This is a genomic window from Actinacidiphila epipremni, assembly GCF_012034175.1.
In the GTDB taxonomy this organism is placed as follows: Bacteria; Actinomycetota; Actinomycetes; order Streptomycetales; family Streptomycetaceae; genus Actinacidiphila; species Actinacidiphila epipremni.
This window is the reverse complement of sequence record NZ_JAATEJ010000002.1, coordinates 230687-287762: the sequence shown is the minus strand read 5'-3', so window position 1 is coordinate 287762 and position 57076 is coordinate 230687. Positions and strand designations below refer to the sequence as shown.

Here is a 57076-nt window from a genome sequence, read left to right as displayed (position 1 = left end):
GCCCAGCGCGATGTAGCACGGCGTGTAGAGCCAGCGGGGCGCGCCGACCCAGAAGACCCGGAAGGCGATGCCGGCCAGCGCGCCCGCCCACACCAGCCACAGCAGCAGATGCGAGGTGCCGCCGGGCAGCAGCAGTATCGCCAGCGGCGTGTAGGTGCCGGCGATGATCAGGAAGATGTTGGCATGGTCAAGCCGGCGCAAAATTCCGGCAACGCGCGGACCCCAGTTCCCGCGGTGGTACAACGCGCTCACACCGAACAGTGCACACGCCGAGACCGTGAAGATCGCGCAGGCGATCCGCCCCCTGGTGCTCTGGGCGAACGCGGTCAGCGCGACGCCCGAGATGAGCACTGCGGGGAACATCCCCGCGTGCAACCACCCTCTGAGCTTGGGTTTTATCGGTTTCAACCGGTCGAGTGCATCGATGTCGGCAGGCACTTCAGCAGTGTCATCGACGGCGCTCATGGCGTCAATGCTACCTACGTCACCGTAGGTTGACGGCCGCCCCACCACCCGGTGTCCGCCGTCCGGGCGGTGGCCCGGGTCACGTCTCGCCCTCTGGACAGACTCTCCTGAGCACCCCCACACTCATATGAGTGCGGTCGGCACCGGATGAGCGCCTGCGAACGCGTCCGGGCCGCAGCCCCCAAGGGGCCGGAACCAACAACCCTCACCTCTCACGCCGGTCTGTGCGGGCCGGCGGGATGGAGCGATCGTGGCGCGCGGCAACCAGGACACCGCTATCAGTGCGGCTCCCACCCAGCACCGGGAACTGATCCGCTGGGTCGGCGAGATCGCCGAACTCACCCAGCCCGACGACATCGTCTGGTGCGACGGCTCCCAGGCGGAGTACGACCTGCTCGCGGCGGAACTCGTCGCCAAGGGCACCTTCACCCGGCTCGACCCGACGCTGCGACCCGACTCGTACCACGCGGCCTCCGACCCCTCCGACGTGGCGCGGGTCGAGGACCGTACGTTCATCTGCTCGGCGCGCGAGGAGGACGCCGGCCCCACCAACCACTGGATGGACCCGGCGCGGATGCGCGAGGTCTTCACCGGCGGACCCGGTGAGCCGGGCCTCTTCCGCGGCGCCATGCGCGGCCGGACCATGTACGTCGTGCCCTTCTGCATGGGGCCGCTCGGCTCGCCGCTGTCCGCGATGGGCGTGGAGATCACCGACTCCGCGTACGTCGCCGTGTCCATGCGCACGATGACGCGGATGGGCCGCCCCGTCCTGGACGCGCTCGGCACCGACGCGCCGTTCGTCAAGGCCGTCCACTCCGTCGGCGCCCCGCTCGCCCCCGGCCAGGCCGACGTGCCGTGGCCCTGCAACACGACCAAGTACATCTCGCACTTCCCCGAGGACCGCGAGATCTGGTCGTACGGCTCCGGCTACGGCGGCAACGCGCTGCTCGGCAAGAAGTGCTACGCCCTGCGCATCGCCTCGGTCATGGCACGCGACGAGGGCTGGCTCGCCGAGCACATGCTCATCCTCAAGCTCACCCCGCCGCGCGGGGAGTCCCGCTACGTCGCCGCCGCCTTCCCCTCGGCCTGCGGCAAGACCAACCTGGCGATGCTGGAGCCCACGGTCTCCGGCTGGACCGTCGAGACCATCGGCGACGACATCGCGTGGATGCGCTTCGGCGAGGACGGCCGGCTCTACGCCATCAACCCCGAGGCCGGCTTCTTCGGCGTCGCGCCCGGCACCGGCGAGCACACCAACGCCAACGCGATGAAGACGCTCTACGGCAACGCGATCTTCACCAACGTCGCGCGCACCGACGACGGCGACGTGTGGTGGGAGGGCATGACCGAGGAGCCGCCGGCGCACCTGACCGACTGGAAGGGCAACGACTGGACGCCGCAGTCCGGCACGCCCGCCGCGCACCCCAACGCGCGCTTCACCGTGCCGGCCGGCCAGTGCCCGATCATCGCGCCGGAGTGGGAGGACCCGCGGGGCGTGCCGATCTCGGCGATCCTCTTCGGCGGGCGGCGCGCCTCGGCCGTGCCGCTGGTCACCGAGTCCTTCGACTGGCAGCACGGCGTCTTCCTCGGCGCGAACATCGCCAGCGAGAAGACGGCCGCCGCCGAGGGGCGGGTAGGCGAGCTGCGCCGCGACCCGTTCGCGATGCTGCCCTTCTGCGGCTACAACATGGGCGACTACTTCGCGCACTGGCTGGAGGTGGGCCGCGCCCACGACCCCGCGAAGCTGCCGCGGATCTACTACGTCAACTGGTTCCGCAAGGACGCCGGCGGGCGCTTCGTGTGGCCGGGCTTCGGCGAGAACAGCCGGGTGCTCAAGTGGATCGTCGACCGGCTCGACGGCCGCGCGGACGGCGTCCGCACCCCCATCGGCGTCCTCCCGGCCCCCGGCGCCCTCGACACCGACGGCCTCGACCTCACCCCCGCCGACCTCGACCTCCTCCTGACGGTCGACCTCCCCACCTGGCGCGAGGAAGCGTCCCTCATCCCCGCCCACCTGGAGACCTTCGGCACCCACACCCCGCCCGAGCTCTGGTCCGAGTACGAGTCCCTGGTCGCCCGGCTGGCTGAGCCCACTGCGTAGGGCGTCGCTTTTCAGGGGCGCGGGGAACTGCGCGACCAGCCACGGCGACGTTGCACGTCGCCACCGTCCGAAAGGGGCAGTCCGGTCCGATCCGGACCACCGCCCGGTGGGTGGCTGAGCGCGCCGTTCCCCGCGCCCCTGTCTCTCACCCGGCGCGGTAGCGCTAGGGCTGCGAGTAGCCGTCCAGGAAGCGGCCGATGCGGCCGATCGCCTCGGTCAGGTCCTCCGCGCGGGGGAGGGTGACGATACGGAAGTGGTCGGGCTCCATCCAGTTGAAGCCCGTGCCGTGCACGATCATGATCTTCTCGGCCCGCAGCAGGTCCAGGACCATCTGCCGGTCGTCCTTGATCTTGTAGACCTGCGGGTCCAGCCGCGGGAACGCGTACAGCGCGCCCCTGGGCTTCACGCATGTCACACCGGGGATCGCGGTCAGCGCCTCGTACGTCGCGTCGCGCTGCGCGCGCAGCCGGCCGCCGGGCAGGACCAGGGAGTTGATCGACTGGTGGCCGCCGAGCGCGGTCGCGATCGCGTGCTGCGCCGGCATGTTCGCGCACAGCCGCATGTTCGCCAGGATCGTCAGGCCCTCGATGTAGCTGCTCGCGTGCGACTTCGGGCCGCACACCGCGAGCCAGCCGCTGCGGTAGCCGGCCACCCGGTAGGCCTTGGACAGCCCGTTGAAGGTCAGCGTCAGCAGGTCCGGGGCGATCACGGCGGTCGGGATGTGCGTGGCGTCGTCGTAGAGGATCTTGTCGTAGATCTCGTCCGAGCACACCACCAGCCGGTGCCGGCGGGCGATGTCGGTCAGCCCGCGCAGCATCTCCTCGTCGTAGACCGCGCCGGTCGGGTTGTTCGGGTTGATGATGACGATCGCCTTCGTGCGGTCGGTCACCTTGCGCTCGATGTCGTCGAGGTCCGGCATCCAGTCGGACTGCTCGTCGCAGCGGTAGTGCACCGCCGTGCCGCCGGCCAGCGCCACCGACGCCGTCCACAGCGGGTAGTCCGGCGCGGGCACCAGCACCTCGTCGCCGTCGTCGAGCAGCGCCTGCATCGACATCTGGATCAGTTCGGACACGCCGTTGCCGAGGTAGATGTCCTCGACGTCCAGCGTGACGCCCTGCGTCTGGTAGTGCTGCATCACCGCGCGCCGCGCGGACAGCAGCCCCTTCGCGTCCCCGTACCCATGCGCGTCCTTCAGGCTGCGCAGCATGTCCTCCAGGATCTCGGGGGGACACTCGAACCCGAACGGCGCGGGATTGCCGGTGTTCAGCTTGAGGATGCGGTGGCCGGCCGCCTCAAGCCGCATCGCCTCCTCAAGAACCGGACCCCGGATCTCGTAACAGACATTTGCGAGCTTCGTCGACTGGATCACCTGCATGCCGGTCACCTTACGGGCCCCTTCGCCCGCCCGCGCGGTGTTTTTCGCCACCCGGGGGACGGGGCACCGCCCCCGCTGGAACACTGACCGGGTGCCGACGCAGCCCGCCGCGACCCCGCCGACCAGCGCCCGCCAGGAGGCGTTCGCGCTGCTCAGCGACGAGCCGGTGCTCACCGGCGAGCAGGACGCGCTGGGCGCCGCGCACACCGCGCGGCAGCTCGCGGCCCTGCTGCGGGCCTCCCGGCCCTCGACGCCCTTCACGCTGGCGATCGACGGCGGCTGGGGCATGGGCAAGTCCAGCCTGATGCGGCTGACCGACCGCACGCTGCGGGAGTATCCCGAGGTCAGGACGGTCTGGTACAACGCGTGGACCGCGTCCGGCGGTGACGTGCTGGAGGGCCTGATCAAGTCGGTGCTCACCGGCCTTGACCCGAACGTGCTGCGCCGCGGCCTGCGCAGGCTGCGCACCAGCGGCCCGCTCGCCGCCGCCCTGCGCGCCCTGCTCACCGCCGCGGCCGGGCTGCTGCACGCCGCCGGCCCGGTCAACGAGCTGTGGGACCGAATGAGCGCGGACGCCCGCACCCGCAACGAGATGCGCGACGTGCTGCAGGACCTGGTCACCGACTGGTCCGGGCGCTCCCGGCCGCCCCCGACACCGACGTCGAGGCGTACGTGACCGCCTGCGCCCGGGCCGCCGGCATCGACACTCTCCTCGACCAGGACCTGACCCGGCTGCTCGTCGAGCGCTCGGGACGCAACCCGCGCCGGATCAAGCGCCTGGTCAACGGCTTCGTGCTGGAGGCCACCCTCAGACCGGGAGCGGGTCGAGGAGGACGGCGCCGAGGTGCTGCGGAGCAGCGGGGCCGAGGTGCTGGTGGTGGGGGACGAGAGCGCCGCGGACCGGGCGCTGGCCGCGGGGGCGCCCGACGTGATCGTCTCCGACATCAAGCGCGGCGAGGACCGCGAGGCCGGCTTCACGTACGTGCGGCGGCTGCGGGCCCAGGGGACGTATACCGGGCCGGTGGTCTACTTCACCTCGGAGAACACCCAGGCGCGCCGGGAGCTGGCGCGGGAGGTGGGGGCGCTGGGGATCGCCGTCGCGTGGTCCGAGCTGTTCCGCTACCTGGACGAGGTCATGGCCGCCCGGAGCGCCTGGGCCGGCGCCGCCGGCCGCCCCGCACCGAGCGGCCCGCCAGGACGTCCGTACGACGGCCCTCCCGGATGACGAAGCGGCCGTCGATCAGGACGTACGGGATGCCGGCCGGCGGGGTGCGCGGGGCGTCGTAGGTGGCGCCGGCGGCGACGGTCGCGGGGTCGAACAGGACGAGGTCGGCGCGGTAGCCCTCGCGGACCAGGCCGCGGTCGGGCAGCCCGAGGCGGGCCGCGGGGCGGGCGGTGAGGTGGGCCACGCACTCCTCCAGGGTGAGCACGCCCAGCTCGCGCACGTAGTGGCCGAGGTAGTGCGGGAAGGTGCCGTACGCGCGCGGGTGCGGCTTGCTGCCGTGCAGGATGCCGTCGGAGCCGCCGGTGTGGGCGGGGTGCCGCATCACGGTGCGGACGTTCCGCTCGTCGCCCACATGCTGCAGGATCGTGGTGCCGAGCCGGTCGGCGAGCAGCAGCTCACGGGCCGCGGGCCAGCCGCTCAGCCGGGTGCCGACGTGCGCGGCCAGGGCGGGCTCCGCGGTGCCGGAGACCTCGATCGTCGACCAGTCCACGGGCACGCCGTGGCAGCCGTCGGAGCCCTCGACCTCCAGGGCGTGCCGGATCCGCTCGGCGGTGGGCGCGTCGCGCAGCCGGGCCAGCACCGCCTCGGGGCCGCCGACCGCCGCCCAGCTCGGCAGCAGCGCGGCCAGCGTCGTGCAGCCCGCCGTATAGGGGTAGCTGTCCAGGGTGATGTCGGCGCCCGCCGCGAGGGCCCGGTCGAGCAGGGCGAGCAATTCGGGCGCGCGGCCGGCGTTCTCGGCGAAGTTCATCGTCGCGTGCGCCAGGTGCAGCGGGCAGCCGGCGGCCCCGGCGACCGCGATCATCTCCTCGTACGCGCGCAGGGCGTTCGCCCCGTACGAGCGGTGGTGCGGGCAGAAGTAGCCGCCGTGCGCGGCGACCACCCGGCACAGCTCGGTCAGCTCGGCGTCGGGCGCGTACATCCCCGGGGTGTACGTCAGCCCCGCCGACATGCCGACCGCGCCCTGCTCCATGCCCTCGGCGACCAGCTGCCGCATCCGGTCCAGCTCGGCGGGCGCGGCCGGGCGGTCCTCCCAGCCGACGGCCATCATCCGGACGGTGCCCTGCGGGACGAGGTAGGCGGCGTTGACGGCGACGCCCCGGTCGAGCCGGTCGAGGTAGCCGCCGACCGTGCGCCAGTCGAAGGCGACGCCGGAGCCGTCGCCGTTCCAGCCGGCGATGAGGGTGCGCAGGGTGTCGAGGGTGCGGTCGTCGGCGGGCGCGTAGGACAGGCCGTCCTGGCCGAGCACTTCGAGGGTGACGCCCTGCGCGGCCTTCGCCTCGTGCGCGGGGTCGGTGAGCAGGGCGAGGTCGCTGTGGGCGTGCATGTCGACGAAGCCGGGCGCGAGGGCGAGGCCGGCCGCGTCGAGGGTGCGGCGGGCGGTGAGGCGGCGGTCCCGGCCGATCGCGGTGATCCGGCCGCCGTCCACGGCGACGTCGGCGGTGAAGGCGGGCGCCCCGCTGCCGTCCACGACCAGGGCGCCCCGCAGCACGAGCTCAGGCATGGCCCGACCCTACGGCAGGTCTAGACCATAACTCGGCGCGGGGGCCCCGGTGCGCATGCGGTCAGAAGAACGTACGGACGTAGTCGGTGACCGTGCCGTCCGCGGTGGCCACCGGGATCAGCGGCCACTTGTCGAAGGTCGTGCACGGGTGCGACAGGCCGAGGCTCACCAGATCGCCGACCTGGAGCGGGTCCGCCGGCGGGACGGCGAGCCACAGGTGCTGGTCGGAGATGCCGTTGACGCGCAGCTCGGCGGGCGCCGGGCGCAGCATCCCGTCGTCGCCGCGGACGGCGAGCGGGGTGGGCAGGCCCAGGTCGTAGGGCGCGTCGCGCTTGCCGGCGTTGAGGAACGCCTGGTCAGGGGCCGGGCGGGAGACCACCTGGGCCCACAGCCGGAAGGCCGGCTCCAGGTGGCCGGGGACCCGGGTGAAGGGCGTGACGCGGGCGTAGTGCTGGTCGTCGTGCGTGACGTAGGCGCCCGAGCGCAGCAGCGGCAGGACGGGCGCGGAGAAGGTGTGCGCCGCTGGGGTGGCCGTCGCGTGAGCGCCGGCCCCTTGTGCGCTCGGCTCGTACGCCCCGGCCCCTTGCGCCCCGACCCCTCGCGCCGCCGGCTGGTACGTCCCCGCGCCCAGGCCCGCGAAGACCTCGGCCACCGCGTCGAACCACGCCGAGCCGCCCGCGCTCACCACGATCCGCCCGGCCTCCCGGAAGGCCCCCGCCCGGTCCAGCTCGGCCGCGAGCGCGACCAGCCGGTGCAGCCAGGCCCGTACCCGCTCGGGGTCGGCCCCCGGGACCTCGCCCTCGTAGCCGGCGACGCCCACCAGCCGCAGGTGCCGCGCGGCGACCGCGGCCTCGGCGACGAGCGCGCACTCGCCCTCCGTACGCACTCCGGTACGCGCCCCCTCGCCCGCGCCGAGCTCCACCACGACGTCGACCGGGCGGCGGGCGCCCGCCGCGGACAGGGCCGCGTCCATGAGCGCGACGCCCCGCACCGAGTCCACGTACGCCACGCACGTGAACTCCGGGTCGGCGTCCAGCTCCGCCGCGAGCCAGCGCAGCGCGGCCGGGTCCACCAGCTCGTTGGCCAGGAACACCCGCCGCACCCCGAACGCCCGCGCCACCCGCAGCTGGTGCGGTACGGCCACGGTGATGCCCCAGGCGCCGCGCTCCAGTTGGCGGGCGAAGAGCTGCGGGGCCATGGACGTCTTGCCGTGCGGCGCGAAGGCCAGGCCGTGCTCGGTGGTCCAGCGCTCCAGGGCGGCGAGGTTGTGCTCCAGCGCCTCCGCGGACAGCACCAGCAGCGGCGTGCTGAAGCCGCCGCCGGTCAACGTCCGGCGCTGCGCGGCCAGTTCGCCGACCGTCAGGCCGTCCGCGTCGGGCGGCAGGCCCTTGAACCGGTGGTCGATCCGCTCCTCGCGCAGCGCGGCGAGCCGGGCGGCGCCGCTCTGCGTGAGCCCGTCCGCGGCTGCGTCCCCCGCGCGTGCGGCGACGACGTCCATGCACCCTCCGAACCCCGCAGGCCGTTGCATCCTCCGCAACGGCCGTTGCGTATCGTGTTTCGAGCTGTCTAACATCCAGGTCGGCGCCTGGTCAACGGCCGCGGACCCGCACCCGGAGCCACCGCCGTACCGACATCCACCGCCCCACCCGTACCCGGACTCGAATCCGTACCCGCAGCCGTACCCGCATCCGCAGCCGTAGGTGTGGCCGTACCCGCGAACGACCCCAGGGGAAGCCAACGTGACCGTGACGCCGAGCGTGGACGTCGTGACCTTGGGCGAGTCGATGGTCACCTTCGTGCCCAGCACCGGCGGGCCGCTCGCCGACGTGCCGGCCTTCCACCGCACCATCGGCGGCGCCGAGTCCAACGTCGCCTGCACCCTGGCCCGCACCGGGCACACCGCCCGCTGGGTCAGCCGGGTCGGCAGCGACGGCTTCGGCGACCACCTGGTGGCCGCCATCGCGGCGGCCGGCGTCGACGTCGGCGCCGTCCAGCGCGACCCGCACCGCCCCACCGGCATCTACTTCCGCACCGCCGGGGAGCGCGCCACCACGCTGGACGCCGCCCCCGGGCGCGCCGAGGTCGTCTACTACCGCAAGGGCTCGGCCGCCTCCGCGCTCTCGCCCGCGCTCGTGCAGCGCCGCGACGTGTGGGCCGGCCGGGTGCTGCACCTGACCGGCATCACCTGCGCCCTGTCGGCCACCTGCAAGGCGCTCATGCGCCGGCTCACCCACCGCGAGCCGGGCCGGCCGCTGGTGTCCTTCGACGTCAACCACCGCCCCGCCCTGTGGCACGGCGCCGACCCCTGGCTGCTGGCCGAACTCGCCCGCGGCTGCGACCTGGTCTTCGTCGGCGAGGACGAGGCCGAGGCCGCGTGGGGGCTCGCGGACGCCGACGCGATCCGGGCCGCGCTGCCGGAGCCGGCCGTGCTCGTGGTCAAGCAGGGCGCGGGCGGCGCGACCGCCTTCGGCGCCGGCGAGCGCGTCCACGTCCCCGCGCCGGCCGTGGACGTCGTGGCCCACGTCGGCGCGGGCGACGCCTTCGCCGCCGGGTTCCTGTCCGCGACGCTGCGCGGGCTGCCGCTGCGCGACCGGCTGCGGCACGGCCACCTGCTGGCCGCCGCCGCCCTCACCGTGCCCGGCGACCTGGCCGTGCCGCCCGCGCGGGCCCACGCCGACGCCCTCGTCGCACTGGGCGAGGACGCATGGGGCAGACTGCGACTCGGCCCCGGCTGGACGGACCGGGCCGGCGACGTGCGGGAGGAGGTGACGCGGTGAGCCAGACCGTGGACCGCGCGCTGACCATCCTGCCGCTGCTCGCCGAGGGCCCGGCGAGCCTGGAGCAGGTCGCCACCCGGCTGGACGTCCACAAGTCCACCGCGCTGCGGCTGCTGCGCACCCTGCACGAACACGGCCTGGTCTACCGCCAGCAGGATCAGCGCTACCGGCTCGGCGCCCGGCTCTTCGCGCTCGCCCAGCAGGCCGTCGAAGCCCTCGACATCCGCGGCATCGCCCACCCGCACCTGGCCGCGCTCAACGAACACACCGGCCACACCGTGCACTTGGCCGTCTACGAGCAGGGCGAGGTCGTCTACATCGACAAGGTCGACAGCCGCTACCCGGTGCGGATGTACTCGCGCATCGGGCGCCCGGTCGCCATCACGGTCGCCGCCGTGGCCAAGCTGCTGCTCGCCGACCTGCCGGAGCCGGAGCGGCGGGCGGTCGCCGAGAGCCTGGACTACCCGCGCTACACGCCGCGTTCGACGCCGGACGCGGCGGCCTTCCTCGCGGAGCTCGCGCGGGTGCGCGAGCAGGGGTGGGCGTGCGACCTGGGCGGGCACGAGGAGTCCATCAACTGCGTCGCCGCGCCGCTGCGCGGCCCCGACGGGCGGGTGTGCGCGGCGATGTCCCTCTCGGCGCCCAACGTGGTCGTGAGCGCGGAGGAGTTGCTGCGGCTGAGGCCGCTGGTGCTGCGTACCGCCGAGGTGATCGGGGCGGAACTGTCCGGCGTCCAGCCCGCGCCGGGCCTGTCGCCCGCGCCCGGCCCTGCGGCTGCGCCCGGCCCTGCGCCCGTGCCCGGCCTTGCGGCTGCGCCCGCGCCCGACCTTTCCCCCTTGCCCGCCCCCGCCTCTGCCCCTGCCCCCGCCCCCGCCCCCGCAACGAAAGGCGCGACCCGATGAGCGACCTGCCCGAGACCTCCGTCAAGACGGCGGTCACGCCGCCGACGCACAACGCCCCGCCGGCGAAGTTCTCGCACGGCGTGCGCAAGGGCAACATCCTCCAGGTGGCCGGACAGGTCGGCAACCTGCCCGCGCAGGAGGGCAGGCCGCCGACCCCGGCGGGCCCCGACCTCGCCTCGCAGGTCCGGCAGACCCTCGCCAACGTCCAGTCCGTGCTGGCGGCGGGCGGCGCCTCGTGGGAGGACGTGGTCATGGCCCGGGTCTACCTCACGGACGTCGCCCACTTCGCGGAGTTCAACGCGCTCTACGACGCCTACTTCGCCGAGCTGACCCAGCCGCCGGCCGCCCGCACCACCGTCTACGTCGGCCTCCCGCCCGGCCTCCTGGTCGAGATCGACGCCCTGGCCGTCCTCGGCTGAACCCACCACGCCGACCCGCAAAGGGGCGCGGGGACCAGGTCCCCGCGCCCCTTTGCCCGTACTCGGAGAGCTACGGCAGTGCGTGGACGTGCGGGCCGACGCCGTTGGACCACACGTTGCCGGCCTTCGCGTCCCAGTTCGTCGACCAGGTCATCGCGCCGCCGATGCCGGGCCAGGTCGTGGACGGGTGGAAGGAGCCGCAACCGGTGCCCTTGGCAAGGCAGTCGAGCGCGTTGTTGACCACGCTCGGGGCCACGTAGCCGGAGCCGGCCGCGCTGGTGGACGCCGGGGTGCCGATGCCGACCTGCGACGGGGACAGGCCCGCCTGGATCGCGGTGCAGGCCAGCGTGGTGATGAAGTCCACCGAGCCCTGGCTGTAGACGCCGCCGTCGCAGCCGTTCATCGAACCGCTGTTGTAGTACTGCGTGTTGACGATCGTCAGGATGTCCTTGATCTTCAGCGCGGTGGCCAGGTAGTCGCTGCCGGCCGAGAGCATGTCGATGGTCTGCGGCGCCATCGTGATGATCAGCCCCGAGCCCGCCTTCTGGCTCAACTGCCGCAGCGCCTGCGGCATGTAGGTGGAGTCGATGCCGTTCTCCAGGTCGATGTCGACCCCGTTGAAGCCGTACGTCTGCATCAGCGAGTAGACGCTGTTGGCGAAGTTGGTCGCGGCCGTCGCGTCCCGCACCGAGATCGTGCCGTTCTGGCCGCCGACCGAGACGATGACCTTCTTGCCCTGCGCCTGCTTGGCCGCGATGTCCGCCTTGAACTGCGCGACGCTGTAGCCGAGCGACGGGTCGAGGGTGAAGGACACCGCGCCGGACGTGGTCGTGGCGTCGGCGAAGGCCACCGCGATGATGTCGTACTGGCTCTGCACCTGCGCGATGGTCTGCACCGTCGCGCCGTTGTTGAAGTTCTGCCAGTAGCCGGTGACCAGGTGCTTGGGCAGGTTGCCGGACGGCGGCGAGGTCGGCGGCGTGGTGGGAGGCGTCGTCGGCGGGGTGGTCGGGGGAGTCGTGGGCGGGGTCGTCGGCGGCTTCGTGGTCGGGCTGGTGGGCGGCGTGGTCGGCGGGGTGGTGCCGGAGCCGCCGGGGCCGCTGAGGGTGAAGTCGTCGGCGTAGTAGGCCGGTTGCGCGTACCAGCCGTGCGTGTAGACCGTCACCGAGTGCGTGCTCGCGCCGGTCGTGAAGTTCACGCTGAGCTGCTGGTACGAGGACGCGCCCGGCGTCCACGTGGACGGGTCGGTGCCGCCGGTGCCGGTCGCGCCGATGTAGACGTAGGAGCCCTGCACCCACGCGCTCAGCGTGTACTGCGAGTTGGGCTGCACGCTGATCGTCTGCGAGCACTGGGCGTTGTCGCTGCTGGTCGGGGTGGCCTTGAGGGCGCCGGCGCCGGAGTGCACCGGGCTGGAGACGGCCGCGCCGCTGCCCGCGGTGCAGGTCCAGCCGGAAAGGCCGCTCTCGAAGCCGGAGTTGGCGACCAGGTTGGTGGTCGCCGCGCCGGCGCTGCCGCCGGTGGCGACGGCCACGCCGGCACCGATCACCGCCGCCGCGCTGAGCGCGGCCAGGGTGCGCTGCCGGACGGTTGATCTGCGGTGGGCACGGGCCGCGGGATTCGCGTGCGCTGCACGTTCCACGACTGCCTCCTGGGGGCAAGGAGTTGGGGGGTGGTGGGAAGGGCGGTTACCGGAGAAAGTTGGTCCAGACCAATTGGGTTGTCAAGACCTCCTGCGGACAGCTCCCGTTCACCGACCCCGATACGCAACTTTGTGCACCCAAGTCGCTACTCGCCGATAAGCTGACGACCGGAAAACGCCAGGCCGCACGGCCCGATCAGGTGGAAAGGGGGAGGTTTGCGGATGCCCAGTGTCATCACGGTCACCTCGGACGACCTCGCGCTTCCCCTGGAGGAGCACATCGCCCGGGTCGCCGCCGCCCTCGACGGCTACGGCCATATCGTCGCCCTCGCCCCCGCCGAGGCCGACGACCCCGTCAGGCGCCGGCTGCACACCGTCAGATCCGCCCTGGAGGCCGACCGGCTGGCCATCGTGCCGCTCACCCTGCCGCCGCTGGCCCGCGCCCTGCTCGGCGAGCAGCTGCGCCAGCTCACCGGCACCGACCTCGGCCCCGGTGTGCTGGCCGGCGCCGCCCGGCTGCTGTCGTACTACCTCTACTCCGGCGCGCTGCTCGGCTCGGTGTCCAAACTCGACCGGGTCCCGGTCGGCGTCGGCCAGCACGTCAAGTCCCTCGTGCCCGGGCGGCACTTCGCCGTCCTCGCGCACCCCGAGCCCTACCTCGGCGAGGCCGCCGCCGACTCCCTGCCGCCGGGCCCCGGTTACGCCACCCAGCTCGCGATCGCCGGCAAGGGCCTCGACCCCGGCTGGATCACCGGCACCCTCGCCGCCGCCTGGCGCACCCAGCACCTGCGCGAGGTGCCGCTGCCCCCGGACTCCACCCGCTGGTGGGGCACCGGCAAGCTCGTCGAGTTCACCGCCTACATCGCCGACGTCGGCATGCTCTACCAGCTCGTCACGTCGGTGCGGCGCGACACCTGCACCTGGTGCGGCCTCGAAGTCATCGGCGACCAGTGCCTGTTCTGCGCCACCCGGCTCGGCGACCGGCAGACCCCCGCCAAACACGCCGCGGAACCGGGCACCCGGGCCGTCGAGACCCCGCGCCGCCCCCAACTCGAACCCCACAAGCGATAGGTGCGACCGCACATGAACTCACGTCAGCGCCGTGGCGTCGTCCTGCTGGTGGTCTCCGCGATATGCGCGGTCGCCGCCTTCGCCGGGGTGGTCGCCGTCGTCAGCGACGCGCGGTCCGAGGTCGGCGAGAAGGTCACGGCCTACGAACTGACCGCCGACGTACCGGCGTACCAGCAGCTCAGCAGCTCCGACGTACGCCGCATACAGGTCCCCTCGCGCTGGCTGCCGGACACCGCCGTCCGCGAACTGGCCCAGGTACAGGGCAAGATCGCCGCCGTCGCGCTCGCCAAGGGCTCGCTGCTGCAGACCGACATGATCGCGCCGCGGCCCCAACTCAAGGCCGGCCAGATGGAGATCGCCATCATGATCGACGCCGAGACCGGTGTCGCCGGCAAGATCACCCCCGGCTCCCGGGTCAACATCTTCGCCACCTTCGCCGGCAAGGCCGACACCGACCCCGACGTCTCGCGCATCATCGTCGCCGGCGCGCAGGTCGTCGACGTCGGCGAGATCAAGGCGTTCGACAAGGACGCCGAATCCCAGCGGCAGTCCACCGAAGGCGTGCCCATCACCTTCGCGCTCGACGCCGAGGACGCCCAACGCGTCGCCTACGCCGAGTCATTCGCCGAGCACGTCCGGCTCGCCCTGGTCGCCCCCGGCGACACCGCCGCGCCGCCGGCGGACTCCCGCAACTACACCCTGGCCGGCGACACCGCCGGCGGCGGGGGAGGTGCCCGCCCGTGACCGTACGCATCGTCGCCGGGACCTCCGACCCCGACGCCGCCCGCGCCCTGCTCGGCCTGCTCGCCCAACTCCCGGGCGCCGAGCCGGCCCCCGCGCTGCCCGACTCCACCGCGCTGCTCGACCTGCTCGCCCGCGCGGCCGAGACCGGCGTCGACGACCTGCCCGAAGTCGCCGTCGTGCACGAGTCGATCGGCCCGATGCCCGCGCTGGACCTGGTACGCGACATCGCGCTGCGCTTCCCCGCGGTCGGCGTCGTCCTGCTCACCCCCGACACCGGCCCGGCCGCGCTCGCCGCCGCCATGACCGCCGGCGCCCGTGGCGTCGTCGCGCTGCCCCTGTCGTACGACGAACTCGGCGCCCGTATCGACGCCGCCGCCACCTGGGCCGCGGGCGTGCGCCGCCACCTCAGCCCGCAGCGCGCCGCGCTGCCCGCGGTCGCCGGCGGCACCGTCGTCGCCGTCGCCGGCGCCAAGGGCGGCGTCGGCACCACCGTCACCGCCGTCCACCTGGCCCTGGCCGCACACGCCTCCGGCCGCTCCACCGCCCTGGTCGACCTCGACCTCCAGGGCGGCGACGTCGCCTCCTACCTCGACGTCCAGTTCCGCCGCTCCATCGCCGACCTCGCCGACATCGCCGACGTCTCCTCGCGCGTCCTCACCGACGCCATGTACGTCCACGAGTCCGGCGTCGCCCTGCTCCTCGCCCCCGCCGACGGCGAACGCGGCGAGGACGTCACCGACCGCGCCGCCCGGCTCGTCCTGACCGCGCTGCGGCAGCGCTACGAGGTCGTCGTCGTCGACTGCGGCACCCAGGTGACCAGCGCCAACGCGGTCGCCGTCGAGATCGCCGACACCGCGGTGCTGGTCACCACACCCGACGTCGTCGCCGTACGCGCCGCCAAGCGCATGGTGCGCATGTGGGACCGGCTCCAGGTGCGCAAGCCGCAGGACACCACGACCGTCGTCAACCGGCACAACCGCGCCACCGAGATCCAGCCCACCCTCGTCGGCCGCATCACCGGCACCCGCATCGCCGCCTCCGTCGTCCCCGCCGCCTTCCGCGAACTCCAGCCCGTCATCGACGCCGGCCGCATCCACGACCTCGACACCCGCTCCACCGTCAAGGCCGGCATCTGGTCGCTCGCCGGCGAAATCGGCCTCGTCACCGGCGCGACGCTGCCCGCCCCGCGCGGTCGCAAGTCCCGCCGGGGCGGCGGCGACAAGGGCCAGGTCACGCTGGAGACCCTGGGGATGACGCCGATCATCCTCATCACCCTGATCCTGGTCTGGCAGGCGGTGCTCGCCGGCTACACCTTCACCCTGGCCGGCAACGCGGCGGACGAGGCCGCCCGGGCGGCGGCGGTCGGCACGGCGGGCGACGCCGACACCGCCGCGAAGGCCGACCTGCCGAGCGCCTGGCGCGGCTCCGAGCACACCGACCGGGTCGACTACTCGGAAGGCAAGGTCTCGGTGACGGTGACCCTCAAGGTCCCGGTGCTCTTCCCCGGCGCGATCGACTTCCCCATGCGCATCCACGGCCACGCGCAGACGGTCGACGAGAGGCCGGACCGATGAACAGCCCGCTACGGCACGGCAGTCCGGGGCGCATACGGCCCCTCCGGCGGGCCCGGGCGGGGTCGCGCCGGGACCGGGGTGTCGCCTCGCTCGAATACCTCGGCATGCTGCCGCTCGTGCTCTTGATAGCTCTCGCGGGCATCCAGCTGGGCCTGGTCGCCTACTGCGGCGAGCAGGCCGGGACGGCGGCGCGTACGGCCGCCCGTACCGCCGCGCTGCCGGCACCGGACGGCGGGATCGCGCGCGGCCGGACCGCCGGCGAGAACGCCGTCAGCGACTGGCTGACGGCGCACGTCACCGTCCGGTCGGCCTCCGCCGACGGCTACCGGGCCCAGGCCAGTGTCGACGTCCCCTCCGTGCTGCCCGGCGTGCACCTGTTCGGGCCCGTGTCCCGCAGCGCGACCATGCCGAGGGAGGACACCACGCCATGAGCCTGCGCGCCCGCCTCACCGTCGACGAGGCCACCCCGCAGACCCAGGAGAGCCACCTGGTCGCCGTCTACCGGGCCAAGCTGCTCCAGGAGATCGACCTCGCCGAGATGTCCGCGCTCGCGCCCGCCGAGCGCCGCTCGCGCCTGGAGCGCGTCCTCGGGCACATCATCAGCCGCGAGGGCCCGGTCCTGTCCACCGCCGAGCGCGCCGGGCTGATCCGCCGGGTCGTGGACGAGGCGCTGGGCCTGGGCATCCTGGAGCCGCTGCTCGAAGACCCGTCCGTCACCGAGATCATGGTCAACGGGCCCGACCGCATCTACGTCGAACGCGGCGGACGCGTCGAACCCGTCGCCGCCCGCTTCTCCTCCGCCGAGCAGCTGCTCCAGACCATCGAGCGCATCGTCTCCACCGTCAACCGCCGCGTGGACGAGTCCAATCCGATGGTCGACGCCCGGCTGCCCTCCGGCGAGCGCGTCAACGTCATCATCCCGCCGCTGTCCCTGACCGGGCCCACCCTCACCATCCGCCGCTTCCCGCGCGCGTACACCCTCAAGGAACTCATCGGCCTGGGCACCCTCGACGAGCACATGCTGCTCCTGCTGTCGGCGTTCGTGCGCGCCAAGTGCAACATCATCGTCAGCGGCGGCACCGGCTCCGGCAAGACGACGCTGCTCAACTCCCTGTCCGGGCTCATCCCCGACGGCGAGCGCATCATCACCGTCGAGGACGCCGCCGAACTCCAGCTCCAGCAGGAGCATGTGATCCGCCTGGAGTCCCGGCCGCCCAACGTCGAGGGCGAGGGCCGGGTCACCATCCGCGACCTGGTCCGCAACTCGCTGCGGATGCGCCCCGACCGCATCATCGTCGGCGAGGTGCGCGGCGGCGAGACCCTCGACATGCTCCAGGCCATGTCCACCGGCCACGACGGCTCGCTCGCCACCGTGCACGCCAACTCCGCGGAGGACGCGGTGCTGCGGCTCCAGACCCTCGCCTCGATGAGCGAGGTCAAGATCCCCTTCGAGGCGCTGCGCGACCAGATCAACAGCGCCCTCGACGTCATCGTCCAGCTCCACCGCCACATCGACGGCACCCGCCGCATCGCCGAGATCGCCGTCCTGTCCTCGCGCGGGCGCGACACCTTCCGCCTCACCTCCGCGACCCGCTTCCGCGCCGAGCCGCTGGGCGTCGACCGGATCGTCCGCGGCTGGTACGAACACCGGCCCGTGCCACGGGAGATCGGCGAACGGCTCTACCTCGCCGGCGAGCACGTCCCGGCCGCCTTCGGGGTCGGGGCGAGCGAGCTCGAACTCGACAGCCGGGAGGCGAAATGACGCGCCACGCGGGGCTGCCCCTCGCCGCCGGTACGGGGCCCGGCCCGGCCGCGGGCTCCGGCCACGCGGCAGGGCAACTCGCCGCCGCCCCGGACCACATGGCCGGGCAGCCGACTGCCGCTCCGGGGCACGCCGCCGGCCAACTCGCCGCCGCCGGGCGGAACTTCGCCGCCGGGCCGTATCCGCTGCTCGTGCTCGGCGTCACGCTGCTCGCGCTCGTGCTCGCCGTGTGGGGCCTGCACGCCTGGCGCGGGGGCCGCGCCGACCGGGCCGCGCTCGTCGAGCGGCTCGCCGCCGAACTCGGCGACGGCAGCGGCCCGGTGGGCCCGCCCGTGCCCTTCGCCCGGCTCGACCGCCGGGTACGGAGCTACGCCTGGGGCCGGGCGCTGGCCGGGCGGCTCGCCGCCACCGGCACCGACCTCACACCGGGGCAGTTCACCGCCGCCGCGGCCGGGGTCGTCGTCGGGGCGTGGGCCGCCGCGTGGGTGGTCTTCGCGCCCTTCTTCGGGCCGATCGCCGCGATCATCGCCGGGTGGTCCTCGTATTCGTTCCTGGAGTGGCGGCGCCGGGTCCGTACCGAGCGCTTCATCGCCCAACTCCCCGACCTCGCCCGGGTCCTGGCCAACGCCACGCAGGCCGGGCTGGCGCTGCGCACCGCCGTCTCCATGGCCGCGGAGGAGCTGGACGCGCCGGCCGGCGAGGAGCTGAAGCAGGTCGCCGACGCGATGGCCCTCGGCCACTCCGTCGAGGACGCCCTGGCCGAGCTGCAACAGCGCCTGCCCAGCCGGGAGTTGATCGTCCTGGTCTCCACCCTGGTGCTCTCCAGCCGGGCCGGCGGCTCCGTCGTGGAGTCGCTGCGCAACCTCACGGTGACCCTGGAGGAGCGCAAGGAGACCCGGCGCGAGATCCGTACCCAGATGTCCCAGGTCACCGTCACCGCCTACGCCGTCCCCGTCATCGGCCTCGGCTCCCTGTTCCTGCTCAACCGCATCATGCCCGGCTCCCTCAGCGCCCTGACCGGCTCCAACATCGGCCGCATCTGCGTCCTGGTCTCGCTCGGGCTGTACGTCGTCGGCTTCGCGCTGATCCGCCGCATGTCAAGGATCGACATATGAGCCCCATGACCCTCGCCGGCCTCGGACTGGCCGTGGCGCTCGCCGCCTGCGCGGTCGGCGTCGTCCACGCCATCGGGCTGCTGCGCGCCGACGCCAAGCTCCCCGACGACCTCGCGCTCGCCCTCGACGTCGGCCGCACCCGCACCACCCGGGCCGGCAACGCCATCGACCGGCTCGGCATCCGCTGGGCCCCCCTGGTCATGCGCCTCATGGGCCCCGCCCGGGTCGCGAAGATGCGCGCCCGCATCGACCACGCCGGCCACCCGCACGGCCTCACCGTCGAGCGCTACGCCGCCCGCCGGGCCGTCTACGGCTTCCTCGGCGCCCTGTGCGCCCTCCTGCTGCTCACCCGCGGCAACTGGTTCCTGGCCCTGCTGCTGCTCGCCTACGGCTGGTTCTGGGCCGACCTCGGCCTCTCCCTCGCCATCCGCCGCCGCCGCGACGACATCGAGCGCACCCTGCCCGACTTCCTCGACGTCCTCGCCGTCGTCGTCAGCGCCGGCCTCGGCTTCCGGCAGGCCCTGGAACGCGTCAACTCCGTCTACACCGGCCCCTGGTCCGACGAGATCCGGATCGCCCTGCGCCAGATGGACGTCGGCGTCAGCCGCCGCGACGCCTTCGACCAGCTCCGCAAGCGCAACCGCAGCGACCAGGTGGGCCAGTTCGTCACCGCCCTCCAGCAGGGCGAAGAACTCGGCGCGCCCATCGCCCGCACGCTGCTCCAGATCGCCACCGACATGCGCCGCACCGAGGCCCAGAACGCCCGCCGCCGCGCCGCCCGCATGGTCCCGCGCGCGACCGGCGTCATCACCGTGCTGCTCGTCCCCGCCACCATGATCCTGCTGATCGCCGGCACCATCATCGGCTCGCAGATCCACTTCGGCGACGTCTTCGGGAGCGGGTGAGCACCGGATGCTCCGGCCGGCCTCGGCGATTTCGCCGAACTGCGTGATCATGGTGCGACCGAGGGTGACCAACCGTCATGCTGTAAGCGCCACTTGCCCCTCCGGCGATTGGCGCGCAACCGGCTGCGAAGGCCGAAGGTTCGGGTGTACCTTTGCATTCGCAACCATATTTGCACCTGCAATCCGATCCACCCCGCGGCGGACGACAACCGACCACCAGCGAGAGGCGGTGCACCGTGACCACCACCCCCGACCCCGACGGGCACCCCACGGCCACCGCCGTACGTACCACCAGCCAGGTGACAAAGGATGGGGCGAACAACCATGAACAGGTGGGCACTCCAGCGCTACACCAACACGGAGCTCTGGCTCCGCGACCGACTCGACCGCATCACCACCCGCCTCACCGCCTCCGGCGGCGACCGCGGCCAGACGTCCTTCGAGTACCTGGGAATCGCGGTGGTGATCGCGGTGATCATCGGGGTGCTGGCCGGGACGACGGACATCGGCAACACCGTCAAACGCGGCATCACCAGGACCATCAACAACATCATCAACGCGGGCTAGCCGGCGTGCGCGCGACGCGCGCCGTACGTGTCCGGTACGCAACCCGTGCCGCCGGGGACCGCGGGCAGACAGTCGGCATCTACATCGTCGCCATGGCCGCGCTGTTCTTCCTGGCCTTCGCCTACTTCGCCGTGGGCCAGGCCTCGGTGGCGCGGAACGGCGCCCAGACCGCCGCCGACGCCGCGGCGCTGGCCGCCGCGCGCGCCGACCGGGACGCCGTCCAGGACGAATTCCTCGCCGCTCTGATGTCGGGGGACGCTGCCGGCCTCACCGCTCTCCTGGGCGACCTCGGTTCCCACGCGGGACCGGCGTGCAGCGCTGCGTCCGCGTACGCCGAGGCGAACCGTGCGGAGGTGACGGCCGGCGGGTGCGTGGCGGCGGCGGCCGGAAAGGGCTACACCGTCACGGTCAAGTCCCGGCGTTCGGTGGGCACTTCGGTGGTCCCCGACACGGAGAAGATGTACGCGAAGGCAACAGCGACAGCCGTGGTGGACTCGCGCTGCACGTTCGGGTCCGCGAGCGGGCACGACCTGAAATTCTCCTGCAAGCAGGGAGAGGTGACGCTCGATCCGACGTCCGGCGACTTCCGGCTTGACTTGTCCACCTTCTACACAGTCCACCTGAGCAGATGACATTCAGCCGTGCGGTGGGAGAACGGGGAACGATGCGATACGGGCACAGGGTCTCCTCGGCGTGGGCACTGGCCGCGGCCACGGCCCTGCTCGTCAGCGGATGCGGCGGCGGAGGGGGCGGCGGCGACAAGCCGTCCGACCAGAAGCACAAATCGTCGGCCAAGACCGGCGGTTCCCCGACAGCCGGTGCCGACGACGGGGCCGACACGCCGTCCCCGACGCCGACAAAGGTCCTCGCCCAGATCAAGGGGGCCGAGAACATGTCCGTCACCATCAATTCCGCGAGCCGTGACGACGGCGGCTTCCTGACGGTCGAGGGATCCGTGACCAACGACGGCGACGAGCCCTTCACCGCCGATCTCTGGGTCGGCTCCGAGACCGCCGTCGCGAAGTCCGGTGCGTCGGTGGCCGGCGCCCTCCTCGTCGACGAGGCGGGCAAGAAGCGGTATTACGTGCTGCGGGACACGGACGGGCGGTGCCTGTGCACCATGGGCCTCGTCGACATCGAACCCAAGGAATCCCGTCCCTTCTTCGCCCAATTCCCCTCCCCACCCCCCACCACCACCGAGGTGGAGTTCGAGCTCCCCACCATGCCCCCCGCCAAAATCACCATCTCCGAGGGGTGATCCGGATGAAGCCCGCGGCGGCAGCCGCGCGTATCGCGCTCAGTGTGGTTCTCGCGGCCGGCGGGACCGCGGTCGCGCTCGGGGTGGTGGTCGCGCCGCCGGCGGTCGCGGACGGGGTGCCGCCGCCGTCCGCGGGGGACGCGGCGCCGAGCGCGCCCGTGCCGATCGACCCGGCCTCGCCGAACCTGCGGCTCCCGGAGGGGTCAAAGCTCGCGCCGGCGAAGGTGCTGGACATCGTGTCGGTGTCGGACGAGTCCTCGGTGGCGGCCGACCAGCCGGAGCAGCGCGAGGAGACGTCGAACTCGACGGTGACCTACGCGCTCCAGTCGGAGGTGGCCTTCGACAAGGACAGCGCGACGCTGTCGGCCGCCGCGACCGCCCGGATCCAGGCGATCGCCGCGGATATCAACACGCGGCACGTCACCTCACCCATTCGTGTCTTCGGTTTCACGGACGACCTGGGGAGCAGTGAGCACGGCGTGACGCTGTCGCGACAGCGGGCACAGGCGGTGTACGAGGTGCTGGCCGCGGCGCTGAGCAGTGCCGGTGACTCATCCCACACCTTCCAGGTCCGCGGCTACGGCGAGGACTACCCCATTGCGGACAATTCCACCGAAAGTGGCCGCCAGCAGAACCGCCGCGTGGAAATCACCTTCACTCCTCCTGCCGCGTAAGGTGCGGGTTGCGGGCCAGGACGCGGTACGGTGTAACTCCCCCCCTCGGGCCGGTTCGCTCTCCCCCCCTGCGAACCGGCCCGTTTTTTCGTGGGGCTCACCCGGCGTCCGCCGCGACCTCCAGCCGCACCCCGGGCCGTACGCCCCAGCGGGCCATCGCGCCGGCCTCGGACTCCAGGACGTGCCGGGCCCGCAGGCGGGGGCGGCCGAGGCGGCCGGGGGGCATCGTGCGGACGGCGAGGACGCGCAGCCGGCGGTCGAGGTAGGCGACGTCGATGGGGAAGCGCATCCGGACGGTGTGGATGCTGGAGGCGGGGGTCAGCAGCAGCGCGCCGTCCAGGCCGGTGCGGCCGAGCAGCCCGCGGGTGCGGGCGCGGTACGAGGCCGCGACCCGCAGCGGCACCTCCACCCAGCCCCCGGGCACCGCCCCGGCCCCGGCCCCAGGCGCAACCGAAGCCGCAGCCCCAACCCCACCTCCGCCCCCGCCCGCGTCGCGCGGGACGCGCAGGGTCGCCTCGCCGTCCTGCCAACGTCGGCGCACAGCGCCTCCCTTCGGGCCTGGGGGCCCGTGTACGGTCGGCCCGGTGCATGTCTATCCGATCGTGGCCGCGGCCGTCTGGGGAACCCTCAGCGGGCTGCTGCTGCCCCGTGCGGCGTACCGGCTGGCGGTGCCGGAGGAAGAGGCGTGGGCGGCGGCGTGCCCGGGCGGTCATCCGCTGCCGGCCGGGCCGCGCGGCTGGGTGGGCCCGGCGGGGTGCGGGGCGTGCCGCACGGGCGCCGGGAGGCCGGCGGGGGAGTGGCTGCCCGCGGTGGCGGGCGCGGCGCTGTGCGCGGGCCTGGCGGCGGCGCGCGGGGCGCACCCCGAGCTCGTGGTGTGGCTGCTGCTCGTACCGGTGGGGCTCACCCTCACCTTGGTGGACGTACGGGTCCTGCGGCTGCCCGACGTCCTGACGCTGCCCGCGCTGGCCGGCACGGCGCTGCTGCTGGGCGGCGCCGCCCTGCTCCCGGCGCACGCCGGCTCCTGGCCCCGCGCGCTGCTGGGCGGCGCGGCGCTGGGCGTGCTCTACGGCCTGCTCTTCGTGATCAACCCGGCGGGCATGGGATTCGGCGACGTCAAGCTCGCCCCCACCCTCGGCCTGGCCCTGGCGTGGTACGGCTGGCCCACCCTGGTCACCGGCACCCTCGTGGCCTTCGGGCTCGGCGCACTGAACGGCCTCGGCATGATGCTCGCGGGCCGCGCGCACCGTAAGACCCCGCTGCCGTTCGGCCCCTTCATGCTGGCCGGCGCGGCAGCCGCCCTGCTCCTGGCGTGACGCCGCGCCGGGCGGGGCACCCGTATGGGCCAACCCCGCCCGGCCTACGGCTCACGGCCTACGGCTCACGCCTCACGGCCTGCGCTTCACGGCCTACGGCTCAAGGCTCACGCCTCGCTGCTCACCGACCAGAGGTTGACGCCCGCCGGCTCCACGGCGTGCCGGTCGATCTCGGCCAGCTCCTCCGCGGTGAGCGGCGCCGCTCCCACCGCCGCGACGTTCGCCTCCAGCTGCGCCACCGACGACGCGCCGATGAGCGCCGAGGTCACCCGCGGGTCCCGCAGCACCCACGACAGCGCCAGCTGGGCCAGCGACTGGCCGCGCCCGGCGGCGACGTCGTTGAGCGCCCGCAGCCGCGCGACGGTCTCGTCGTTGACCAGCGCGGGGTTCAGCGACTTGCCCTGCGCGGCGCGCGAGCCCTCGGGGATGCCGCCGAGGTAGCGGTCGGTCAGCAGGCCCTGGGCGAGCGGCACAAAGCCGATGCAGCCCATGCCCTCCGCCTCCAGGACGTCCAGCAGGCCCTCGTCCTCGATCCAGCGGTTGATCATCGAGTACGACGGCTGGTGGATGAGCGCGGGCACGCCCAGCTCGCGCAGGATGCGCGCGGCCTCCCGGGTGCGCTCCGGGCCGTACGAGGAGATGCCGACGTAGAGCGCCTTGCCCTGCTGGACGGCGGACGCCAGCGCGCCCATCGTCTCCTCCAGCGGGGTGTCCGGGTCGTACCGGTGGGAGTAGAAGATGTCGACGTAGTCCAGGCCCATCCGGCCCAGCGACTGGTCGAGCGAGGCCAGCAGGTACTTGCGGCTGCCCCATTCGCCGTACGGCCCGGGCCACATGTCGTAGCCGGCCTTGGTGGAGATGACCAGCTCGTCGCGGTAGGGCCGGAAATCCTGCGCGAAGAGGGTGCCGAAATTGGCCTCGGCCGCGCCATAGGGCGGGCCGTAGTTGTTGGCCAGGTCGAAGTGCGTCACGCCGAGGTCGAAGGCCCGGCGGAGGATCGCGCGCTGCGAGTCGAGCGTGCGGTCGTCGCCGAAGTTGTGCCACAGGCCCAGCGAGATCGCGGGCAGCTTGAGCCCGCTGCGGCCGGTGCGGCGGTACTCCATGGCGGCGTAGCGCTCTTCGGCGGCGCGGTAGAGGTTTCTGATGTTCACGGTTCCTCCCTATCACGGGCGGTTGAACCGCTTACTACGTGGCAGGCGCACCGTGAGCGAGCCGCGCCGGGGTGCGGGCCGCGCCGCGCCCCGGTTCGTCCGGACGGCCTTTCGGGCAGTACCCTGGCGCCGGCGACCGAGCGCAGGAGGGGCTGGTACGCGATGAATCTGCGCGATCTGGTGTACGGGCTGTACTCCCGCAGGGTGGAGCGCCGGCTTGACGAGGACCAGGTCCCCAAGCACATCGGCGTGATCCTGGACGGGAACCGCCGCTGGGCGAAGGCGGCCGGCAGCACCGCGGCGCAGGGCCACCAGGCCGGCGCCGACAAGATCGCCGAGATGCTGAGCTGGTGCGAGGAGACCGGGGTCGAGGTCGTCACCCTGTGGATGCTCTCCACCGACAACTTCGACCGCCCGCAGGAGGAGATCGTCCCGCTGCTGGGCATCATCGAGGACGCGGTCGCGAACCTCGCGGCGACCGGCCGCTGGCGGGTGCACCACGTGGGCACGATGGACCTGCTGCCCGACCGTACGCAGGCGGTGCTCAAGGAGGCCGAGCAGGACACCCACGGCATCGACGGACTGCTGGTCAACGTGGCGGTCGGCTATGGCGGCCGGCAGGAGATCGCCGACGCGGTGCGCTCGCTGCTGTACGAGCACGCGAGCCGCGGCACGTCGATCGAGGACCTGGCCGAGATCCTGGACGTCGAGCACATCGCCGAGCACCTCTACACGCGCGGCCAGCCCGACCCGGACCTGGTCATCCGCACCTCGGGCGAGCAGCGGCTGTCCGGCTTCATGCTGTGGCAGAGCGCCCATTCGGAGTACTACTTCTGCGAGGTCTTCTGGCCCGCCTTCCGCAAGGTGGACTTCCTGCGGGCGCTGCGCGACTACGCCGCCCGCCATCGCCGCTACGGAGCGTGACACCCCCCAGATGGGTGCCGGCCCGGAGCCGGGACCGACGCCGGCCCGGGGCCGGTGAGCGGGCGGTGACCGGATCATGACCGTCGGATGACTGTCATATGCAGCCGCATGGGTAACGGAATTCCAGGGCATACCACTGGCAGACCGGCATCCGGCCCACGGCTGCCGGATTGCAGCCTCACCTCTCCCCGAGGGGGTTCGTCCACACGTGGTGACCAGCAAGAATCGCCGTGTTCACGACCGGCGCACGTACGTACTCGACACCAGCGTGCTGCTCGCCGACCCCAATGCCTTCACCCGCTTCGACGAGCACGAGGTCGTGCTCCCGGTCGTCGTGGTGACGGAGTTGGAGGCCAAGCGCCACCACCCTGAGCTGGGCTACTTCGCCCGCCAGGCGCTGCGGCTGCTCGACGAGATGCGGATCAGGTACGGGCGGCTCGACGCGCCCCTGCCGATCGGCGAGGTCGGCGGCACGCTCCGCGTCGAGCTCAACCACTCGGACCCCGGGGTGCTGCCCGCGGGCTTCCGGCTCGGCGACAACGACTCGCGCATCCTGGCGGTCGCCCGCAACCTGCAGGCGGAAGGGTACGACGTCACGGTCGTCTCCAAGGACCTGCCGCTGCGGGTCAAGGCGTCGTCGGTCGGCCTGCTGGCCGAGGAGTACCGCGCGGAGCTGGCCATCACGTCCGGCTGGACGGGCATGGCCGAGCTCGCGGTGGGCGCCGAGGACGTGGACACCCTCTTCGCGCAGGAGTCGGTCGACCTCCCCGAGGCGGCGGACCTGCCGGTGCACACCGGCCTGGTGCTCCAGTCCGAGCGCGGCAAGGCACTCGGCCGGGTGACCGCCGACGGGCGGGTGAAGCTGGTGCGCGGCGACCGCGAGGCGTTCGGCATCCACGGCCGCAGCGCCGAGCAGCGCATCGCGCTGGACCTGCTGCTGGACCCCGAGGTCGGCATCGTGTCGATGGGCGGCCGGGCCGGCACCGGCAAGTCGGCGCTGGCGTTGTGCGCGGGCCTGGAGGCGGTCCTGGAGCGCCGCCAGCACCGCAAGGTGATGGTCTTCCGGCCGCTGTACGCGGTGGGCGGGCAGGAGCTGGGCTATCTGCCCGGCACCGAGGCGGAGAAGATGAGCCCGTGGTCGCAGGCCGTCTTCGACACGCTGTCGGCGGTGACGTCCAAGGAGGTCATCGAGGAGGTCGTGGCGCGCGGCATGCTGGAGGTGCTGCCGCTCACCCACATCCGCGGCCGTTCGCTGCACGACGCGTTCGTGATCGTCGACGAGGCGCAGTCCCTGGAGCGCAACGTGCTGCTGACGGTGCTGTCCCGGATCGGCGCCGGCTCGCGCGTCGTCCTGACGCACGACGTGGCGCAGCGCGACAACCTGCGGGTGGGGCGGTACGACGGCGTGGTCGCGGTGGTGGAGAAGCTCAAGGGGCACCCGCTGTTCGCCCATGTGACGCTCACCCGTTCCGAACGGTCCCCGATCGCCGCGCTGGTGACGGAGATGCTGGAGGACGGCGTCGGCTGAGCGCCCGGCGCGCTCCGGCGTGCTCCGGCGTGACGCCCGGCGTGCTCCGGCGCAATCCGGCGCGATGTCCGGATTTACCGACAACTGAGACGATTTGAGGCTGCTGCGCCCCGTGGAAGGGGCGCAGCAGCCTAGCGTTTTCCGGCCGCGAAAGCCGCTGATTAGCCCGCACCGGCTGATGTGAACTTTGCCACTCAACCGGAAATTGCCGCGCGGCGTCCCCGTACGGCAGGGTGTGAGGCTGTCAGGCCCCGCTCATGGCATGCCCGTACCCCTCGGGGAACGGGTCGCACCACCCAGACAAGTCAACAACGACCGCCATGAGCCGCCCGAGCACCACGCGGAATCCCCACCGGACTTCGCACCGGGCCAGTACCCCCGTGACCGACCGGCCCGTACGGCGGACCGGAGCAGGGGGGCAGCGCCAGGGGCACGATTTCGCCCGTGCGGTCACCAAGCGGGCGATGCCGGAAGGAAACCGTGTGAGCCGGATCTCGGTCCGGGGATTCGCGGTGGCGTCTGCCACTGCGGTCACCACTGTGGGCGCTGTCGTAGGTGTCGCGTCGGGTGCGGAGAAGGGCGCGGCCACCGAGCCCGTCGAAGCCGCCGGGACGACGACCCTCCTCGCGGACATCCCTGTCGGACAGCAGGTCCAGCAGGCGTCGTTGACTGAGCAGGTGCAGGCGCAGTCGGACGCCGCTGACGCCACTGCCAGGCAGAGCGCGGAGCAGCAGGCCCGCATGCAGGCGGCCAAGGACGCCGCGGCCAAGAAGAAGGCCGCGGACGCGGCGGCGGAGAAGGAGCGGCTGAAGAAGCTCGCCGCTTCCGGGCAGGGCGACGCCAACGCGTCCTTCCCGGTCCAGCCGTCCTACACGATCGCCGAGGTCAAGGCGATGGCCAAGCAGATCGTGGGCGAGGCCCAGTTCACCTGCTTCTCCAACATCGTCGACCACGAGAGCGGCTGGCGCTACACCGCCAGCAACGCCTCCTCCGGCGCGTACGGCCTCGTCCAGGCCCTGCCCGGCTCCAAGATGGCCTCCGTGGGCGCCGACTGGCGCACCAACCCGGCCACCCAGATCAAGTGGGGCCTGAAATACATGAACTCGCGCTACGGCAGCCCGTGCGGCGCGTGGTCCTTCTGGCAGGTCAACCACTACTACTAGGCCGCCACGGCAAGTCGGCCGCGTACGACCTGCGACCCCCGGACCGGGTACGGTTCGGGGGTCGATGCCGTGCGCGTCCCCCGGACGGGTGTGGATAACCGCGCGGAGGCAACCCGTACGACAGGTACCGTCGTCCTGCACAGCGGATCCACATCGAAGGGCCCGGCGACGGCGGGTCGAGGGGGGCGGAACGAGCGATGCCCGACAAGCGCCACTGGAGTACCGCGCTCGCGGCGGGTCTGGCCGGGCTGGCCGGCCGGCTGGAGGAGCGGCACGCCAGGATCACCGCGCGCGACCACCCCGAGGGCGCCGTCGCCGACCCGGTCCTGCACCCCGTCCCCGGCACCGCACCGGCCGCCGAGGCGGCGCCTCCTGACGCCGTGTCGCAGGAGCCCGCGCCGGCCGCGGCGCCGGTCGCCGCCAAGCCGGCCGTCCCCGCCCAGCGCGCCGCGCCGCCGACCGACCCGGCGGCGGTCGTGCCGTGGAGCATGCGGGTCGCCGCCGAGGTCGGCTGGCGGCTGCTGATCCTGGCCGGGACGGTGTGGGTGCTGATGCGCGTCATCGGCGCGGTGCGGCTGGTGGTGCTGGCCTTCGCCGCGGCGCTGCTCATCACCGCGCTGCTCCAGCCGTTCGTGGCCCGCCTCAAGCGGCACGGCGTGCCGCGCGGGCTCGCCACCGCGATGGTCTTCGTCGGCGGCTTCATCATCATGGGCCTGGTCGGCTGGTTTGTCGTCTGGCAGGTGATGGACAACGTCGACAACCTCTCCAGCAGCCTCCAGGACGGTGTCGCCGAGGGCAAGAAGTGGCTGCTCAACAGCCCCTTCCATGTCACCGACGACCAGATCAACAACGTCGCGAAGAATCTGAGCGACGCGATCGGCTCCAACTCCAAGGCGCTGACCAACGCCGGCCTCGAAGGCGTCACCGTCGTCGTCGACCTGCTGACCGGTGTGCTGCTGGCGATGTTCAGCACGCTGTTCCTGCTCTACGACGGCCCCAACATCTGGAACTGGGTGCTCAAGCTGTTCCCCGAGGCCGCCCGCGAGGGCCTGGCGGGCGCCGGCCCGCGCGCCTGGCGGACGCTGACGCTGTATGTGCGCGGCACGGTCATCGTCGCGATGATCGACGCCATATGCATCGGTATCGGCATCTTCTTCCTCGGGGTGCCGATGGCGGTGCCGCTCGCCGTGGTGATCTTCCTGTCGTCGTTCGTGCCGCTGGTCGGCGCGGTGGCGTCCGGCTTCATCGCGGTGGTCGTCGCGCTGGTCACCGAGGGCCCGTTCACCGCGCTGCTGGTGCTGCTCGTGGTGCTCGCCGTCCAGCAGATCGAGGGGCATGTCCTGCAGCCCTTCATCCTGGGCCGGGCGGTGCGCGTGCACCCGCTGGCGGTGGTGCTGTCGGTGGCCGCCGGTTCGCTGGTGGCCGGCATCGGCGGCGCGGTCGTCGCGGTCCCGCTGGTCGCGGTGAGCAACACCGCCGTGGGGTATCTGCGCGCCTTCGCCCGCGACCGCGCCGCCGCCTCGGCCGCCTACGTGCCCGAACCGGCCCCGGAAATAGGCGAGTCGGCGCCGGCCCCCGCCCCGGCGTCGGCCGCCGAGCGCGCCCCGGAGCCGGCGCCGGAGTCCGCGCCGGAGCCCGACCCCGTATAGGGCCGGGCCCCGGCCGGTGCGGCGGGGCTATTCGGTGCGCAGGCCGTCCGGGCGCATCAGGCGCCACAGCGGCGGCAGGCTCAGCAGCGTCACGCCGAGGACGACGGCCGCGCCGATCGCCGACATGGACGCCACGCCCGACCAGTCCATCCGGAACGGGCGGTCGACCATGGCCAGCAGCGCCGCGCCGAGGCCGATCCCGCCGCCCGCGGCCAGCAGCAGCCCGAGGACGACCGGGACCGCGGTCTGCCACAGCACCGACCACACCAGGGCGCTGCGCTGCGTCCCGAAGGCCACCAGCACGGCCAGCAGCTTCTTGCGGTCGCGCAGCTGCTCCAGCATGGACACCAGCAGGCTCGCGCCGATCAGCACCATGGTGAGCGCCGCACCCGCGAACAGCCCGCGCCGCAGCTGGGTGAAGCTGGCTTTCGTGGTGGTGCCGTAGACGTCCGAGGCGTAGGTGTTCACGCCGAAGGTCGCCGCGGTGTTGCGCACGTACTCGACCGCGTCCGGTGTGCGCTTGTCGACGCTGACGTAGATCTGCGCGTCCGGGTCGGACAGCCGGCTGCCGTCGACGGCGCCGGGGGCGGCGAAGACGCCCCATGTCCAGCCGCCCATCAGGTCGACCCGGGCCGGCACCGTCGGGGTGCCCGGCGGGATCGTCCACAGCTGCGGGGTGCCCGTGTAGTGGTCGGTGTAGTCGGTGTTGAGGTCCAGCCGGGCGCCGGGCCTCAGGTAGCCGCGGGCGCGTTCGCCGTCGCTGCCGTGCGGCGGCACCAGGAAGACGCTGGAGGGCCCGCAGGTGCCGATCGCCGCGAGCTCGCGCAGGCTCGCGCAGTCGCCGACGACCACCGGCACGCCCGTCGCTTCGAGGGCGTCACCGCTGAGGGTGGCGGCGTCCGGCCGGTTGGCCTCGGCGCTGGTGTAGCCGACGACCTTCGTCACGCCCTTGGTCGCGGTCAGTTCCGCGATCTGCTGCCGGGTCCGCTCGACGGTGGTGTGCGAGCCGTAGACCTCCACCTGCGCCCGCGCGGGGTCGGCGCCGGTGCCGGTGGTGAAGTCCTGGTCTACGGCGGTGAAGAGCATCTGCAGCGCGATGGCGCCCGCCACGGCCACCGCGACCCCGCTGACCATCCGCCCGGCGGCCCCGCTGCCGAGCTGCAGCCGGCGCACGGCGAGCTGCCACGGCACGGGGCCGCCGCGCAGCCGCCCCACCGCGCTCTCCACCAGCCACGGCAGCACCGCCGCGACCCCGATCAGCAGCAGTACGGTGCCGGTCGCGACCTGCGTCTCGTTGACGTGCCGGTCGCCCTTCACGGTGCCGAACAGCGGTGCCAGCAGGGCGAGTCCGGCCGCCGGGAAGGCCAGCCGCCACCACAGCCGGCGCCGCCGGCCGAGGCCCTGCCGCACCACGCCGAGCGGTTCGATGACGGTGCGGCGCAGGCTGAAGAGCGTCACGGCGACCGCCGCGACCGGCACCGCGAGCGCGATCAGCACGGTCAGCGCGGGGTCGGGCGTCATGTCGGAGGGGTAGGCGGAGATGTCCCTGATGGTGACGTGCCCGGCGAACTGCCGGGCCGCCAGGAAGAACACCCCGCCGAGCAGCACCCCGAACAGCGCGCCCAGCAGCGCCTCACCGGCCGCGATCCGCCGGGTGCTGTGCACGTCCGCGCCGACCAGCCGCAGCGCGGCCAGCCGCCGGTCCCGGCGCTCACCGCCGAGCCGTACCGCGGTCGCGACGAAGACGGCGACCGGCAGCAGCAGCACCACCAGCACGATCACCAGCAGCAGGTCGAACACCGGCCCCTGCACCTCGGAGTTGCTGTGGTGCCCGAAGCCGGCCATGCGGTACGCGTTGCCGTTCCGCCCGGCGTCGTCGTAGGTCACGAGCTGGTCGCTGCCGGCGTAGTAGTACAGGTCGGACGGCCCGGTCAGCCCGGCGTGCCCGATCGTGCCGGTGATCGTGTACGGGATGCGCTCGCGCAGCAGCGGCGCCGACCTCAGCAGCTTCTGCAGGGCCGGCGAGGCCACCATCTGCCCCGGCGCCGGCACCTTCGCGACCCCCGGCGGCGGCTTCATCGCCGGGCCGTCGGGTTGCAGCAGGACGCCGGTGATGTCCTCGCCGTGGAAGACGGTGCGGTCCTCGGCGAGCAGGAAGGTGGCGTCGGTGGGCTTGGGCTGCTCGCCGACGGAGATCGTGTCGCGGGCCACCCGGCGCTGGTCGCGGGTGTGCATCATCGCCGGCACGGCCGCGGCGAGCAGCAGCAGCGCCACCCCGAGCCCGACGCCCACCGCGGTCAGCCCGGTGCGCAGCCAGCCCTCGCGCCCGCCGCCGGCCGCGAACCGCGCGCCCATCAGCAGATCGCGCGCCCACACCCGTACGCCCGCGCGCTGCTCGGGCCCCGGCGGCGGGCCGCCCGGCCGGCCGGTGGTCGTCCGGCCCCCGGCGACCGCGTCGAAGCCGGCGAACGGCCCGCCCCGCGGGGCCTGCGGCGTCATGAGGTGTGCTCCAGGTCGCGCGACTTCCCGTCCCGCACGACGATCTCCCGGTCGGAGTACGCGGCCACCCGCGCCTCATGGGTGACCAGGACGACGGCGGCGCCGGTGTCGTGCGCGGCCTCGGTCAGCAGCCGCATCACCCGCTCGCCGTTGAGCGAGTCCAGCGCGCCGGTCGGCTCGTCGGCGAAGACCACCCGCGGCCCGCCGACCAGCGCCCGCGCCACCGCGACCCTCTGCCCCTGCCCGCCGGAGACCTCCCCGGGCCGCTGCCCGGCCAGCTCGGCGACCTCCAGCCGCTCCAGCCAGCGCGCGGCCTCCGCCTCGGCGTCCCTGCGCCGCCGGCCGGCCAGCCGCAGCGGCATCGCCACGTTCTCCAGGCAGGTCAGCTCCGGCACCAGCTGCCCGAACTGGAAGACGAAGCCGAAGTCGGTACGCCGCAGGGCGCTGCGCGCGCCGTCCGACATCGCCGACAGCCGGTCCCCGCGGTAGCGGACCTCGCCGGCGTCCGGTGTGACGATGCCGGCCAGGCAGTGCAGCAGCGTGGACTTGCCCGACCCGGACGGGCCCATGACGGCGACGACCTCACCGGCCCGTACCGACATCTCCGCGCCGTCCAGCGCGCATGTGCGGCCGAAGGACTTGCGCAGGTCCCGGGCGACCAGCAGCGGCTCGGCCGCGGCCCCGGTCACCGGGTCACCTGCGCGGCGAGCTGGTCCAGCCGGGCCGCGGTCAGCTCCAGCCAGCGCAGGTCCGCCTCCAGGTGGAAGAGCGCGTGATCGCAGATGAGCTGGTCGGCGAGGTCGCCGCCGGACTTGCGGCGGGTCAGCTCGCGCATCAGCCGCAGGTGCTCGGCGCGCTGAGTGTCCAGCAGCTCGGCGGCCGAGCGGCCGGTCAGCAGGGCGAGCACGACCTTGGTGTAGAGGGTCGTCTGGAGGTACGGCTCGGGCTTCTCCGGCGTGGCCAGCCAGCCCGCGACATCGGTGACGCCGGCGTCGGTGATGGCGTAGCGCTTGCGCTCGGGCCCGCCGCCGGGCTCGATGCCGTCCACCTCGACCAGCCCGTTCTTCAGCAGCCGGGCCATGGTCGAGTAGACCTGCCCGTATGCGAGGGGCCGGTCGTGTCCGAAGCGTTCGTCGAAGGCGCGCTTGAGGTCGTAGCCGTGGCGCGGGCCGGACTCCAGGAGCCCGAGCAGGGTGTGGCCGATTGACATGCGAGGCACACTACACGATGCGTATACATCGTGTGTATACGCACCGTGCATAAGGCCGCGTGCTGGCCTTTCCGCAGGTCAGGGCACGTGGCTAGGAAGTGGGGGGCGGCTCGGCCGTCCGGTCCGCGCGGGGCGGCCGGCCCCGGCGCGGGATCGGGCGGGCCGCGGACGGCAGCCGCCCGGCGTCCGCCAGGGCCCGCCGCAGCAGGAACTCGATCTGCGCGTTGGTGCTGCGCAGCTCCGCCGCCGCCCAGGCCGCGAGCGCGTCGTGGACGGCGGGGTCGAGCCGCAGCAGCACCTGCTTGCGCCCCTGCCGCGCCCGCCGCCCGCCGCCCGCGCCGCCCGCGGCGTCCTCCGCGCCCTCGCCGACGTCCGGGCCGGCGGTCTCCGGGTCCGCCGCGCGGGGCGCCCGGCCGGGATCCGTCACGTCTGCGGCTCCGTCACTGGTAGAGGGTCCCGGTGTTGAGCACCGGCTGGGCGGCGCGGTCGCCGCAGAGCACCACCAGCAGATTGCTCACCATGCTCGCCTTGCGCTCCTCGTCGAGCTCGACGATGTCCTGCTCGGCGATCCGCGACAGCGCCGACTCGACCATGCCGACCGCGCCGTCCACGATGGTCTGCCGCGCGGCGACGATCGCACCCGCCTGCTGCCGTTGCAGCATCGCCGAGGCGATCTCCGGCGCGTACGCCAGATGGGTGAAGCGGGACTCGATGATCTTCACGCCGGCCGACGCGACCCGCGCCGCGATCTCGGTGGACAGCCGCTCGGTGATGTCACCGGCGTTGCCGCGCAGCGACAGCGTCTCCTCGTCGTGCGCGTCGTACGGGTACTCGGTCGCGATGTGCCGTACCGCGGTGTCGGTCTGGATGCCGACGAAGGTCACGTAGTTGTCGACCTCGAAGACCGCCTGCGCGGTGTCCGCGACCTGCCACACCACGACCGCCGCGAGCTCGATCGGGTTGCCGTAGGCGTCGTTGACCTTCAGCACCGCGGTCTCGTGGTTGCGCAGCCGGGTGGAGATCTTCCGGCGGCTGGTGAAGGGGTTGACCCAGCGCAGCCCGTCCTGCCGGATCGTGCCCTGGTACCGCCCGAAGAGCTGGCACACCCGGGCCTGGCCGGGGGCGACCTGCGTCAGGCCGAAGAGCATGACGAGCGCGACGACGATCACCGCGATCCCCGCGGCGATCAGCCCGCCGCCCGCACCGCCGTGGTCGTCGACGATCGAGCCGCCGACCGCGATGAGCACGACCCCGCCGGCCACGACCAGCAGGGCGAGCAGCAGGAAGGGCAGCCCCGGCATACCGAGCGCGCGGCGCTCGTGCACACGCGGTGCGGGCATGACGGGTACGTCGGCGTCGTTGGCGGCGGGTCCTGGCTGGGACATGGCTTCCCCCTGGGTGCGGTGGTCGGTGCGGCTCTATCAAAGTGATAGCACATTTAAGCAACGACGGCCATGCCGCGGACCACCCGGACGCAGTGCAACCCCGAGGCACGGGGCGTCAGCACGTGTCCCCGGGGCTGCGTCCTTGCGGGCGGAAACCTCACCCCCACCGTCCCACCCCACCCACCCCCAGGCACCCCAAGTTCCCCCCTCCCAGCGACCCGCACGCCCTCATACGCCCCGCGGCCGACCGCGTTCGGGTCCCCCCGCACGCCCTGTAGCCGGCGAGCTGGGGCGCCTCGCATGACGCGTACCCGGCCGACCCCGGGTACCCCCGCACGCCCTGTAGCCGGCGAGCCAAAGGGGGCGCCGGTGTCGAAAGGGAGAGCACGCGGAGGTTCCGAGGAACGAGGAACCGAGCATGGTCGACCGTCGACACCGGATAGAAGCCCCCGGAGGCGAGCCGGCGGCAATCAAAGCGGCAGCTCGAACCACACGACCTTGCCCGCGCCCAGCCGGGTCGCGCCCCAGCGCTGGGCCATGCGGTTGACGAGGTAGAGGCCGCGGCCACCCTCCTCCTCCGGGGCGGCGTGCCGCATCCGCGGGAGCAGCGGCGCGTCGTCGCCGACCTCGCAGCGCAGCACGTCGGTACGCAGCAGCCGCAGCGTGATGGGGCGCTCGGCGTACCGCACCGCGTTGGTGACGATCTCGCTCACCAGCAGCTCGGCCGCCTCCAGCTGGTCGTCCAGGTCCCAGCGGCGCAGCGCCTGCCGCACCAGGCGGCGGGCCCGGCCAGGGGTCTGCGGCTGCGGCTCCAGGAACCAGTACGCCACGTCGCTCGGCGCGATCCCGTCGAAGCGGGCCGCCAGCAGCGCGATGTCGTCGTCCCGGTCGCCGGGCCCCAGGATCTCCAGCACCTCGTCGCACAGCGGCTCCAGCGGCGGCGGCGAGACCACGGACGCCGCGTCGTGCAGCCGCTCCCGCAGCAGCTCGATGCCGCCCCACACGTCCCGCGAGCGCGACTCGACGAGCCCGTCGGTGTAGAGCAGCAGCGTCGCCCCGGCCGGCGCCGGCAGCTCGACGGCCTCGAAGGGCACCCCGCCGACGCCGATCGGCGCGCCCGGCGGCACCCGCAGCACCTCCGCGAGCCCGTCGGCGTGCAGCAGCACCGGCGGCGGATGCCCGGCGTTGGCCACGACCAGCCGGTGCGCGATGGGGTCGTAGACGGCGTAGACGCAGGTGGCCATCCGGTCCTGGCCGAGCCGCTGGGCCTGCTCGTCGAGGTGGTAGAGCACCTCCTGCGGCGCCAGGTCCAGGCCCGCGAGGGTCTGCACGGTGGTACGGAGCTGGCCCATGATCGCCGCCGAGGTCATGGAGTGGCCCATGACGTCGCCGACGACCAGCGCGACCCGGCTGCCGGGCAGCGGGATCGCGTCGTACCAGTCGCCGCCGACCCGCGCGGACTCCGCCGCCGGCAGGTAGCGGCTGGCCAGCTGCACCCCGGTGGGCTGCGGCAGCGAGTCGGGCAGCATCTCGCGCTGGAGCGCGTCGGCGATGTACGCCTCGCGCCCGTACAGCACCGCCTTGTCGACGCCCAGCGCGGTGTGCGTGGCCAGTTGCGCGGCCACCAGCAGGTCGTCGGACTCGAACGGCGCCCGCTCGGCGCGCCGCAGCAGCACCGCCGCGCCGATCACCCGGCGCCGCCCCCGCAGCGGCGCGAGCAGCGCCCGCCGCCCGGTGGGCAGGCCGATCAGGTCCTCGGGGAAGCCCAGCAGCTCCGCGAGCGCGTCGGCGGCCCGCAGCGAGTCGGCGAACACCGGCCGCACCCCGCGCAGCACCTCGGCGAGCGGCCCGTCCAGCAGCACGCCGATCGAGTCGCTGCCCACCCCGCCGTACGGCGGCTCCATGCTCGGCACCAGCGCCGGCAGCAGCGGGGCCGCGCCCACCGGCGCGTCGTCGTCGGGCTCCGAGGGGCCCTCCAGGCCGCCGTCGGAGCGGCGCAGCCGCAGCCGCAGCGGGCCGGACGGGCGCTCGTCGCCGACCGGCAGCGGCTCGCGCAGGTAGACCAGGATCGCGTCGGCGAAGGCCGGCACCGCCGAGCGGCACAGGCCCAGCAGGATCTCGTCGAGGTCGACACCGCGCGCGATGCGCCGGGTCGCGGCGCCGACGTACCGCAGCCGGTCGGCCTCCGGGCCGGTCTGCGCGGGCATCGGGATACGCATTCCGGCCGACTCCTCGTCCGCGGGGTGCCCGGCGGCCTCGACGGGCGTGCCGCGCGGGGGCGTGCTCAGATACGCGCCCAGCGCCTCGTCGCCCGGCCGCGGCGGTACGGGCGGCTCGGCGCCGGTGCCGGCGCCCGTACCCGCTCCGGCGGCGCGCGGGTCACCGGGGGCGAGCCGGTCGTGGTCGCGGGCGCCTCCCGGCGCGGGCGGCGCGGGCCACGGGCGGCCCGGGGCGCCGGCCGCCGGGTCCGCGGCCGGGTCGATCGGCTCGGGCAGCGGCTCGGGCAGCGGTTCCGTCGCGTCGTCGGCCGGCTTGTCCGGCAGGCTGTAGCCGCCGCGCGGGTCCGGCGCAGGCGCGGCGGGTCGCCGCGGTGGGCGGGGCGGGTCCGTGGTCACGCGAGTCTTTCCATCCGTCTGTGCGCCACGCGCTGGCCGCGGCGGGCTCGGGCCTGATCGGTGTCTGCGTTCCTACCTGCGGTCGTGCTGACGTTGCCGGTGTGCGTGCCGGTGACCCGGGGGCGTCCTGGTCGCGCGTACGGGGTCACACGCGCCGGCAGCAGAGGTAGAGCTGCTGCTCGGGCGGCACGTCCGTACTCGCCGGCGCGTACGCGTACGCATCCTCCTTGATCACCTCGAAGCCCGCATCCGTGACGATCTGCCGCAGGTCATCACGTAGATAACCCGATACCCGGATGGTGTGCCCGAGGAACGGGATCGGCACGTCGTCCACGTCGGCCTCGACCATCGACAGCGCCAGCAGCCCGCCGGGCGCCAGCAGCTCGTGCACCGCCCGCAGCGCCGGCGGGATCTCGGAGCGGCGCAGCATCAGCAGCGAGAAGAAGGCCGCGACACCGGCGAAGGAGCCCGGCTCCAGCGGCGGCCCGGGCGGCAGGTCGGCGATGTCGGCCTGCACGAACTCGCCCTCCGGCACATTCGCCCTGGCCAGCTCCAGCATCCCGGCGGACAGGTCGACGCCGGTGACGTGGTGGCCGGCGTCCACCAGCCGGCGGGCGGTCGGCACGCCCGTGCCGCAGCCGAGGTCCAGCACCCGGGAGGCCGGCGGCAGCGCGGCGGCCAGCCAGTCGCCGGCCGCCAGCTGGCTCTGCTTGGTCGGGAAGGCCTCGTCGTAGCGGTCGCCGATCGCGTCGAACGCCGCGGCCTGCTCCTGCCGGCCCCACGGCCGGGGGTCGGCCGGGACGTCCAGGTCGCCGGGCTCGTCGAAGCCGCCCGGCACGTCCAGCCCGTCAAGACCGCTCGGACCGTCTGGCCCCTCGCGCTCGTCGCCGCCGGTTCCCACTGTCCAGGGCCTCCCTGACTGCTGCTGCTGTTCGCTGGCTTCGCTGGTGACGCGGTGCTGCCGGGCCGTCCGGTGGTACGGGCGCGGGGCCTTACGGGGCCCGGCGTCCACCGGGCGCACCGGTGACGCGGCGTCAAACTCTAGGCCGTGATCGACGTTTGTGCGATGCAACGCGACACCGATCCTACGGTTGCCGGTCCGGGGCGCAACAAGGGGTTCAGGCGGATCGTCTCGCCCGCCGGACGTCCGGGGCGCGCCGGCCCCAGTCGGCCGGCAGCGCCGGCACCGGCCAGCGCGGGTCGGGCCGCCAGTCCGGCCAGCCGTCGCTGAACGGCGGGCCCCAGGCGGTGATCGCCGCCACCGCGCGCCGCCCGTCGCGCCGCACCCGGGCGGCCAGCGCCGGCGGCATCAGCCCGTCGGACTGCGCCTGCGCGAACTCGTCCTCGTCCAGCCAGCGCCAGCTGCGGTCCTGGCGCACCGCGATGTCCAGGAAGTGGTCGACCGAGTCCACCCCGCCGGACCAGCGGCGCAGCGGCTCCTCCAGGTTCACGTACCAGTTGCGGAACCGCCAGTCCTGGTCCCAGAACAGCCATACCGACCACGGCTCACCCGGACGGGCGAGTTTGAGCACCCCGGCGCCCCACCACTTCTCCACCCGCGTGGAGCGCGGCTTGACGTACCGGGTCTGCAGCGGCTCGCGGTGCACCGGGGTGCCGTCCGCGATCACCGGCCGCACCACGTCGGTGCCGGGCGCCATCCACACCGCGAGCAGGTCCTCGTCGTCGCGCACCACGGTGACCGGGCGGGCGATGTGCACCTCGTCCGTGCCGTTGCCGCGGTAGCGCCACAGCACATGGTCGCCGGGCGTCCAGAACCGCCTTTGCGGGTCTCCTGCCGGGGCCGCTGCCCCCGTCTCGGTTCGGGCTGTCATGAACAGAGCTTACGGATCACACGTCACGGGCGGGTCATACGCAACACGTCGAGTGCGTCGTCGAGCTGCCGCTCCGTCAGCAGCCCGCGCTCGACGTAGCCGCCGTCCAGGACGGCTTGCCGGATCGTGATGCGCTCGGCGAGCGCCCGCTTGGCGACCTTCGCGGCCTCCTCGTAGCCGATGTACCTGTTCAGCGGGGTGACGACGGACGGCGAGGACTCGGCGTACTCGCGGGCCCGTTCGGCGTTCGCGGTGATGCCGTCGATCGTGCGGTCGGCCAGCAGCCGGCTGACGTTCGCCAGCAGCCGCACCGACTCCAGCACGTTGCGCGCGATGACCGGCAGCATCACGTTGAGCTCGAAGTTGCCGGCCGCGCCCGCGACCGTGACCGTCGTGTCGTTGCCGATCACCTGCGCGGCCACCATCAGCACCGCCTCCGGCACGACCGGGTTGACCTTGCCCGGCATGATCGACGAGCCGGGCTGGAGGTCCGGCAGCGCGATCTCGGCCAGGCCCGTCCGCGGGCCCGAGGCCATCCAGCGCAGGTCGTTGGCGATCTTCGTCAGGCCCACCGCGATGGTCCGCAGTTGCCCGGAGGTCTCCACGACGCCGTCCCGGGCGCCCTGCGCCTCGAAGTGGTCGCGCGCCTCGGTCAGCGGCAGCCCGGTGCTGCGGGCGACCTCGGCGATCACCGCGGCGGCGAAGCCGGGCGGGGTGTTGATGCCGGTGCCGACCGCCGTGCCGCCCAGTGGCAGCTCCGCCAGCCGCGGCAGCGACGCGCCGAGCCGCTCGATGCCGTAGCGCACCTGCGCCGCGTACCCGCCGAACTCCTGGCCGAGGGTGACGGGCGTGGCGTCCATCAGATGGGTGCGCCCGGACTTCACCACGTCGGCGAACTCGACGGACTTGCGCTCCAGGGATTCCGCCAGCCGGGTGAGCGCCGGGATCAGGTCGCCGGTCACGGCGGCGGTCGCGGCGATGTGCAGCGAGGAGGGAAAGACGTCGTTGGAGGACTGGCTGGCGTTGACGTCGTCGTTGGGGTGCACCGGGCGGCCCAGCCGCTCGGCGGCGAGCGTCGCGATGACCTCGTTGGCGTTCATGTTGGACGAGGTGCCCGAGCCGGTCTGGAAGACGTCCACCGGGAAGTGCTCGTCGTGGCGGCCGGCCGCGACCTCCTCGGCGGCCTCGGCGATCGCCTCGGCCACGTCCTTGTCCAGCACGCCGAGCGCCGCGTTCACCTTGGCCGCGGCGGCCTTGATCCGGGCCAGCGCCTCGATGTGGGCTCTCTCCAGCGGGCGGCCGGAGATCGGGAAGTTCTCCACCGCCCGCTGCGTCTGCGCCCGCCATTTCGCGGCGGCGGGCACCCTGACCTCGCCCATGGAGTCGTGCTCGACCCGGTAGTCGTCCATACCTATAACAGTGCCCCGCGGCGGGGCTTTGTTCCCCTCGCCGGGCCCGCCGGGCGGATCACCGGCGGATCACCGGCGGCTCAGGGGGGCGCGCGGGGTCGCGCGGGCCCGCCCACCGGCCCGGCGTCAGTCGATCGCGCCGCCCGCGCCGTCTGAGCGCCACCGCACGCCGGGCACGGCCTCCTCCGGGTCCTCCAGCCAGCCCTCCTGCCGCGGCCGGGGGATCTCCGCGCCGCGCCGCAGGATGCGCACGTCCCGCAGGTGCCGGCCCAGCAGCGCGCCCCCGAAGACCACGAAGCCGACGCCCACCAGCCACGTCACGACCGTCAGCACGGTGCCGACCGGGCCGTACGCGTCGCCGTTGCTGACCATCAGCCCGGCGAAGAACAGCTGCGAGAAGACCCGCAGCCCCGCCAGGCCCAGCATCGTGAAGACCGCCCCCGGCAGCGCGGTGCGGAAGCGGACCGCCCCGTACAGCAGGAAGCTCTGGCCCCACGCGAAGAAGCACACCCCGAGCACGAAGGTCACCGCGATACGGGCGCCGCGCTCGGCCAGGCCGCTGCCCATGGCGGCGGCGCTCTGCGACTCGCTGAACAGATACGCGGTCAGCACCGCCAGCCACACCGTGCGCCGCCAGTCGCGGTGCCAGGGCCCGGACGGCTGGTCCCAGATCTTGCGGTAGCCGGTCTCCACGCTCGCCACGAAGGACAGCCCGAAGTACGCCAGCGACGCCAGGCTCCACGCGCTGGTGGCGCTCAGCACGGTCCGGGGCGCCGCGAAGAGCGTCCGCAGCCGGTGCGCGCCGTCCGGGTCAAGACCCATGCCGTCCACGACCCACTGCGCGAAGCCCGGCCGGTGCTCCCACGGCGTGGCGGCGGCGACCACCACCAGCAGCGGCATGAGCGTCACGAAGCCCAGCGCGGCGAAACCCATCGAACGGTGCATCAGCTCGATGTGCGTGGCCTGCTTCCACAACCGTCCACCCGCGGACCTGCGAACCGTGTTCGTCAGACCGGCCATGGCGCACCACCCTCCCCAGCGTCTTCGCTGTGGATACCGGCCCGCCCGCCCGCAGCGCAACTCGGCCGCCCCCACCACCCCTTACGCCCCGTTTGGGGAACGCCAGAGCCGGAGTTGACGGCCGGTCAGCATCGCGTACATGAACGCAACCCGTCAGGCGCCTTGACGCACCGGGATCGTGGTGAAGGTCGGGGCGGGGGCCGGGTCGGTGAAGAAGTCGTTTCCCTTGTCGTCGACGACGACGAACGCCGGGAAGTCCTCGACCTCGATCTTCCACACCGCTTCCATGCCGAGCTCGGCGTATTCGAGCACCTCGACCTTCTTGATGCAGTCCTGCGCCAGCCGGGCCGCCGGGCCGCCGATCGAGCCGAGGTAGAAGCCGCCGTGCGCGGCGCACGCGTCGGTGACCTGCCGGGAGCGGTTGCCCTTGGCGAGCATCACGAAGGAGCCGCCCGCCGCCTGGAACTGCTCGACGTACGCGTCCATCCGGCCGGCCGTGGTCGGGCCGAAGGAGCCGGACGCGTAGCCCTCGGGCGTCTTGGCGGGGCCCGCGTAGTAGACGGCGTGGTCGCGCAGGTACTGCGGCATGCCCTCGCCCGCGTCCAGCCGCTCCTTGATCTTGGCGTGCGCGATGTCGCGCGCGACGACCAGCGGACCGGTCAGCGACAGCCGGGTCTTGACGGGGTATTTGGTCAGCTCCGCGCGGATCTCGTCCATCGGCCGGTTGAGGTCGATACGGACCACGTCCTCGTTGAGGTGCTCGTCGGTGGTCTCGGGCAGGAAGCGCGCCGGGTCGGTCTCCAGCTGCTCCAGGAAGACGCCCTCCGCGGTGATCTTCGCGAGCGCCTGCCGGTCGGCCGAGCAGGACACCGCGATCGCCACCGGGCAGGACGCGCCGTGCCGCGGCAGCCGCACCACCCGCACGTCGTGGCAGAAGTACTTGCCGCCGAACTGCGCCCCGATGCCGATCCTCTGCGTCAGCTCGAAGACCTTCTGCTCCAGCTCCTTGTCCCGGAAGCCGTTGCCGGCCGCCGACCCTTGCGCGGGCAGCTCGTCCAGGTAGTGCGCGGAGGCGTACTTCGCGGTCTTGAGGGCGAACTCCGCGCTGGTGCCGCCCACCACGATCGCCAGGTGGTACGGCGGGCAGGCCGCGGTGCCCAGCGAGCGGATCTTCTCCTCCAGGAAGCGCATCATCGACGCCTCGTTGAGGACCGCCTTGGTCTCCTGGTAGAGGAAGGACTTGTTGGCGCTGCCGCCGCCCTTGGCCATGAAGAGGAACTTGTACGCGCCGCCGTCGGTCGCGTACAGCTCGATCTGCGCGGGCAGGTTGGAGCCGGTGTTCTTCTCGTCCCACATCGTCAGCGGCGCCATCTGCGAGTAGCGCAGGTTGAGCTTGGTGTAGGCATCGTAGATGCCCCGCGACAGGGCCGCCTCGTCGCCGCCCTCGGTCAGCACCTGCTGGCCGCGCTTGCCCATGACGATCGCGGTGCCGGTGTCCTGGCACATCGGGAGCACGCCGGCCGCCGCGATGTTGGCGTTCTTGAGCAGGTCCAGCGCCACGAAGCGGTCGTTGGCGCTCGCCTCGGGGTCGTCGAGGATACGGCGCAGCTGGGCGAGGTGGGCGGGGCGCAGGTAGTGCGAGATGTCGTGCATCGCCTCGGCGGCGAGCAGCCGCAGCGCCTCGGGCGCGACGGACAGGAAAGTGCGCCCGCCGGCCTCGAAGGTGCTCACGCCCTCGCTGGTCAGAAGGCGGTAGGGGGTGGTGTCCTCGCCGAGAGGGAGCAGATCCGTATATTCGAACTCGGGCATAAGGGGCATTCCTCACTCGGCTGCGTCGTCGCTGAAGCGCCCTCCAGCATAGAAGCGTCCGCCGGCTCCGCCGCCTGTGAGGTCCGGCTCATCCCGGAGGCGGCGGCCCCCCGGAGGCCGCGTCCCCTAGGGGGCGGATGGGGGTCGGCTCCGGCCGTTCCCGGGGTGGTCGCGATCTATCGCGTCTGTGTACCGTTGAGGCGTGGACGAATCCCAGCTCCAGAAGCCCGCGCAAGCGCCCGCCGAGCCCGAACGGCGCCCGGCGGAGCCGGCCGTGGCGGCCCCCGCGGCTCCCGCGCCGGCGGCCCCCGTGGCCCCCGCGGCTCCCGTGCCGGGGGCGCCCGGTGCCGGCCTGCGCGCCTCGGACGCCGACCGCGACCGGGTCGCCGACATCCTGCGCGAGGCCCTGGCCGAGGGCCGGCTCGACGCCGCCGAGCACTCCGAGCGCCTGGACCGGCTCTACGCGGCCAAGACCATGGGCGAACTGGAGCCGCTGGTACGGGACCTGCCGGCCGGCAACGCGTCCGCCCCGGCCGCCGCGCCCACCCCGCGCGGCTACCCGACCGACGGCGGCGGCGAGAACCCCAACCTGGTCGGCATCCTCGGCGGCGCCGAGCGCAAGGGCCGCTGGCGGGTCGGCCACAAGATCACCGCGGTGGCCATCATGGGCGGCGTCGAGATCGACCTTTCCGAAGCCACCTTCACCGCACCGGAGTTGGTCATCCACTGCACCGCCATCATGGGCGGCGTCAGCATCAAGCTGCCGGAGAACGTGACGCTGCGCGGCGGCGGCGTCATCGGCATCATGGGCGGCTCCGACGTCCGGGCGTACGAATCCGCCGACCCCGGCGCGCCCGTGGTCCGTATCGACGGACTCGCCTTCTGGGGCGGTGTCGAGGCCAAGGCCAAGCGGGGCAAGCGCATCAAGGACTGGACGAAGAAGCAGGCCTGAGGCGCCCCGCCGGGACGCGCCCCCCCAAGGCTCTTCAGGGCCCTCCGGGGGCTCCGCGCGGGCCGGTGAAGTGTGGTGCGTGAGTGGTCTTGTGGTGCGTGTGTACGCCACGAGTGGTGCGTGTTCACGCCAAGCGCAGGTCAGCGGGGGTGTCAGTGACTGTCCACAGGTGAACACGGTGCGCATGAAGTCGCGTACAGCGGGTAGGGGAACGGGACACGCCGCCGCGCTGCCGCTGCCGCACGCTGCGCACGGGGAGCAGTCGGCGCGGGCCAGCGTGGCAGACACGAGCCGTCGTCAGGAGTTTCCCGTGCTTCAACCGATCGAGCCCGTCACGGACCCGGCCACTCCACCAGGTCATCCACGCGATCTTGGCGGGCCCTGGCACTCGGACGCGGCATGCCGCAGCGACGAGGCCGGGCTGTTCTTCGCCCCGTCGAAGGAGCCCACCGCCGCCCGGCTGGCCCGCGAAGAAGCGGCCAAGCGCGTGTGCGCCCGCTGCCCGGTGATGCTCGCCTGCCGCGAGCACGCGCTCGCGCAGCCCGAGCCGTACGGAGTGTGGGGCGGCATGACCGCCGCCGAGCGCCGGGTGGTGCTCGCCCGCAGACGCCGCCGCGAGGTCGAACTGCAGCGCCCGGCCCCGCAGATAGCCGTCGCGGGCTGACCGCCGCGGCGCACGTCCTGCCCGGGAGCCCACCGGGCCCGGGACCCGGGTGCGGCCGGGTCCGGGCAGGAGGTGCGTGCGGCGGTCGCGGGCGCGGCGCCCGGCCTCAGCGCGCCGGGTCCCGGCGCACCCGGCGTCAGCGCACCGCTCTCGGCGCGCCCGGCCTCAGCGCGCCCGGTCGAAGTCGATCGCGCTGTACGCCCGCAGCTTCGACAGCCGGTGCTCGGAGTCGATCTGCCGGATCGTCCCGGACCGCGACCGCATCACCAGCGACGACGTCATCGCCGTCTCCCGCCGGTAGCGCACCCCGCGCAGCAGCTCGCCGTCGGTCACGCCGGTCGCTACGAAGAAGACGTTCTCCCCGCTGACCAGGTCCGACGTCGTCAGCACCCGGTCCAGGTCGTGCCCGGCGTCCAGCGCCCGGCGCCGTTCGGCCTCGTCCTTCGGCCACAGCCTGCCCTGGATGACGCCGCCCAGGCACGCCACCGCGCAGGCCGCGATGATGCCCTCGGGCGTGCCGCCGATGCCCAGCAGCAGGTCCACGCCGGTGCCCTCGCGTACCGCCATGATCGCGCCGGCCACGTCGCCGTCCGCGATGAACTTGATCCGCGCGCCGGTCTCCCGGATCTCCTTGACGATCGCGTCGTGCCGCGGCCGGTCCAGCACCACGACCGTGACGTTCTCCACCGGGATGCCCTTGGCCTTGGCGACCCGGCGGATGTTGACCGACGGCGGCGCGGTGATGTCGACGAACTCCGCCGCCTCGGGCCCGGCCACCAGCTTGTCCATGTAGAAGACCGCCGACGGGTCGAACATCGTGCCGCGCTCGGCGACCGCGAGCACCGACACCGCGTTGGGCATGCCCTTGGCGGTCAGCGTGGTGCCGTCCACCGGGTCCACGGCGACATCGCACTCCGCACCGGTGCCGTCGCCCACCCGCTCCCCGTTGTAGAGCATCGGCGCCTCGTCCTTCTCGCCCTCGCCGATCACCACGACGCCGTTCATCGACACGGTGTGCACCAGCGTGCGCATGGCCCGCACGGCCGCGCCGTCGGCGCCGTTCTTGTCGCCGCGCCCGACCCACCGCCCGGCCGCCATCGCGGCGGCCTCGGTGACCCGGACGAGTTCGAGCGCGAGGTTGCGGTCCGGGGCCTCGGGGGCCACCTCCAGCGCGGGCGGCAGATGCTGGTGGTTGCCCTCGTGCGGGGCCTGGGCGGGGGTGTTGTGGTCGACGTGATCGAGGTCTTCGGGCTGTTCGGTCATCGCAGCGCACCTTTCTGTACGAGGACGGCCGGTCATGGAGGGTGCTGCGACCTTATCGGGTACCCGCTTATATGAGCAGTGTGCTCGTCACATGAGCAGATTCACGCCGTGGGACGCGTACATGGCCGTACGGACGCCCATGGCGGGGACCCGGCGGTCGGGACGCGGTGGGGCATGGGGGACGATAGGGGCGTGGCAGCAGACAAGCGTGGCAACAAGACCGTGCGGGACCTGGTCCTGTCCCTGGTGGTGCTCGGCGTCGTCGTCGCCGTCATCTACGTCTTCATCCCGCACGACTCCAAGGCCTCACCGGTCGCCTCGCTGAAGGTCGACTACACCGCCTCGCTCCAGCAGGCCCGGCGCTACGCGCCCTACCCGGTCGCCGCGCCCGAGGGGCTGGGCAAGGAGTGGACCGCCACGTCCGACACCTTCGACGCGACCGACCCGCACCAGGTCGTGTGGCACCTCGGCTTCGTCAACACCGCGAACCAGTACGTCGGCGTCGAGCAGAGCAACGGGGACTCCGCCGCCTTCATCGCCGATGTCACACTCAACGCGCACCGGGACGGGGACCGTACGGTCAGCGCGGGCGGGGTGGTGTGGGAGCGCTGGAAGAGCGCCCGCTACACCGCGCTGGTGCGCAAGGACGCCAAGGCCACCACGGTGGTGCTCGGCACCGGCACGGACGCCCAGATCACGCAGCTGGCCGCGGCGCTCAAGGAGCGCGGCGGCCAGTAGCGGGGGATGGCGGCGGGGTACCGCCGGGTGCGGCGGGGTCAGACGGTGCTGACGACCTCGTCGTAGGACAGCCGCGGGTTGCGCGGGAACCAGGCGTCCTCGCCGGGCTTGCCGATGTTGACCACGGCCAGCACCGAGTGGGCGCCGTCGGCGAAGAACTCCTTGTTGATGCCGTCGGCGTCGAAGCCGGTCATCGGGCCGGCCGCCAGGCCCGCCGCGCGCACGCCGATGATGAAGTAGCCGACCTGCAAGGCGGCGTTCAGCGCCGCGGACTTCTCGCGCACCGGGCGCTCGGCGAAGAGGTCCTTGGCCTGCGGGTAGACCGGGAAGACGGTCGGCAGCTCCTCGTGGAACTCGTTGTCCGCGGCCAGGATCGCCACCAGCGGGGCGGTCGAGGTCTTGGGCTGGTTGCCGCCGGCCATGTGCTGCACCAGGCGCGCCCGGCCCTCGGCGGAGCGGACCAGGACCACCCGCAGCGGCTGCTGGTTGAAGGCGGTGGGGGCGTACTTGACCAGGTCGTAGATCGCCTGGACCTGCTCGTCGGTCACCGGCTCGTCGGTGAAGGTGTTGGCGGTGCGGGCCTCGCGGAAGAGCAGGTCCTGGGCGGCGGGGTCGAGCGCGAGCGTCATGGAATACCTCTTGGGGGGAGTGGTTCGAGCGGTCGTCATACGGTCGCCACCGGGGTGGGACACCCGGGTTCAACCTGGGTGAATGCTCAACCATTCCGGATTCAACTGTGACGACGATCACTGCCCCAGGGCTCTGACCTGGTGTTTCATGCCCGGAGTGGGCGGAATCGGGGCTTGCGTCAGCCCTCGTCCGGCTCGTCCCCGGCGTCCGTACCCCTGCCGCCCGTACCCCTGCCGCCGGTCCCGGGGCCGCCCGCGGCCTCCGCCGCGTCCGCCTCCTCCTCGGCGGCCAGCGCCGCGTCCAGCCGGCGCCGGGCGCCCTCCAGCCAGTGCCGGCACACCCGCGCCAGCTCCTCGCCGCGCTCCCACAGCGCGAGCGACTCCTCCAGCGTGGCGCCGCTGGTCTCCAGCCGCCGTACGACCTCGATCAGCTCGTCGCGCGCCTGCTCGTAGCCCAACGCCGCGGTGGTGGTGTCCTGCTCGCTCATGCCCACCAGCCTAGGGGCGCCCGCCGACAATCCGGCCCGCCGGCCCCGGGACGCCGTACGCCCGCGGTCGTGCGTCCCGTACGCCCGCCGGCGCAGGCTCCGTACGCCCCCGGGTCACTGCGCCGGGCTCACCCGTACGGTGAAGTCGCCCGCCGCCACCCGGGCGCGCAGCCGCTCGCCCTCCGCCACCTCCGCCGGGTCACGGACCGCCGAGCCGTCCGCGCGCTCCAGCACCGCGTACCCGCGGCGCAGCGTCGCGGCGGGGGAGAGGGCCACCACCCGGGCCAGGGTGTGCGAGAGGTCGGCGTCGGCGCGGTCCAGGGCGTGCCGCAGCGAGCGGCGGGCCCGGTCCAGCCGGTCGGCGACCTCCGCGGCCCGCCCGTCGATCATCAGCTCGGGCCGGGCCATCGCCGGCCGGCTCAGCGCCGCCGCCAGGCCCCGCTCCTCCCGGTCCAGCAGCCCGCGCATCACCCGCAGCGCCCGGTCGCTGACCAGCCGCACCCGGGCCAGCTCCTCGCGCACGTCCGGCACCACGCGCTTGGCGGCGTCCGTCGGCGTCGAGGCCCGCAGGTCCGCCACCAGGTCCAGCAGCGGCGAGTCCGGCTCGTGCCCGATCGCCGACACCACCGGCGTCGTGCACTGCGCGACCGCCCGCACCAGCCGCTCGTCGGAGAACGGCAGCAGATCCTCCACGCTGCCGCCGCCGCGCGCCACGACGATCACGTCCACCTCCGGGTGCGCGTCCAGCTCCCGTACCGCCGCGATGACCTGCGGCACCGCGCTCGCGCCCTGCACGGGCACGTTGCGCACCTCGAAGCGCACCGCCGGCCAGCGCAGCCGGGCGTTCTCCCGTACGTCCCGCTCGGCCGCCGACGCACGGCCCGTCACCAGGCCGACGAGCTGCGGCAGGAAGGGCAGCGGGCGCTTGCGGTCGGCCGCGAACAGCCCCTCGCCGGCCAACTGCCGCTTCAGCCGCTCCAGCCGGGCCAGCAGCTCGCCGACGCCCACCGGGCGGATCTCCACCGCCCGCAGCGACAGCGTGCCGCGCGGCCCGTACCACTCCGGCTTGGCGTGCAGCACCACCCGCGCGCCCTCGCCGACGACATCGGCGACCTGGTCGAAGACGGCCCGGAAGCACGTCACCGTCAGCGAGATGTCGTGCGAGGGGTCGCGCAGCGTCAGGAACACCACGCCCGCGCCGGGCCGCCGGCTGAGCTGGGTGATCTGGCCCTCGACCCACACGGCACCGAGCCGGTCGATCCACCCGCCGATCAGCCGCGACACCTCACCGACCGGGATCGGCGCTTCCGCCGACGTGCTCAGAGCCATTCCCCGACCCTATCGCCGCCCACTGACACACCCCCGCGGCGAACTCCCGGCGCCCCCCGCACGCGCCCCGCACACCCCCGTACGATGGACGCCATGACGACCGAAGCCAGCAGCCGCCGTGTCCTGCTCGCCGCCCCCCGCGGGTACTGCGCGGGTGTCGACCGTGCCGTGATCACCGTCGAGAAGGCGCTCGAGCAGTACGGCGCCCCGGTCTACGTCCGCAAGCAGATCGTCCACAACAAGTACGTCGTGCAGACGCTGGAGAAGAAGGGCGCCGTCTTCGTCGAGGAGACCGAGGAGGTGCCGGAGAACGCGATCGTCATCTTCTCCGCGCACGGCGTCGCCCCGGTCGTCCACGAGGAGGCCGACCGCCGCAAGCTCGCCTCCATCGACGCCACCTGCCCGCTGGTCACCAAGGTCCACCGCGAGGCCGTGCGCTACGCGAACGAGGACTACGACATCCTGCTCATCGGCCACGAGGGCCATGAGGAGGTCATCGGCACGATGGGCGAGGCGCCCGAGCGCACCCACCTGGTCGACGGCCCCGGCGACGTCGCCGGCCTGGACGTGCGCGACGAGAACAAGGTCGTGTGGCTGTCGCAGACGACGCTGTCGGTCGACGAGACGATGGAGACCGTCGACGCCCTCAAGGACCGCTTCCCCAACCTGCTCTCGCCGCCCAGCGACGACATCTGCTACGCCACGCAGAACCGGCAGACCGCGATCAAGCAGATCGCCGCCGAGGCGGACCTGGTCGTGGTCGTCGGCTCGCGCAACTCGTCCAACTCCATCCGGCTCGTCGAGGTCGCCCTCCAGGCGGGCGCGGGCGCCGCGCACCTGGTCGACTTCGCCGACGAGATCGACGAGGCGTGGCTGGAGGGTGTCCGCACGGTCGGGGTCACGTCCGGCGCCTCCGTACCGGAGATCCTGGTCGACGGGGTGCTGGAGTGGCTGGCCGCGCGCGGCTTCGGCGATGTCTCGGTCGTCACGGCCACCGAGGAGCACATCCAGTTCTCGCTGCCGAAGGAACTGCGCCGCGACCTGCGTGCGGAGGCCGCCGCCGGGGAATCCGCATAAGAGCGGTCTGTATTTTTTTCCCGCCTCCCGCGGGGGGAGCCACAAGAGGTGAGGTCCCGGGCCCGCCTCTAGCCTGGAGGTCATGGACGTGTTCGGTGTGGACATCGGCGGTACGGGCATCAAGGGCGCGCCGGTCGATCTCGACAAGGGCGACCTGTCCGACGAGCGCTACAAGGTGCTGACCCCGCATCCGGCGACCCCGGAGGCGGTGCTGGACGGCGTGTACGACGTCGTGACGCACTTCGGCTGGACGGGCCCGCTCGGCGTGACCTTCCCCGGCGTGGTCGTCGACGGCGTGACGCGTACCGCCGCCAACGTCGACAAGGGCTGGATCGGCCTGGACGCCCGCACCGCGATCAGCGAGCGGCTGGGCCTGCCGGTGACGGTGCTCAACGACGCGGACGCGGCGGGCGTCGCCGAGATGACCTTCGGGGCCGGGCGCGGGCACGGCGGCACGGTCATCGTGCTGACGCTGGGCACGGGCATCGGCAGCGCCGTCTTCGTCGACGGCCGCCTGGTGCCGAACACCGAGCTCGGCCACCTGGAGCTGCACGGCCACGACGCGGAGTCGCGCGCCTCGGTCAAGGCCCGCGAGGACGAGGACCTGAGCTGGGAGCACTGGGCGCACCGGCTGCGCAAGTACCTGGCGCACGTGGAGATGCTCTTCTCGCCGGACCTGTTCGTGCTGGGCGGCGGGATCAGCCGCAAGTCGGAGAAGTTCCTGCCCTACCTGCACGGCCACGGGCTCAGCGCGCGGATCGTCCCCGCCGAGCTGCAGAACAACGCCGGGATCGTCGGCGCCGCGATGGCAGCCGCAAAGCTCTGACCGCGACGATCAGCGCCGCCGCGACCGTGCCGGTGTAGAGCCAGCCGGTCAGCAGGGCCAGCCCGGTGAACAGCCCCAGGAGGCGGCCGACGAAGCTGCCGTCGCCGTCGTCGGCGGTGAGCGCGATGGCGATGGCGAAGGAGATCGGCGCGGAGACGGGCGCGGCGACGAGGTCGTACGGCCGTACGTAGACGGCGCCGGTGACGCAGACGGCGACGAAGACGACGCCGAAGAAGACGCCGGGGCCGTCGAAGAGCGCGGAGTCGAGCGCACCGGCGAGGACGGCCACGAGGGTGGTGAGGACACCGGTGCCGAGGCCGGTGAGCCGGGGGCGGGGGCTGCGCCAGGCGCGGGCGCGGCGGATCGCTGCGCGCGGGGCGGTGCGCAGGAGCCGGGCGAGGCGCTGCTTGGGGGGTTGGGGCGCGGGGTCTCGGGGTGCGGGGTCTCGCGGCGAGGCGGGCGCGGTCGGCGGGCGCGTGGGGACGGGCGGCGGGGCGACGGGGGTCGCGCCGGTGTGCGCACCGCCGGGCGGTGCCACCGGGGCGGGCGCACCGCCGCCGGCGGGGCCGCCCGTACGCGCACTGTGTTGATCCACACCACGCAGCGTAGTCAGATCAGCTGCCGAAACCCGGGAGCGCCCGCGGACATTCCCCCGGCTGGGCGCCGGTGTTCGAAGCCGGGCCGGGCGGCGCGCCCGGGCCCCGTAAAATGGCGACGCGCCCGCCCCGCGGGTGCGCGGCCCGCTCCGGGCCCGCTACGGGAAGCTACGGGAAGTCGCCACGTGTCGCTCACCATCGGAATCGTCGGCCTGCCGAACGTCGGCAAGTCGACGCTCTTCAACGCCCTGACCAAGAACGACGTGCTCGCGGCCAACTACCCGTTCGCCACCATCGAGCCCAACGTCGGCGTCGTCGGCGTCCCCGACCCGCGCCTGGACAAGCTCGCGGAGATCTTCGGCTCGGCCCGCATCCTCCCCGCCACCGTCGACTTCGTCGACATCGCCGGCATCGTGCGCGGCGCCTCCGAGGGCGAGGGCCTGGGCAACAAGTTCCTGGCCAACATCCGCGAGTCCGACGCGATCTGCCAGGTCATCCGGGCCTTCCGGGACGAGAACGTCGTCCACGTCGACGGCAAGGTCTCCCCGAAGGACGACATCGAGACCATCAACACCGAGCTCATCCTCGCCGACCTGCAGACCATCGAGAAGGTGCTGCCGCGGCTGCAGAAGGAAGCCCGGATCAAGAAGGACACCGCCCCGAAGGTCGCCGCCGTCGAGGAGGCCCAGGCGATCCTGGAACGCGGCGACACCCTCTTCTCCCAGGGCCTCGTCCAGGGCTCCGAGCGCGCCGCCCTCCTGCACGACCTCCACCTGCTCACCGCCAAGCCCTTCCTCTACGTCTTCAACGTCGACGAGGAGGAGCTCACCGACGAGACCTTCAAGGCCGAGCAGCGCGCCCTCGTCGCCCCGGCCGAGGCGATCTTCCTCAACGCCAAGCTCGAAGCCGACCTCGCCGAACTCGACGACGCCGACGCCCTCGAACTCCTCGAATCCGTCGGCGCCACCGAACCGGGCCTGGCCACCCTCGCCCGCGTCGGCTTCACCACCCTGGGCCTGCAGACCTACCTCACCGCCGGCCCCAAGGAATCCCGCGCCTGGACCATCAAACGCGGCGCCACCGCCCCGGAAGCCGCCGGCGTCATCCACACGGACTTCCAAAAAGGCTTCATCAAGGCCGAGGTCATCTCCTTCCCCGACCTCATCACCTCCGGCTCCGTCCAAGAAGCCCGCGCCAAGGGCAAGGCCCGCATGGAGGGCAAGGACTACGTCATGCAGGACGGCGACGTGGTCGAATTCCGCTTCAACGTGTAGCGGACCCCTTGGCCTGGGCAGCCCCACCCCACAAACACACAGGTCAGACGGAGTCGGCCCAACCAGGGCCGACCCCGTCGGCGTACCGCACGCTGGATCCGCGTCGGATCCCTTGGTTCAAGTAAGAGCAAAGAATGGGGGTGGTGGGGCCAAACATTTCGTAACTGCCTTTTTTGGCGGTCGGGCGCATATTGGACATTTAAAGCGTAAGTGACGTCCTGGTTGTGTATATTCTTCCTGAGGTGTCCGCTGTGAGTGTGCTGTTCGCCACATCTCATCTGTAGCCCCGTCAGGTTGTCGTGTCCGGTTGCGTGTAACGCGAACCGTTGACTGCCCGTGTTGCTCCGTGTTGGATCCGTTCACCTGTGTGTGAGTTGTGTGGACGGTGTGGGGGCTTTGATGGGGCGGGGGGGGAGGTCGTGCCCTGCGTGGGGTGCGGCGGCGGCAGGCTGCGGCCTGTGTGGGTGTGTTCGCGGTGCTGGTGGGGGCGGCGTTGTCGGCGGGGGAGGTCACCGCGGTGGCGGATGAGCCCGTGCCGGTGGGGGATGCTGCCGCGGAGGCTTCTGGCACTGCCGGTGGGCCGTCGGATTCGCCGGAGTCGTTGGCGGTGGCTGCCGCGCGCCGGTCGGGCCAGGCGGTGCCGGTGCCGGCGTTGACGGATGAGAACACGGATGTGTCGGCGCAGCCGGACGGGACGCTGGTGGCGACGATCCACGCGAATCCGGTGCGTACCGCAAGGCCGGGAAGTGGACGGCGATCGATACCGCTTTGCAGGCCGCACCCGACGGGGGTGTTGCGCCGAAGGCGACGCTGGCTGATCTGGAGTTCTCCGGGGGTGGGTCGCAGCCGCTGGTGCGGATCGCGCGAGCCGGCAAGCAGCTGGCGTTGTCGTGGCCCGACCCGCTGCCGGACCCGGTGGTGAACGGGAGCACGGCCGAGTACCGGGGGATCCTGCCCGACGTCGACTTGCGGATGACGGCGACGTCGAGCGGTTTCACCGAGCTGGTCGTGGTGAAGACGGCTGAGGCTGCCCGGAATCCCGCGCTGGCCCAGCTCACCTTCGGGATGTCCAGCGACCAGTTGTCGATGCGTGAGAACGGGGACGGGTCGTTGTCGGCTGTGGATGTCGCCGGCGGCGGGACGGTGTTCGAGGCTCCGCAGCCGATGATGTTCGACTCCTCGGCGGCTGCCCAGGACGGGCCGGGCCCGGCGTCCGCGCAGGCGACTGCGTCGGCATCCCGCGTGGGTGTCTCCGCTGCGGGGGAGGAGGCTCCTCCCGGGGGCGAGGAGCATGCCGCGGCCGTCGCTGTGGCGATCGCCGGTGATCAGGGGTCGCTGACGCTCACCCCTGATCAGGACTTGTTGAGTGCTCCGACGACGGTGTATCCGGTGATGATCGACCCGGGTATCACCACCCCGCACGCGGGCGGCTGGGCGGGCATCTCGCGGGCGAACCCCTCGCAGGACTACTGGAAGTTCAGCTACAACAGCACGTACGTCGAGTCTTTCGGCACCGGCTACTGCGTGTCCCCGACCTGCTCGGCCCAGGACGTGAAGCGCGTGCTGTACTCGCTGCCTGTCCAGGGGCAGGCTTTTGCCGGAAAGCACATCCTGTCGGCTGAGTTCGACGTTCACGAGTCTTTCGCGTTCAGCTGCACCAAGAAGCCTGTGCAGCTGTGGCTGACGAAGAAGATCGGAACAGGCACCACGTGGAACAACTCCAGTTCCACCTCGGGTACGTCGCCTTTCTGGCAGCTGGACCTCCAGACGATCACCGACGCCAAGGGCCGCGACGAGTGCCCGGCAGGCGATCTGGAGTTCGGAGGCACGACATCGGCGGCGCTCCGGACGCAGGTGCAGCGTGCGGCCGACGGCAACTGGCCGGTCATGACGCTGGGCTTGAAGGCGTCGGACGAGACGGATCCTTACGGGTGGAAGCGGTTCACGGACGCGGCGAGTCTTCGGGTGCAGTACAACCTGCCGCCGAAGCAGCCGCTGATGAAGGACCTGACGATGTCACCCGGATCGGTGTGCCAGACGTCCCCGATCTCCGTCAACAAGTGGCCGCAGGTGACGGCGAAGGTCTTCGATCCGGACGGGGACCGGATAGGCGTGCAGTTCGCCGCCGCATGGGATGCCGGTGACGGTCTTCGGCGCCGGTGGTGGTCGACGGGCGCGGAGGCCACCGTACCGGCTTCGACCACGTTCAAGGCGTCCGGGTCGCAGTTCTCGATGACGTTGCCGTCCGCGGTGCCGGGCAACACGGGTAAGTCTCTGGGCTGGGAGGCGCGTGCCTGGGACGGTTCTGAGTGGGGCCCGTGGAGTTCTGCGGGTGACGTGCAGACCGACTGCTACTTCAGGATCGACACCAGCATTCCGGCCGGGCCGGGCGTGTCCTCCTCGACGTTCCCCGGTGCGCAGGACCAGAGTGACCTGCTGCCCTGGACGGACGGGGTGGGCCGGTACGGGACGTTCACCTTCGCCACCACCTCGACTGACGCGGTGGCCTACCAGTACGGGCTCGACACCGCACCGTCGGCCGCCCACGCCGTTGCCACGACGGGCGGTGCCGCGAAGTCGGTGAGTCTGCTCCAGCAGTCCGAAGGCCCGCACTACCTGTCGGTACGGGCGCTGGACGCCGCGGGTAACGCCTCGTCTCCCACGACGTACTACTTCAACGTCTCCGCTGGTGACCCGCAGCGTGCGGGCTGGGCGATGGACGACGCCGCGGGAGCAGGAAGCCTCGCCGGTGACGGAGGATCCTTCCAGGCGACCCTTTCCGGTGCCGCGGCAGGCGGGGACCCGGGTCACGCGGGTACGGCGCTGAAGCTGCCCGGCGGTCTCGCCGCCGACGGGACACCCGCCGACTACGCCTCCACCCCGGGAGCGGTGGTGGACCCTGCGGGCGGCTTCACCGTATCGGCGTGGGTGAACCTCGCGGACTCCGGTGTCGACCGGGCCGCGGTGAGCCAGGACGGCGCGTACACGGGCGGATTCGCGCTCGGTGCGTACGGCGGGCAGTGGACGTTCAAGACCGCGTCGAAGGACGCCCCGGGGTTCACCTGGCAGACAGCAGCGTCCACCCAGCCGGTCGCGACGGGCACCTGGACCCATCTGACCGGCGTCTACGACCAGGCCGCCCACACACAGACCCTCTACGTCAACGGAACCCCCTCGACCGCCGTCGCGGCGCCGTCGACGCCGTCCGCCATTGGCGCCCTGCAGTTCGGCCGGCTGCTGGCCCAGGGGATTTACGCCGACCCGTGGAACGGCTCCCTGGACGACGTCCGCATCTGGAACCGGCCCCTGACCCCGGCCGAAGTGGGCAACCTCGCCGCCGACACGCCCCTGACCACAGGGGTCCCGGCCAAAGCGGTGTGGAGTATGGACGAGACCGGCACCACCATGACCGGCACCGGCGAGGCACCCGACGCGGGCATCTCCGGAACCGTGACCACAGGAATCACCGGCGCCGTCGACAAGGCAGCGCACTTCGGCGCCGACAGCTACGCCCGCACCGGCCGCCCGCAGGTCGACGGCACCCGCAACTTCTCCGTGTCGGCCTGGGTGCGACTTCCGGCCATCGCGGCGGGCGAAACCAAAGCGCGGATGGCCGTCACGCAAAACGGAGTGCACAACAACGAGTTCTCGCTCTACTACTC

52 protein-coding genes (2 of these 52 cut by a window edge) are annotated in these 57076 nt (G+C 72.9%); 29 read left to right on the top strand and 23 right to left on the bottom strand.

From position 1 onward, the window contains the following. A protein-coding gene (trhA, locus tag HCN08_RS04090) for a PAQR family membrane homeostasis protein TrhA (RefSeq protein ID WP_167981450.1) crosses the window boundary here: on the bottom strand, nt 1–465 show its 5' portion. 234 nt of this gene lie to the left of the window's left edge; only the first 465 of its 699 coding nucleotides appear in the window; the start codon lies at nt 463–465; its stop codon lies off the left edge, out of view. A gap of 250 nt (nt 466–715) precedes the next feature. Between trhA and HCN08_RS04085 the strand changes: the two genes are divergently transcribed. After that, complete coding sequence (locus tag HCN08_RS04085; RefSeq protein ID WP_322974215.1) at nt 716–2566, top strand: phosphoenolpyruvate carboxykinase (GTP); 1851 nt, start codon at nt 716–718, stop codon at nt 2564–2566. A gap of 163 nt (nt 2567–2729) precedes the next feature. On the opposite strand, the gene HCN08_RS04080 is transcribed toward HCN08_RS04085, so the two are convergent. Then, nucleotides 2730–3941, bottom strand: a complete 1212-nt coding sequence (locus tag HCN08_RS04080; protein WP_167981449.1) for a pyridoxal phosphate-dependent aminotransferase — start codon at nt 3939–3941, stop codon at nt 2730–2732. Nucleotides 3942–4032: 91 nt separating this feature from the next. Between HCN08_RS04080 and HCN08_RS04075 the strand changes: the two genes are divergently transcribed. Both HCN08_RS04075 and HCN08_RS04070 read left to right on the top strand, forming a co-directional pair. Next, the gene (locus HCN08_RS04075) at nt 4033–4617 is read left to right on the top strand and encodes a P-loop NTPase fold protein (RefSeq protein ID WP_167981448.1); all 585 of its coding nucleotides are present in this window, start codon (nt 4033–4035) and stop codon (nt 4615–4617) included. A 168-nt stretch (nt 4618–4785) separates the two neighbouring features. After that, nucleotides 4786–5166, top strand: a complete 381-nt coding sequence (locus HCN08_RS04070) for a response regulator (protein WP_167981447.1) — start codon at nt 4786–4788, stop codon at nt 5164–5166. Here HCN08_RS04070 and HCN08_RS04065 read toward each other — a convergent pair. Together HCN08_RS04065 and HCN08_RS04060 are read right to left on the bottom strand one after the other, a co-directional pair. Beyond that, nucleotides 5075–6667, bottom strand: coding sequence for an N-acyl-D-amino-acid deacylase family protein (locus HCN08_RS04065; protein WP_167981446.1), 1593 nt, complete (start codon nt 6665–6667; stop codon nt 5075–5077). The two genes, HCN08_RS04070 and HCN08_RS04065, sit on opposite strands and share 92 nt — an antisense overlap. Before the next feature lie 61 nt (nt 6668–6728). After that, complete coding sequence (locus HCN08_RS04060) at nt 6729–8165, bottom strand: alanine racemase (protein WP_206318320.1); 1437 nt, start codon at nt 8163–8165, stop codon at nt 6729–6731. Between the two features lie 241 nt (nt 8166–8406). Here HCN08_RS04060 and HCN08_RS04055 point away from each other — a divergent pair, with 241 nt between their 5' ends. Genes HCN08_RS04055 through HCN08_RS04045 form a run of 3 tightly spaced genes read left to right on the top strand, consistent with a single transcriptional unit; the run spans nt 8407 to nt 10765 of the window. Next, complete coding sequence (locus HCN08_RS04055) at nt 8407–9444, top strand: sugar kinase (RefSeq protein ID WP_322974214.1); 1038 nt, start codon at nt 8407–8409, stop codon at nt 9442–9444. Next, on the top strand, nt 9441–10346 hold the full coding sequence (locus HCN08_RS04050; RefSeq protein WP_167981444.1) for an IclR family transcriptional regulator: 906 nt from the start codon (nt 9441–9443) through the stop codon (nt 10344–10346). The genes HCN08_RS04055 and HCN08_RS04050 overlap by 4 nt, the downstream gene beginning before the upstream one ends. Continuing rightward, nucleotides 10343–10765 carry a RidA family protein gene (locus HCN08_RS04045; RefSeq protein WP_167981443.1) on the top strand — a complete coding sequence of 141 codons (423 nt, stop codon included), beginning with the start codon at nt 10343–10345 and terminating at the stop codon, nt 10763–10765. The genes HCN08_RS04050 and HCN08_RS04045 overlap by 4 nt, the downstream gene beginning before the upstream one ends. Before the next feature lie 70 nt (nt 10766–10835). Here HCN08_RS04045 and HCN08_RS04040 read toward each other — a convergent pair whose 3' ends face one another. Further along, nucleotides 10836–12401, bottom strand: coding sequence for a chitinase (locus HCN08_RS04040; RefSeq protein WP_407648661.1), 1566 nt, complete (start codon nt 12399–12401; stop codon nt 10836–10838). Nucleotides 12402–12623: 222 nt separating this feature from the next. Between HCN08_RS04040 and HCN08_RS04035 the strand changes: the two genes are divergently transcribed. The 11 genes from HCN08_RS04035 to HCN08_RS03985 all read left to right on the top strand — a co-directional run bounded on the left by HCN08_RS04035 (nt 12624) and on the right by HCN08_RS03985 (nt 22071). Then, nucleotides 12624–13472 (top strand): hypothetical protein, encoded by an 849-nt coding sequence (locus HCN08_RS04035; RefSeq protein ID WP_206318318.1) that lies wholly within the window; start codon nt 12624–12626, stop codon nt 13470–13472. Nucleotides 13473–13484: 12 nt separating this feature from the next. Next, a complete protein-coding gene (gene cpaB, locus HCN08_RS04030) occupies nt 13485–14216 on the top strand; it encodes a Flp pilus assembly protein CpaB (protein ID WP_167981442.1) in 732 nt (243 codons plus the stop codon). Beyond that, on the top strand, nt 14213–15790 hold the full coding sequence (locus HCN08_RS04025; protein ID WP_167981441.1) for an AAA family ATPase: 1578 nt from the start codon (nt 14213–14215) through the stop codon (nt 15788–15790). Before cpaB ends, HCN08_RS04025 begins: the two co-directional genes overlap by 4 nt. A gap of 116 nt (nt 15791–15906) precedes the next feature. Then, the gene (locus HCN08_RS04020; RefSeq protein ID WP_322974213.1) at nt 15907–16221 is read left to right on the top strand and encodes a pilus assembly protein; all 315 of its coding nucleotides are present in this window, start codon (nt 15907–15909) and stop codon (nt 16219–16221) included. Then, a complete protein-coding gene (locus HCN08_RS04015; RefSeq protein ID WP_167981439.1) occupies nt 16218–17552 on the top strand; it encodes a CpaF family protein in 1335 nt (444 codons plus the stop codon). The genes HCN08_RS04020 and HCN08_RS04015 overlap by 4 nt, the downstream gene beginning before the upstream one ends. Then, nucleotides 17549–18667 carry a type II secretion system F family protein gene (locus tag HCN08_RS04010; RefSeq protein ID WP_240969746.1) on the top strand — a complete coding sequence of 373 codons (1119 nt, stop codon included), beginning with the start codon at nt 17549–17551 and terminating at the stop codon, nt 18665–18667. The genes HCN08_RS04015 and HCN08_RS04010 overlap by 4 nt, the downstream gene beginning before the upstream one ends. Next, on the top strand, nt 18664–19572 hold the full coding sequence (locus HCN08_RS04005; RefSeq protein WP_407648660.1) for a DUF5936 domain-containing protein: 909 nt from the start codon (nt 18664–18666) through the stop codon (nt 19570–19572). The genes HCN08_RS04010 and HCN08_RS04005 overlap by 4 nt, the downstream gene beginning before the upstream one ends. 324 nt (nt 19573–19896) lie before the next feature. Next, nucleotides 19897–20139 (top strand): hypothetical protein, encoded by a 243-nt coding sequence (locus HCN08_RS04000; protein WP_167981260.1) that lies wholly within the window; start codon nt 19897–19899, stop codon nt 20137–20139. Nucleotides 20140–20144: 5 nt separating this feature from the next. Then, nucleotides 20145–20771 carry a pilus assembly protein TadG-related protein gene (locus HCN08_RS03995; RefSeq protein ID WP_322974211.1) on the top strand — a complete coding sequence of 209 codons (627 nt, stop codon included), beginning with the start codon at nt 20145–20147 and terminating at the stop codon, nt 20769–20771. Between the two features lie 32 nt (nt 20772–20803). Beyond that, a complete protein-coding gene (locus HCN08_RS03990) occupies nt 20804–21397 on the top strand; it encodes a hypothetical protein (RefSeq protein ID WP_167981437.1) in 594 nt (197 codons plus the stop codon). 5 nt (nt 21398–21402) lie between these two features. Beyond that, nucleotides 21403–22071 (top strand): OmpA family protein, encoded by a 669-nt coding sequence (locus tag HCN08_RS03985; protein WP_167981436.1) that lies wholly within the window; start codon nt 21403–21405, stop codon nt 22069–22071. A gap of 97 nt (nt 22072–22168) precedes the next feature. Here the strand turns inward: HCN08_RS03985 and HCN08_RS03980 are convergent, their stop codons facing one another. Beyond that, entirely contained in the window at nt 22169–22612 is a 444-nt protein-coding gene (locus HCN08_RS03980; RefSeq protein WP_167981435.1) for a DUF192 domain-containing protein, read from the bottom strand. Nucleotides 22613–22655: 43 nt separating this feature from the next. On the opposite strand from HCN08_RS03980, the gene HCN08_RS03975 reads away from it, so the two are divergent. After that, complete coding sequence (locus HCN08_RS03975; protein WP_167981434.1) at nt 22656–23384, top strand: prepilin peptidase; 729 nt, start codon at nt 22656–22658, stop codon at nt 23382–23384. Nucleotides 23385–23491: 107 nt separating this feature from the next. Here the strand turns inward: HCN08_RS03975 and mgrA are convergent, their stop codons facing one another. After that, nucleotides 23492–24535 carry an L-glyceraldehyde 3-phosphate reductase gene (mgrA, locus tag HCN08_RS03970; RefSeq protein ID WP_322974210.1) on the bottom strand — a complete coding sequence of 348 codons (1044 nt, stop codon included), beginning with the start codon at nt 24533–24535 and terminating at the stop codon, nt 23492–23494. A 162-nt stretch (nt 24536–24697) separates the two neighbouring features. On the opposite strand from mgrA, the gene HCN08_RS03965 reads away from it, so the two are divergent. From HCN08_RS03965 to HCN08_RS03950, 4 genes are all read left to right on the top strand, one after another. Further along, entirely contained in the window at nt 24698–25459 is a 762-nt protein-coding gene (locus HCN08_RS03965; protein ID WP_167981433.1) for an isoprenyl transferase, read from the top strand. Nucleotides 25460–25667: 208 nt separating this feature from the next. After that, nucleotides 25668–26987, top strand: a complete 1320-nt coding sequence (locus tag HCN08_RS03960) for a PhoH family protein (RefSeq protein WP_167981432.1) — start codon at nt 25668–25670, stop codon at nt 26985–26987. Nucleotides 26988–27469: 482 nt separating this feature from the next. After that, nucleotides 27470–28150, top strand: a complete 681-nt coding sequence (locus tag HCN08_RS03955; protein WP_167981431.1) for an aggregation-promoting factor C-terminal-like domain-containing protein — start codon at nt 27470–27472, stop codon at nt 28148–28150. Between the two features lie 197 nt (nt 28151–28347). After that, the gene (locus HCN08_RS03950; RefSeq protein ID WP_167981430.1) at nt 28348–29799 is read left to right on the top strand and encodes an AI-2E family transporter; all 1452 of its coding nucleotides are present in this window, start codon (nt 28348–28350) and stop codon (nt 29797–29799) included. A 27-nt stretch (nt 29800–29826) separates the two neighbouring features. Here the strand turns inward: HCN08_RS03950 and HCN08_RS03945 are convergent, their stop codons facing one another. The 11 genes from HCN08_RS03945 to HCN08_RS03895 all read right to left on the bottom strand — a co-directional run bounded on the left by HCN08_RS03945 (nt 29827) and on the right by HCN08_RS03895 (nt 43578). Then, complete coding sequence (locus tag HCN08_RS03945; RefSeq protein WP_240969745.1) at nt 29827–32298, bottom strand: FtsX-like permease family protein; 2472 nt, start codon at nt 32296–32298, stop codon at nt 29827–29829. Then, entirely contained in the window at nt 32295–32987 is a 693-nt protein-coding gene (locus tag HCN08_RS03940; protein ID WP_322974209.1) for an ABC transporter ATP-binding protein, read from the bottom strand. The genes HCN08_RS03945 and HCN08_RS03940 overlap by 4 nt, the downstream gene beginning before the upstream one ends. Next, entirely contained in the window at nt 32984–33508 is a 525-nt protein-coding gene (locus tag HCN08_RS03935; protein ID WP_167981429.1) for a PadR family transcriptional regulator, read from the bottom strand. Before HCN08_RS03935 ends, HCN08_RS03940 begins: the two co-directional genes overlap by 4 nt. Before the next feature lie 91 nt (nt 33509–33599). Beyond that, complete coding sequence (locus HCN08_RS36410) at nt 33600–33935, bottom strand: hypothetical protein (RefSeq protein ID WP_322974208.1); 336 nt, start codon at nt 33933–33935, stop codon at nt 33600–33602. Between the two features lie 13 nt (nt 33936–33948). Continuing rightward, nucleotides 33949–34893 carry an SPFH domain-containing protein gene (locus HCN08_RS03925; protein WP_167981428.1) on the bottom strand — a complete coding sequence of 315 codons (945 nt, stop codon included), beginning with the start codon at nt 34891–34893 and terminating at the stop codon, nt 33949–33951. A gap of 470 nt (nt 34894–35363) precedes the next feature. Further along, nucleotides 35364–37508 (bottom strand): ATP-binding SpoIIE family protein phosphatase, encoded by a 2145-nt coding sequence (locus HCN08_RS03920; RefSeq protein ID WP_322974207.1) that lies wholly within the window; start codon nt 37506–37508, stop codon nt 35364–35366. Nucleotides 37509–37653: 145 nt separating this feature from the next. Beyond that, on the bottom strand, nt 37654–38316 hold the full coding sequence (locus HCN08_RS03915) for a class I SAM-dependent DNA methyltransferase (protein ID WP_206318359.1): 663 nt from the start codon (nt 38314–38316) through the stop codon (nt 37654–37656). A gap of 310 nt (nt 38317–38626) precedes the next feature. Continuing rightward, nucleotides 38627–39340: a cytidylyl-2-hydroxypropylphosphonate hydrolase gene (fomD, locus tag HCN08_RS03910; protein WP_167981427.1), complete on the bottom strand. Its 714-nt coding sequence runs from the start codon at nt 39338–39340 to the stop codon at nt 38627–38629. A gap of 23 nt (nt 39341–39363) precedes the next feature. After that, nucleotides 39364–40749, bottom strand: coding sequence for a class II fumarate hydratase (locus HCN08_RS03905; RefSeq protein WP_167981426.1), 1386 nt, complete (start codon nt 40747–40749; stop codon nt 39364–39366). Nucleotides 40750–40875: 126 nt separating this feature from the next. After that, nucleotides 40876–41769, bottom strand: coding sequence for a YhjD/YihY/BrkB family envelope integrity protein (locus HCN08_RS03900; protein WP_167981425.1), 894 nt, complete (start codon nt 41767–41769; stop codon nt 40876–40878). A gap of 153 nt (nt 41770–41922) precedes the next feature. Further along, nucleotides 41923–43578, bottom strand: coding sequence for a fumarate hydratase (locus HCN08_RS03895; protein ID WP_167981424.1), 1656 nt, complete (start codon nt 43576–43578; stop codon nt 41923–41925). Nucleotides 43579–43780: 202 nt separating this feature from the next. Here HCN08_RS03895 and HCN08_RS03890 point away from each other — a divergent pair, with 202 nt between their 5' ends. Together HCN08_RS03890 and HCN08_RS03885 are read left to right on the top strand one after the other, a co-directional pair. Beyond that, nucleotides 43781–44530 (top strand): DUF1707 SHOCT-like domain-containing protein, encoded by a 750-nt coding sequence (locus tag HCN08_RS03890; RefSeq protein WP_407648659.1) that lies wholly within the window; start codon nt 43781–43783, stop codon nt 44528–44530. A gap of 310 nt (nt 44531–44840) precedes the next feature. Continuing rightward, nucleotides 44841–45194 (top strand): WhiB family transcriptional regulator, encoded by a 354-nt coding sequence (locus tag HCN08_RS03885; RefSeq protein WP_167981423.1) that lies wholly within the window; start codon nt 44841–44843, stop codon nt 45192–45194. A 165-nt stretch (nt 45195–45359) separates the two neighbouring features. On the opposite strand, the gene glpX is transcribed toward HCN08_RS03885, so the two are convergent. Next, complete coding sequence (glpX, locus tag HCN08_RS03880) at nt 45360–46457, bottom strand: class II fructose-bisphosphatase (protein ID WP_167981422.1); 1098 nt, start codon at nt 46455–46457, stop codon at nt 45360–45362. Nucleotides 46458–46649: 192 nt separating this feature from the next. Between glpX and HCN08_RS03875 the strand changes: the two genes are divergently transcribed. Further along, the gene (locus tag HCN08_RS03875; RefSeq protein WP_322974206.1) at nt 46650–47195 is read left to right on the top strand and encodes a DUF4245 domain-containing protein; all 546 of its coding nucleotides are present in this window, start codon (nt 46650–46652) and stop codon (nt 47193–47195) included. 38 nt (nt 47196–47233) lie between these two features. Here the strand turns inward: HCN08_RS03875 and HCN08_RS03870 are convergent, their stop codons facing one another. The 3 genes from HCN08_RS03870 to xseA form a co-directional block, all read right to left on the bottom strand. After that, the gene (locus HCN08_RS03870) at nt 47234–47824 is read right to left on the bottom strand and encodes a malonic semialdehyde reductase (protein WP_167981420.1); all 591 of its coding nucleotides are present in this window, start codon (nt 47822–47824) and stop codon (nt 47234–47236) included. Nucleotides 47825–48003: 179 nt separating this feature from the next. Further along, nucleotides 48004–48312 carry an exodeoxyribonuclease VII small subunit gene (locus HCN08_RS03865; protein ID WP_167981419.1) on the bottom strand — a complete coding sequence of 103 codons (309 nt, stop codon included), beginning with the start codon at nt 48310–48312 and terminating at the stop codon, nt 48004–48006. A gap of 114 nt (nt 48313–48426) precedes the next feature. Continuing rightward, nucleotides 48427–49641: an exodeoxyribonuclease VII large subunit gene (gene xseA, locus HCN08_RS03860; protein WP_167981418.1), complete on the bottom strand. Its 1215-nt coding sequence runs from the start codon at nt 49639–49641 to the stop codon at nt 48427–48429. Nucleotides 49642–49734: 93 nt separating this feature from the next. Here xseA and HCN08_RS03855 point away from each other — a divergent pair, with 93 nt between their 5' ends. Continuing rightward, on the top strand, nt 49735–50718 hold the full coding sequence (locus HCN08_RS03855; protein WP_407648658.1) for a 4-hydroxy-3-methylbut-2-enyl diphosphate reductase: 984 nt from the start codon (nt 49735–49737) through the stop codon (nt 50716–50718). 82 nt (nt 50719–50800) lie between these two features. Further along, nucleotides 50801–51544, top strand: coding sequence for a polyphosphate--glucose phosphotransferase (gene ppgK / locus HCN08_RS03850; protein ID WP_167981416.1), 744 nt, complete (start codon nt 50801–50803; stop codon nt 51542–51544). Here the strand turns inward: ppgK and HCN08_RS03845 are convergent. After that, complete coding sequence (locus HCN08_RS03845; RefSeq protein ID WP_167981415.1) at nt 51465–52139, bottom strand: DUF6542 domain-containing protein; 675 nt, start codon at nt 52137–52139, stop codon at nt 51465–51467. The genes ppgK and HCN08_RS03845 overlap by 80 nt on opposite strands. A 186-nt stretch (nt 52140–52325) precedes the next feature. On the opposite strand from HCN08_RS03845, the gene ychF reads away from it, so the two are divergent. Both ychF and HCN08_RS03835 read left to right on the top strand, forming a co-directional pair. Continuing rightward, nucleotides 52326–53414, top strand: coding sequence for a redox-regulated ATPase YchF (gene ychF, locus HCN08_RS03840; RefSeq protein ID WP_167981414.1), 1089 nt, complete (start codon nt 52326–52328; stop codon nt 53412–53414). 768 nt (nt 53415–54182) lie between these two features. Further along, nucleotides 54183–57076 carry the 5' portion of a LamG domain-containing protein gene (locus HCN08_RS03835; RefSeq protein ID WP_167981413.1) on the top strand. The gene runs 1168 nt beyond the window's last position, so 2894 of the gene's 4062 nt are visible here — the first part of the coding sequence; the start codon lies at nt 54183–54185; its stop codon lies beyond the right edge, outside the window.

What these genes read in the sequence shown, in the direction of transcription:
- HCN08_RS03990 (WP_167981437.1), top strand. Translation starts at nt 20,804, where the DNA reads ATGCGATACGGGCACAGGGTCTCCTCGGCGTGGGCACTGGCCGCGGCC.
- HCN08_RS03965 (WP_167981433.1), top strand. Translation starts at nt 24,698, where the DNA reads ATGAATCTGCGCGATCTGGTGTACGGGCTGTACTCCCGCAGGGTGGAG.
- HCN08_RS03900 (WP_167981425.1), bottom strand. Translation starts at nt 41,769, where the DNA reads ATGGCCGGTCTGACGAACACGGTTCGCAGGTCCGCGGGTGGACGGTTG.
- HCN08_RS03925 (WP_167981428.1), bottom strand. Translation starts at nt 34,893, where the DNA reads ATGTCCCAGCCAGGACCCGCCGCCAACGACGCCGACGTACCCGTCATG.
- fomD (WP_167981427.1), bottom strand. Translation starts at nt 39,340, where the DNA reads ATGACAGCCCGAACCGAGACGGGGGCAGCGGCCCCGGCAGGAGACCCG.
- HCN08_RS03945 (WP_240969745.1), bottom strand. Translation starts at nt 32,298, where the DNA reads ATGACGCCGCAGGCCCCGCGGGGCGGGCCGTTCGCCGGCTTCGACGCG.
- HCN08_RS04060 (WP_206318320.1), bottom strand. Translation starts at nt 8,165, where the DNA reads ATGGACGTCGTCGCCGCACGCGCGGGGGACGCAGCCGCGGACGGGCTC.
- HCN08_RS04015 (WP_167981439.1), top strand. Translation starts at nt 16,218, where the DNA reads ATGAGCCTGCGCGCCCGCCTCACCGTCGACGAGGCCACCCCGCAGACC.
- HCN08_RS03865 (WP_167981419.1), bottom strand. Translation starts at nt 48,312, where the DNA reads ATGAGCGAGCAGGACACCACCACCGCGGCGTTGGGCTACGAGCAGGCG.
- HCN08_RS03855 (WP_407648658.1), top strand. Translation starts at nt 49,735, where the DNA reads ATGACGACCGAAGCCAGCAGCCGCCGTGTCCTGCTCGCCGCCCCCCGC.
- cpaB (WP_167981442.1), top strand. Translation starts at nt 13,485, where the DNA reads ATGAACTCACGTCAGCGCCGTGGCGTCGTCCTGCTGGTGGTCTCCGCG.
- HCN08_RS03895 (WP_167981424.1), bottom strand. Translation starts at nt 43,578, where the DNA reads ATGCCCGAGTTCGAATATACGGATCTGCTCCCTCTCGGCGAGGACACC.
- xseA (WP_167981418.1), bottom strand. Translation starts at nt 49,641, where the DNA reads ATGGCTCTGAGCACGTCGGCGGAAGCGCCGATCCCGGTCGGTGAGGTG.
- HCN08_RS03870 (WP_167981420.1), bottom strand. Translation starts at nt 47,824, where the DNA reads ATGACGCTCGCGCTCGACCCCGCCGCCCAGGACCTGCTCTTCCGCGAG.
- HCN08_RS04065 (WP_167981446.1), bottom strand. Translation starts at nt 6,667, where the DNA reads ATGCCTGAGCTCGTGCTGCGGGGCGCCCTGGTCGTGGACGGCAGCGGG.
- ppgK (WP_167981416.1), top strand. Translation starts at nt 50,801, where the DNA reads ATGGACGTGTTCGGTGTGGACATCGGCGGTACGGGCATCAAGGGCGCG.
- HCN08_RS04035 (WP_206318318.1), top strand. Translation starts at nt 12,624, where the DNA reads ATGCCCAGTGTCATCACGGTCACCTCGGACGACCTCGCGCTTCCCCTG.
- HCN08_RS04080 (WP_167981449.1), bottom strand. Translation starts at nt 3,941, where the DNA reads ATGCAGGTGATCCAGTCGACGAAGCTCGCAAATGTCTGTTACGAGATC.
- HCN08_RS04000 (WP_167981260.1), top strand. Translation starts at nt 19,897, where the DNA reads ATGAACAGGTGGGCACTCCAGCGCTACACCAACACGGAGCTCTGGCTC.
- HCN08_RS03935 (WP_167981429.1), bottom strand. Translation starts at nt 33,508, where the DNA reads ATGTCAATCGGCCACACCCTGCTCGGGCTCCTGGAGTCCGGCCCGCGC.
- HCN08_RS03905 (WP_167981426.1), bottom strand. Translation starts at nt 40,749, where the DNA reads ATGGACGACTACCGGGTCGAGCACGACTCCATGGGCGAGGTCAGGGTG.
- HCN08_RS04010 (WP_240969746.1), top strand. Translation starts at nt 17,549, where the DNA reads ATGACGCGCCACGCGGGGCTGCCCCTCGCCGCCGGTACGGGGCCCGGC.
- HCN08_RS03985 (WP_167981436.1), top strand. Translation starts at nt 21,403, where the DNA reads ATGAAGCCCGCGGCGGCAGCCGCGCGTATCGCGCTCAGTGTGGTTCTC.
- HCN08_RS04045 (WP_167981443.1), top strand. Translation starts at nt 10,343, where the DNA reads ATGAGCGACCTGCCCGAGACCTCCGTCAAGACGGCGGTCACGCCGCCG.
- HCN08_RS04005 (WP_407648660.1), top strand. Translation starts at nt 18,664, where the DNA reads ATGAGCCCCATGACCCTCGCCGGCCTCGGACTGGCCGTGGCGCTCGCC.
- glpX (WP_167981422.1), bottom strand. Translation starts at nt 46,457, where the DNA reads ATGACCGAACAGCCCGAAGACCTCGATCACGTCGACCACAACACCCCC.
- HCN08_RS03950 (WP_167981430.1), top strand. Translation starts at nt 28,348, where the DNA reads ATGCCCGACAAGCGCCACTGGAGTACCGCGCTCGCGGCGGGTCTGGCC.